General features: G+C 69.8%; 50 protein-coding genes, 1 tRNA gene and 1 pseudogene (1 of these 52 cut by a window edge). 39 read left to right on the top strand and 13 right to left on the bottom strand.

Annotated elements, in window-relative coordinates; translation table 11 throughout:
- The 3 genes from IEX31_RS15540 to IEX31_RS15530 form a co-directional block, all read left to right on the top strand.
- Nucleotides 1–681: the 3' portion of an aspartate kinase gene (locus tag IEX31_RS15540; protein ID WP_188744317.1), read on the top strand. It extends 594 nt beyond the left edge of the window; 681 of the gene's 1,275 nt are visible here — the last part of the coding sequence; its start codon lies off the left edge, out of view; it ends in the stop codon at nt 679–681.
- A 180-nt stretch (nt 682–861) separates the two neighbouring features.
- Nucleotides 862–1,938 carry an aspartate-semialdehyde dehydrogenase gene (locus IEX31_RS15535; protein ID WP_188744316.1) on the top strand — a complete coding sequence of 359 codons (1,077 nt, stop codon included), beginning with the start codon at nt 862–864 and terminating at the stop codon, nt 1,936–1,938.
- A 63-nt stretch (nt 1,939–2,001) separates the two neighbouring features.
- Nucleotides 2,002–2,700, top strand: coding sequence for an SGNH/GDSL hydrolase family protein (locus tag IEX31_RS15530; protein WP_188744315.1), 699 nt, complete (start codon nt 2,002–2,004; stop codon nt 2,698–2,700).
- A 56-nt stretch (nt 2,701–2,756) separates the two neighbouring features.
- On the opposite strand, the gene IEX31_RS15525 is transcribed toward IEX31_RS15530, so the two are convergent.
- On the bottom strand, nt 2,757–3,377 hold the full coding sequence (locus tag IEX31_RS15525) for a MerR family transcriptional regulator (protein WP_188744314.1): 621 nt from the start codon (nt 3,375–3,377) through the stop codon (nt 2,757–2,759).
- A gap of 87 nt (nt 3,378–3,464) precedes the next feature.
- Between IEX31_RS15525 and IEX31_RS15520 the strand changes: the two genes are divergently transcribed.
- The 21 genes from IEX31_RS15520 (at nt 3,465) to IEX31_RS15420 (ending at nt 29,105) form a co-directional block, all read left to right on the top strand.
- Complete coding sequence (locus IEX31_RS15520) at nt 3,465–3,884, top strand: hypothetical protein (protein WP_188744313.1); 420 nt, start codon at nt 3,465–3,467, stop codon at nt 3,882–3,884.
- Nucleotides 3,885–3,970: 86 nt separating this feature from the next.
- The gene (locus IEX31_RS15515; RefSeq protein ID WP_188744312.1) at nt 3,971–4,432 is read left to right on the top strand and encodes a VOC family protein; all 462 of its coding nucleotides are present in this window, start codon (nt 3,971–3,973) and stop codon (nt 4,430–4,432) included.
- Between the two features lie 33 nt (nt 4,433–4,465).
- Nucleotides 4,466–5,992, top strand: coding sequence for a malate:quinone oxidoreductase (locus IEX31_RS15510; protein ID WP_188744311.1), 1,527 nt, complete (start codon nt 4,466–4,468; stop codon nt 5,990–5,992).
- Between the two features lie 300 nt (nt 5,993–6,292).
- Nucleotides 6,293–8,164, top strand: coding sequence for an ABC-F family ATP-binding cassette domain-containing protein (locus IEX31_RS15505; protein ID WP_188744310.1), 1,872 nt, complete (start codon nt 6,293–6,295; stop codon nt 8,162–8,164).
- Nucleotides 8,151–10,286 (top strand): intein-containing Rv2578c family radical SAM protein, encoded by a 2,136-nt coding sequence (locus tag IEX31_RS15500; RefSeq protein ID WP_373285535.1) that lies wholly within the window; start codon nt 8,151–8,153, stop codon nt 10,284–10,286. The genes IEX31_RS15505 and IEX31_RS15500 overlap by 14 nt, the downstream gene beginning before the upstream one ends.
- A 112-nt stretch (nt 10,287–10,398) precedes the next feature.
- Complete coding sequence (locus IEX31_RS15495) at nt 10,399–11,631, top strand: sensor histidine kinase (protein WP_188744308.1); 1,233 nt, start codon at nt 10,399–10,401, stop codon at nt 11,629–11,631.
- Nucleotides 11,632–11,636: 5 nt separating this feature from the next.
- Nucleotides 11,637–12,767, top strand: coding sequence for a hypothetical protein (locus IEX31_RS15490; protein WP_188744307.1), 1,131 nt, complete (start codon nt 11,637–11,639; stop codon nt 12,765–12,767).
- Nucleotides 12,754–13,485, top strand: coding sequence for a response regulator transcription factor (locus tag IEX31_RS15485; protein ID WP_188744306.1), 732 nt, complete (start codon nt 12,754–12,756; stop codon nt 13,483–13,485). The genes IEX31_RS15490 and IEX31_RS15485 overlap by 14 nt, the downstream gene beginning before the upstream one ends.
- Nucleotides 13,486–14,100, top strand: coding sequence for a thymidine kinase (locus tag IEX31_RS15480; protein WP_188744305.1), 615 nt, complete (start codon nt 13,486–13,488; stop codon nt 14,098–14,100).
- 99 nt (nt 14,101–14,199) lie between these two features.
- Nucleotides 14,200–15,291, top strand: a complete 1,092-nt coding sequence (locus IEX31_RS15475; RefSeq protein WP_188744304.1) for a heparan-alpha-glucosaminide N-acetyltransferase domain-containing protein — start codon at nt 14,200–14,202, stop codon at nt 15,289–15,291.
- A gap of 169 nt (nt 15,292–15,460) precedes the next feature.
- Entirely contained in the window at nt 15,461–16,936 is a 1,476-nt protein-coding gene (locus IEX31_RS15470; RefSeq protein WP_188744303.1) for a sugar transferase, read from the top strand.
- Between the two features lie 32 nt (nt 16,937–16,968).
- Nucleotides 16,969–18,786, top strand: coding sequence for a DUF4012 domain-containing protein (locus tag IEX31_RS15465; RefSeq protein WP_188744302.1), 1,818 nt, complete (start codon nt 16,969–16,971; stop codon nt 18,784–18,786).
- A gap of 150 nt (nt 18,787–18,936) precedes the next feature.
- Complete coding sequence (locus tag IEX31_RS15460; protein ID WP_188744301.1) at nt 18,937–20,364, top strand: tyrosine-protein kinase domain-containing protein; 1,428 nt, start codon at nt 18,937–18,939, stop codon at nt 20,362–20,364.
- Nucleotides 20,361–20,969 (top strand): arsenate reductase/protein-tyrosine-phosphatase family protein, encoded by a 609-nt coding sequence (locus tag IEX31_RS15455; RefSeq protein WP_188744300.1) that lies wholly within the window; start codon nt 20,361–20,363, stop codon nt 20,967–20,969. The genes IEX31_RS15460 and IEX31_RS15455 overlap by 4 nt, the downstream gene beginning before the upstream one ends.
- Nucleotides 20,970–20,973: 4 nt before the next feature.
- Nucleotides 20,974–21,936 (top strand): hypothetical protein, encoded by a 963-nt coding sequence (locus tag IEX31_RS15450; RefSeq protein ID WP_188744299.1) that lies wholly within the window; start codon nt 20,974–20,976, stop codon nt 21,934–21,936.
- Entirely contained in the window at nt 21,927–23,408 is a 1,482-nt protein-coding gene (locus tag IEX31_RS15445; protein WP_229662410.1) for a sugar transferase, read from the top strand. Before IEX31_RS15450 ends, IEX31_RS15445 begins: the two co-directional genes overlap by 10 nt.
- Nucleotides 23,408–24,457, top strand: a complete 1,050-nt coding sequence (locus tag IEX31_RS15440; RefSeq protein WP_188744298.1) for a glycosyltransferase — start codon at nt 23,408–23,410, stop codon at nt 24,455–24,457. Before IEX31_RS15445 ends, IEX31_RS15440 begins: the two co-directional genes overlap by 1 nt.
- Nucleotides 24,450–25,706: a hypothetical protein gene (locus IEX31_RS15435; RefSeq protein WP_188744297.1), complete on the top strand. Its 1,257-nt coding sequence runs from the start codon at nt 24,450–24,452 to the stop codon at nt 25,704–25,706. Before IEX31_RS15440 ends, IEX31_RS15435 begins: the two co-directional genes overlap by 8 nt.
- On the top strand, nt 25,703–26,836 hold the full coding sequence (locus tag IEX31_RS15430) for a glycosyltransferase family 4 protein (protein WP_188744296.1): 1,134 nt from the start codon (nt 25,703–25,705) through the stop codon (nt 26,834–26,836). Before IEX31_RS15435 ends, IEX31_RS15430 begins: the two co-directional genes overlap by 4 nt.
- Nucleotides 26,833–27,888 (top strand): hypothetical protein, encoded by a 1,056-nt coding sequence (locus IEX31_RS15425; protein ID WP_188744295.1) that lies wholly within the window; start codon nt 26,833–26,835, stop codon nt 27,886–27,888. Before IEX31_RS15430 ends, IEX31_RS15425 begins: the two co-directional genes overlap by 4 nt.
- Before the next feature lie 83 nt (nt 27,889–27,971).
- The gene (locus IEX31_RS15420; RefSeq protein WP_345000875.1) at nt 27,972–29,105 is read left to right on the top strand and encodes a polysaccharide pyruvyl transferase family protein; all 1,134 of its coding nucleotides are present in this window, start codon (nt 27,972–27,974) and stop codon (nt 29,103–29,105) included.
- Here the strand turns inward: IEX31_RS15420 and IEX31_RS15415 are convergent.
- Nucleotides 29,023–29,655 (bottom strand): VanZ family protein, encoded by a 633-nt coding sequence (locus IEX31_RS15415; protein ID WP_188744293.1) that lies wholly within the window; start codon nt 29,653–29,655, stop codon nt 29,023–29,025. The two genes, IEX31_RS15420 and IEX31_RS15415, sit on opposite strands and share 83 nt — an antisense overlap.
- A gap of 47 nt (nt 29,656–29,702) precedes the next feature.
- Nucleotides 29,703–30,149 carry a VanZ family protein gene (locus IEX31_RS15410; RefSeq protein ID WP_188744292.1) on the bottom strand — a complete coding sequence of 149 codons (447 nt, stop codon included), beginning with the start codon at nt 30,147–30,149 and terminating at the stop codon, nt 29,703–29,705.
- A gap of 62 nt (nt 30,150–30,211) precedes the next feature.
- On the opposite strand from IEX31_RS15410, the gene IEX31_RS15405 reads away from it, so the two are divergent.
- From IEX31_RS15405 to IEX31_RS15385, 5 genes are all read left to right on the top strand, one after another.
- Nucleotides 30,212–31,513, top strand: coding sequence for a UDP-glucose dehydrogenase family protein (locus tag IEX31_RS15405; protein WP_188744291.1), 1,302 nt, complete (start codon nt 30,212–30,214; stop codon nt 31,511–31,513).
- 277 nt (nt 31,514–31,790) lie between these two features.
- Complete coding sequence (locus IEX31_RS15400; RefSeq protein WP_188744290.1) at nt 31,791–33,398, top strand: HNH endonuclease signature motif containing protein; 1,608 nt, start codon at nt 31,791–31,793, stop codon at nt 33,396–33,398.
- A 118-nt stretch (nt 33,399–33,516) separates the two neighbouring features.
- Nucleotides 33,517–34,635 carry a glycoside hydrolase family 15 protein gene (locus IEX31_RS15395; RefSeq protein ID WP_188744289.1) on the top strand — a complete coding sequence of 373 codons (1,119 nt, stop codon included), beginning with the start codon at nt 33,517–33,519 and terminating at the stop codon, nt 34,633–34,635.
- A gap of 54 nt (nt 34,636–34,689) precedes the next feature.
- Nucleotides 34,690–36,249 carry a carboxylesterase/lipase family protein gene (locus IEX31_RS15390; protein WP_188744288.1) on the top strand — a complete coding sequence of 520 codons (1,560 nt, stop codon included), beginning with the start codon at nt 34,690–34,692 and terminating at the stop codon, nt 36,247–36,249.
- Between the two features lie 86 nt (nt 36,250–36,335).
- Nucleotides 36,336–37,079 (top strand): 2-oxo acid dehydrogenase subunit E2, encoded by a 744-nt coding sequence (locus IEX31_RS15385; protein WP_188744287.1) that lies wholly within the window; start codon nt 36,336–36,338, stop codon nt 37,077–37,079.
- A gap of 53 nt (nt 37,080–37,132) precedes the next feature.
- Here IEX31_RS15385 and IEX31_RS15380 read toward each other — a convergent pair.
- From IEX31_RS15380 to IEX31_RS15370, 3 genes are all read right to left on the bottom strand, one after another.
- A tRNA-Pro gene (locus tag IEX31_RS15380) sits at nt 37,133–37,209 on the bottom strand.
- Between the two features lie 83 nt (nt 37,210–37,292).
- On the bottom strand, nt 37,293–38,267 hold the full coding sequence (locus IEX31_RS15375) for a metallophosphoesterase (RefSeq protein ID WP_188744286.1): 975 nt from the start codon (nt 38,265–38,267) through the stop codon (nt 37,293–37,295).
- Nucleotides 38,264–40,837: a transglycosylase domain-containing protein gene (locus tag IEX31_RS15370; RefSeq protein WP_188744285.1), complete on the bottom strand. Its 2,574-nt coding sequence runs from the start codon at nt 40,835–40,837 to the stop codon at nt 38,264–38,266. Before IEX31_RS15370 ends, IEX31_RS15375 begins: the two co-directional genes overlap by 4 nt.
- A gap of 160 nt (nt 40,838–40,997) precedes the next feature.
- Here IEX31_RS15370 and sp36 point away from each other — a divergent pair, with 160 nt between their 5' ends.
- The 3 genes from sp36 (at nt 40,998) to IEX31_RS15355 (ending at nt 42,861) form a co-directional block, all read left to right on the top strand.
- A complete protein-coding gene (gene sp36, locus IEX31_RS15365) occupies nt 40,998–41,225 on the top strand; it encodes a Sp36 family protein (RefSeq protein WP_188744284.1) in 228 nt (75 codons plus the stop codon).
- Nucleotides 41,225–41,695 carry a RidA family protein gene (locus tag IEX31_RS15360; protein ID WP_188744283.1) on the top strand — a complete coding sequence of 157 codons (471 nt, stop codon included), beginning with the start codon at nt 41,225–41,227 and terminating at the stop codon, nt 41,693–41,695. Before sp36 ends, IEX31_RS15360 begins: the two co-directional genes overlap by 1 nt.
- A gap of 239 nt (nt 41,696–41,934) precedes the next feature.
- On the top strand, nt 41,935–42,861 hold the full coding sequence (locus tag IEX31_RS15355; protein ID WP_188744282.1) for an endonuclease domain-containing protein: 927 nt from the start codon (nt 41,935–41,937) through the stop codon (nt 42,859–42,861).
- Between the two features lie 64 nt (nt 42,862–42,925).
- Here IEX31_RS15355 and acs read toward each other — a convergent pair whose 3' ends face one another.
- On the bottom strand, nt 42,926–44,896 hold the full coding sequence (acs, locus tag IEX31_RS15350) for an acetate--CoA ligase (protein ID WP_188744281.1): 1,971 nt from the start codon (nt 44,894–44,896) through the stop codon (nt 42,926–42,928).
- Between the two features lie 469 nt (nt 44,897–45,365).
- Here acs and IEX31_RS15345 point away from each other — a divergent pair, with 469 nt between their 5' ends.
- From IEX31_RS15345 to IEX31_RS15325, 5 genes are all read left to right on the top strand, one after another.
- Nucleotides 45,366–46,457, top strand: a complete 1,092-nt coding sequence (locus IEX31_RS15345; protein ID WP_188744280.1) for a TadA family conjugal transfer-associated ATPase — start codon at nt 45,366–45,368, stop codon at nt 46,455–46,457.
- Nucleotides 46,454–47,506: a type II secretion system F family protein gene (locus tag IEX31_RS15340; protein ID WP_229662409.1), complete on the top strand. Its 1,053-nt coding sequence runs from the start codon at nt 46,454–46,456 to the stop codon at nt 47,504–47,506. Before IEX31_RS15345 ends, IEX31_RS15340 begins: the two co-directional genes overlap by 4 nt.
- 133 nt (nt 47,507–47,639) lie before the next feature.
- Nucleotides 47,640–47,825, top strand: a complete 186-nt coding sequence (locus tag IEX31_RS15335; RefSeq protein ID WP_188744327.1) for a DUF4244 domain-containing protein — start codon at nt 47,640–47,642, stop codon at nt 47,823–47,825.
- Nucleotides 47,826–47,841: 16 nt separating this feature from the next.
- Nucleotides 47,842–48,150 (top strand): TadE family type IV pilus minor pilin, encoded by a 309-nt coding sequence (locus IEX31_RS15330; protein ID WP_188744279.1) that lies wholly within the window; start codon nt 47,842–47,844, stop codon nt 48,148–48,150.
- Nucleotides 48,150–48,545 carry an Rv3654c family TadE-like protein gene (locus IEX31_RS15325; RefSeq protein ID WP_188744278.1) on the top strand — a complete coding sequence of 132 codons (396 nt, stop codon included), beginning with the start codon at nt 48,150–48,152 and terminating at the stop codon, nt 48,543–48,545. Before IEX31_RS15330 ends, IEX31_RS15325 begins: the two co-directional genes overlap by 1 nt.
- A 15-nt stretch (nt 48,546–48,560) precedes the next feature.
- Here IEX31_RS15325 and IEX31_RS15320 read toward each other — a convergent pair whose 3' ends face one another.
- The 6 genes from IEX31_RS15320 to IEX31_RS15295 all read right to left on the bottom strand — a co-directional run bounded on the left by IEX31_RS15320 (nt 48,561) and on the right by IEX31_RS15295 (nt 56,094).
- Nucleotides 48,561–48,803 (bottom strand): acyl carrier protein, encoded by a 243-nt coding sequence (locus IEX31_RS15320; protein WP_188744277.1) that lies wholly within the window; start codon nt 48,801–48,803, stop codon nt 48,561–48,563.
- Nucleotides 48,800–50,230, bottom strand: a complete 1,431-nt coding sequence (locus IEX31_RS15315; protein ID WP_188744276.1) for a dihydrolipoamide acetyltransferase family protein — start codon at nt 50,228–50,230, stop codon at nt 48,800–48,802. Before IEX31_RS15315 ends, IEX31_RS15320 begins: the two co-directional genes overlap by 4 nt.
- 5 nt (nt 50,231–50,235) lie before the next feature.
- Nucleotides 50,236–51,216, bottom strand: coding sequence for an alpha-ketoacid dehydrogenase subunit beta (locus IEX31_RS15310; RefSeq protein WP_188744275.1), 981 nt, complete (start codon nt 51,214–51,216; stop codon nt 50,236–50,238).
- Nucleotides 51,213–52,214: a pyruvate dehydrogenase (acetyl-transferring) E1 component subunit alpha gene (gene pdhA / locus IEX31_RS15305; RefSeq protein ID WP_188744274.1), complete on the bottom strand. Its 1,002-nt coding sequence runs from the start codon at nt 52,212–52,214 to the stop codon at nt 51,213–51,215. Before pdhA ends, IEX31_RS15310 begins: the two co-directional genes overlap by 4 nt.
- A complete protein-coding gene (acsA, locus tag IEX31_RS15300) occupies nt 52,211–54,025 on the bottom strand; it encodes an acetate--CoA ligase (RefSeq protein ID WP_188744273.1) in 1,815 nt (604 codons plus the stop codon). Before acsA ends, pdhA begins: the two co-directional genes overlap by 4 nt.
- A gap of 98 nt (nt 54,026–54,123) precedes the next feature.
- Nucleotides 54,124–56,094 (bottom strand): AMP-binding protein, encoded by a 1,971-nt coding sequence (locus IEX31_RS15295; protein WP_188744272.1) that lies wholly within the window; start codon nt 56,092–56,094, stop codon nt 54,124–54,126.
- Nucleotides 56,095–56,312: 218 nt separating this feature from the next.
- Between IEX31_RS15295 and IEX31_RS15290 the strand changes: the two genes are divergently transcribed.
- Nucleotides 56,313–56,996: a GntR family transcriptional regulator gene (locus IEX31_RS15290; protein WP_188744271.1), complete on the top strand. Its 684-nt coding sequence runs from the start codon at nt 56,313–56,315 to the stop codon at nt 56,994–56,996.
- A gap of 89 nt (nt 56,997–57,085) precedes the next feature.
- Nucleotides 57,086–57,352, top strand: a pseudogene (locus IEX31_RS15285) (MmgE/PrpD family protein); the annotation flags it as partial.

The following is a 57,352-nucleotide window of genomic DNA, read 5'->3' as shown; positions in this document are numbered from 1 at the left end:
GAGGAGATGCTCGAGCTCGCGGCATCCGGGGCCAAGGTCCTGCACATCAGGGCGGTCGAGTTCGCCCGCCGCCACGGCGTCACCCTGCACGTGCGCTCGTCGTTCAACAACAACGAGGGGACGATCGTCTACGACCCCTCGCGCCTTCCCGAAGGAGCCGAAGTGGAAGAGTCCGTCATCGCCGGAGTCGCGGTCGACCTGACCGAGGCGAAGATCACGGTCGTCGGCGTTCCCGACGTGCCGGGGGTCGCGGCGAAGATCTTCAAGATCGTCGCGAACACCAACGCGAACGTCGACATGATCGTGCAGAACGTCTCGGCTGCGGCCACCGGGCGCACCGACATCTCGTTCACGCTGCCGAAGTCCGACGGTGAGCGGGCGCTCACGGCGCTGTCGCGCTCGCAGGAGGCGGTCGGGTTCACGTCGCTGCAGTACGACGACCAGATCGGCAAGCTCTCGCTCGTCGGCAACGCAATGCGCTCGGCCACGGGCGTCTCGGCGCGGCTCTTCGAGGCGCTCTACGAGGCCGGCATCAACATCGAGATGATCTCGACGAGCGAGATCCGCATCTCGGTCGTCACCCGCGCCGACAGCGTGCACGCCGCGGCGCGGGCCGTGCACACGGCGTTCGAGCTCGACGCCGAGGAGGACGCGATCGTCCATGCGGGCACGGGGCGCTGACCGAGCGGATGCCGCGGCGTCGCGACATCCGTCGACTGCCGCAGAACAGGAGAAAGCTGCCAGATCAGGACGCCGGGGCCGGTCTCCGTGCGGCGCGGCCGCCGATCTCCTGCACACTGGAATGAGACGTACGGGCGAACCGCCGCACGCGGCATCCGACCGGGAGAAGGAATGAAACCCATGGCACACGGAGTGAACATCGGCGTCGTCGGCGCCACCGGACAGGTCGGCGCGGTCGTGCGGCGGCTGCTCGAGGAGCGTGACTTCCCGGTCGCGTCGATCCGCTACTTCGCGTCGGCCCGCTCGGCCGGCTCGACGCTGCCGTGGAAGGGCGAGGACATCGTCGTCGAGGATGCCGCGACCGCCGACCCGTCGGGCCTCGACATCGCGATCTTCTCCGCGGGTGCGACCCTCTCGAAGGCGCAGGCGCCGCGGTTCGCCGCCGCCGGCGTCACGGTGATCGACAACTCGAGCGGCTGGCGTATGGACCCCGACGTGCCGCTCGTGGTGAGCGAGGTGAACCCGCACGCCATCGATCAGGCGCGCAAGGGCATCATCGCGAACCCGAACTGCACCACCATGGCCGCCATGCCCGTGCTCAAGGTGCTGCACGACGAGGCCGGCCTCGAGCGCCTCATGGTCTCGACGTACCAGGCCGTGTCGGGCGCAGGTCTCGCGGGCGGCGAGGAGCTGCTCGAACAGGCGAAGGCCGCCGTCGCACAGGACGCGATCCAGCTCGTGCACGACGGCGCCGCCGTCACCTTCCCCGAGCCGAAGAAGTTCGTGCGGCCGATCGCGTTCGACGTGATCCCGCTCGCGGGCTCGATCGTCGACGACGGCGACAACGAGACCGACGAGGAGAAGAAGCTCCGCAACGAGAGCCGCAAGATCCTCGAGCTGCCGGGTCTGCGCGTCGCGGGCACGTGCGTGCGCGTGCCGGTGTTCACGGGTCACTCGCTCTCCATCCACGCCGAGTTCGCGAACCCGATCACGCCCGAGCGGGCGACCGAGCTGCTGGCGGATGCCCCGGGCGTCGAGCTCTCCGACGTGCCTACGCCGCTCCAGGCCGCCGGTTCCGACCCGAGCTTCGTCGGACGCATCCGCCAGGACCAGTCGGCGCCCGACGGGAAGGGCCTCGTGCTGTTCGTGTCGAACGATAACCTGCGCAAGGGCGCGGCGCTCAACGCCGTGCAGATCGCGGAGCTCGTGGCGGGTCGGGTATCGCAGCGTATCGAGACCTCGCCCGCGGCAGTCTGAGGGGCAGGCCCGGGTCGGTCCCGGCACCTGCGGTGGCCGACGCGGCCAGCCTACAATCGCGACATGCGGGGTCTTCGTTCACGCGGTGGCACGATCGCGGCGGTCGCGATCGCCGCGGCGACGGCAGCCGTGGCGTGCACGGCGCTCACCGCGTGCAGCGCGGCATCCGACCGCTCCGAGCCCACCCCCACGCAGGGGGCGACGGTCGCGGCGTTCTACGGCGACTCGTACACCAGGGGCACGGGCACGAGCTCGCCGGAGCGGCGCTGGTCGTCGCTCGTCGCCGCCGAGCGAGGCTGGTTCGAGTTCAATCCGAGCGTCGACGGGCTCGGCTTCGTGATCAACCGCGGCCTCGGCGGCACCGATCTCGTCGACCTCATCGTCGAGCACGAGCCGCCGCCCGACCTCGTCATCGTGACGATGGGGTTGAACGACAACTTCCTGGGGCCGAGTGAGGCCGGCGACCTCGAGGCCGCGATCGGCGACGACTTCGAGCGATTCCGCGAGGAACTGCCCGACGCCCGCCTCGTCGTGGTCGAGCCGTTCTGGTACACCGACGAACGCCCCGACTCCGTCGAGCGCATCATCGGGTGGGTCGAGGAGGCCGCCGACCGGGTCGGCGCCGACCACATCGACGGAGCCTCGAGATGGCTCGAGGGGCATCCGGAATGGATGGCCGCCGACGGCATCCACCCGAACGACGAGGGCCACGCCGAGATCGCCCGCCGCCTGGATGTGGAGTTCGAGCGACTCGGCTTGTGAGCGCCGCGGCGCCGGCGCGGCATCCGCTCAGCATCCGCTCAGCCGGCTCAGCCGGCTCAGGCGCCCAGCTCCCGTCGCGCCGCCGCGTCCTGGTGCGCGAGGCGGCGCAACGCGAGGATGACCGGCTCGTAGAGGGCCGTGCCGAGCACCGTGTACTCGACGGCCGCGTGGGGTTCGCGGGGCATCCGCTCGAGGTCGAATGCGGCGATCTCACGCAACCGGCGGCCGTACTCGAGCAGGCGCTCCTCGCTGATGGGCATGCCCGCCGCCTCGGCCGCCGCGAGCGCCGACTCGAGTTGCGCGACGGCCGCGAAGCGCGGGTCGTAGACCTGGTCCAATGCCTCGAGGGCGGCGCGCGCACGCGGGAACGGGTCGGGATCGTCGGCGGATGGCTCGGCCGCCGTCGGCGGCAACGAGCCCACGGCCCGTCCGAGCGTGGCGTAGAGATCATCGCCCGGATCGTCGACGAGCGCGAGGATCGCCCGCGCCTGCTGCACGCTGAGCCCGACCGCGCCCGTGAGCGCGCGGATGAGTCGCAGCCGCCGCACATGCGACTCGTCGTACGTCGCCTGGGTCGCCGAGGTAGAGGTGCCCGGATGCAGCAGTCCCTCACGCAGGTAGTACTTCACGGTGGCGAGGGGGAGCCCGGCGGCGGCGGCGAGGGCGGAGATGCGCATGCGAAGTCCTTGCATTGGATACTGTCACTCTCTAATATTGGAGAGTAACACTATCCAATCACGTCGAACCGACACCGAAGGAACGCCATGCCGTCTCCGAACGACCTCACCCTCATCGGCATCCTGCTGCTCGCACTCGTCACCGTCGAGAGCGGCGGGTACTTCCTCACCCGCATCGTGCGCGGCCGCGTGCCCGCCAATGCACTGCAGGTGAGCTTCTTCCGCGCGGGCCACGCCCACGCCGCCGTGCTCCTCGTACTGTCGATCGCTATCCTCGCCGTCATCTCCTACGCCGCCCTCGACGGGTTCTGGCTGTGGCTGGCGAGCATTGGCGTGCCGATCGCCGCCATCCTGATGCCCGCCGGCTTCTTCCTGTCGGTGCTCGGCAAGGACCCCGAGCGACCGAACCGCCTGATCTGGCTGCTCTGGGCCGGCGTCGCCGTGCTCACCGCGGCGCTCATCACGGCGGGCATCGGCCTCATCGCGGGGGGTGTGGCGGCGCTCTGACCGGCGGTCCCGGTGGTCGAGGAGCGCCCCGCGGAGCCGGGCGCTCCTCGAGACCGGGTGTCGGTCGGCCGCGATACCGTCGCGCCATGGCCGTCCCGCAGCGCTTCACCCTCATCACCGTCGGCGTGGCCGACGTCGACGTCGCCACCGCCTTCTACCGTCGTCTCGGCTGGCGACAGTCCACCCATTCCGCCGACGGCATCACCTTCTTCTCGACACCCGGCCCGATCATCGCCCTCTGGACGAGCCCCGAGCTCGCGGTCGACGCCGGGCTCGCGAGCCAGACGGATGCCCCGTGGCCGGCGCCGGGGTTCCGCGGCGTCGCGCTCGCGGTCAACTTCGACACCCGTGCCGAGGTCGATGCCGCCCTCGTCGACTGGCAGGCGGCCGGCGGCGAGGTGACCAAGCCCGCGGTCGAGACCGAGTGGGGCGGCTACAGCGGGTACGGCGCAGATCCCGACGGCAACCTCTGGGAGTTCGCGCACAACCCGTTCTGGCCGCTCGACGAGCGCGGCATGCCGCACCTCGACGGGGGCGACGTGGAGTGAGGTGGGCGCCCGGCCGACGGCGGCGGCCGCGCGATGATACGCGGTCAAGGGCACCATCTCAACTCCTCTAGACTGGAAATCGTGACTTCAGAGGAATCCGTCGACGTCGTACTCATCGGCGGGGGCATCATGAGCGCGACGCTCGGCTCCCTGATCTCCCAACTGGAGCCGGACTGGAGCATCCGCGTCTACGAGCGACTCGGCGAGGTGGCCCAGGAGTCCTCGAACGCGTGGAACAACGCCGGTACCGGCCATGCGGCACTCTGCGAGCTCAACTACATGCCCGAGAACCACGATGGCACCGTCGACGCCGCGAAGGCCGTGTCGATCAACGAGCAGTTCCAGGTCAGCCGGCAGTACTGGGCGTACCTCGTGTCCACGGGTGCCCTGCCCGAGCCCCACAACTTCATCAACTCCACCCCGCACATGACCTTCGTCAAGGGCGAGGCGAACGTCGAGTACTTGCGCAAGCGCGTCGCGGCACTCAAGGACGAGCCGCTGTTCCCCGATCTCGAGTACACCGAAGAGCTCGAGCGCATCGCCGAGTGGACGCCGATGCTCGCCAAGAAGCGCAACCCCAGCCAGAAGGTCGCGGCGACCCGCATCGCAGCCGGCACCGACGTGGACTTCGGTGCCCTCACCCGATACCTCTTCGAGGACATGGCCCGTCGCGGGGCATCCATCCAGACCAACCACCAGGTGACCTGGCTCAAGCGCCAGAAGGACGGCACGTGGAAGCTCCGCGTGCGCCACACCGTGGGCCAGACGCCGAAGACCGTCACCGCGAGGTTCGTGTTCGTCGGGGCGGGCGGCGGCGCCCTCGCACTGCTGCAGCATGCCGGCATCCCCGAGATCAAGGGGTTCGGGGGGTTCCCGATCTCGGGCCAGTTCCTGCGCACGACCAACCCCAAGATCGTCGCGCAGCATCAGGCGAAGGTCTACGGCAAGGCCGCCGTCGGCGCGCCGCCCATGTCGGTGCCGCACCTCGACACGCGCGTCGTCGACGGCGAGACGGCGCTCCTCTTCGGGCCGTACGCCGGCTTCACGCCGAAGTTCCTGAAGACGAGCACCTGGTTCGACCTGCCGTTCTCGGTACGCCTGCACAACCTCGGGCCGATGCTGCAGGTCGCCCTCAAGAACTTCGACCTCGTGAAGTACCTCGCGTCCGAGCTGCTCGCCTCGCGTGCGAAGAAGCTCGCGGCACTGCGCGAGTTCATGCCCACCGCCAAGGATCGCGACTGGGAGCTCATCACCGCCGGCCAGCGCGTGCAGGTCATGAAGCGCGACCCGCAGAAGGGCGGCGTGCTCCAGTTCGGCACCGAGCTCATCACGGGTGCCGACGGCACCATCGCGGGGCTCCTCGGCGCCTCCCCCGGCGCCTCGACCGCCGTGCCGATCATGCTCGACGTGCTCGCACGGTGCTTTCCCGACCGGTTCGCGGGGTGGGAGCCGAAGCTGCGCGAGATGATCCCGAGCTACGGAACGACCCTCTCGGCGGATCCCGAGGTTGCCGCGGCCTCGCTCGCCGAGACGGCGAAGGTGCTCGAGCTCAGCGCGTAGCCCGCGGCGTTACGGCGATCGCGGGATCGGTACCGCGCCTTGGCAAGCCCGCGCCGCGTCTGCTACTGTCGACCCCGCTATGAAGTGAGCACATCCCATCGTCCCGCGCCTGAGGCGCCGTTGACTCCGGGTGTGCACTTCCACTGATCGCGACAGTGTCGCGCGCACCTTCGCGACGGCGAATGCCGGGCGGGACTCATCCATCCGCTCCCGGGTCGCCGACCGCGCCGCCGTGCCGCGTGCGCGCCCTCGGCGGCGACGGCCCGCGACCCGGGAGCACTCGCGAACGGACGTTCCCGCATGGCTGTACACGTCTCCCATTCCCTTCACCTCCGCGCCGACGGACTCTCGGCCGCATACCCCGATCGGCGCATCTTCACCGACCTCGGGTTCTCCGTCGCGCCCGGCCAGCGACTCGGGCTCATCGGCGAGAACGGCGCCGGCAAGTCGACGCTGCTCCGGCTCCTCGCGGGCGAGAGCGGCGGGCCGGATGCCGCGTCCGCTCCGATCGGCGAGGCCGCCGTGGCGGGGCGGCTCACCCGTCCGGCGCGCACCGGCCTGCTCGCGCAGGAGCTGCCGTTCGCGGCGCATGACGTGGTCGGCGAGATCCTCGAGGACGCACTGGCCGAGGTCCGGTCGATCGAGCGCGAGCTCGACGAGGCCGCCGCCGCGCTCGCATCCCCCGACGGCGGCCGTGCGGCCGACGCGGCCGACGCGGCTGTCGCCGCCGGCGACTCCGACACTGATGCGGTTTTCGCATCAGTGTCGGAGTCAGCGGCCGAGAGGCGGTACGCCGACGCCCTCGACGCCGCCGAGCGCGCCGAGGTGTGGTCGGCCGACGCGCGCCGCGACGAGCTCCTCGAGGGGCTCGGCGTCGCCGGTCTCGGGCTCGATCGTCGCATCGGCGAGATCTCGGGCGGCCAGCGCAGTCGGTTCGCCCTAGCGGCGCTGCTGCTCCGCGCGCCCGACGCGCTGCTGCTCGACGAGCCCACCAACCACCTCGACGACGCCGCGGCCGCATTCCTCGAGGACCGTCTCCGCGCCTGGCGCGGCCCCGTGGTCTTCGCGAGCCACGACCGCGAGTTCCTCGACCGGGTCGCGACCGGACTCCTCGACCTCGACCCGGGGCTTGCGGGCGCGCTCGCGCTCGCCGACGGGGCCGGGGGCGCGAGCCGGGGCTCGACCCGCGACGACGCGCTCGCGGCATCCGGAGGCACCGTCTTCGGCGGCGGCTTCAGCGAGTTCCTCGTCGTCAAGGCGGCGGAGCAGCGCCGCTGGCAGGGTCAGTACGATGACGAGCAGGAGGAGCTGCAGCGCCTGCGGCACGCCGTCGCGGGGTCTGCGACGCGACACGTCGCGCGCGGCCGGGCGGCCACCGACAACGACAAGTTCCTGAAGCACTTCAAGGGCGGCAGGGTCGAACAGGCGGTCTCCCGTCGGGTGCGCAACGCCGAGCAGCGCCTCGCGACGCTCGAGCGGGAACAGGTCGGCAGGCCCCCGACGCCGCTCGCGTTCGCGGGCATCCCGTCGGGTTCGCACGCGCTCGAGGAGGCATCCGGCCTGCTGTTGCAGCTGTCGGATGTCGCGATCGACGGCCGACTCGAGCTCGACGCGTTGCAGGTGGCGCCGCTCACGCGGCTGCTGGTGACCGGTGCGAACGGTGCCGGCAAGTCCACGCTCCTCGGCGTGCTCGCAGGCACCCTCGCAGTCGACCGCGGTGTCGTGCACCGGCGCAGGGGCCTGCGTGCGCAGCTCCTCGAGCAGGACGTGCGCTTCGCCGATCCGGATGCCTCGCCGAGGCACCTGTACGAGCGCGTGCTCGGCGAGCGGCGCGCCGAGCAGGTGCCGCTCGGCAGCCTCGGGCTCATCGCGCCGCGTGACGAGTCCCGCCCGGTCGGATCGCTCTCGGTGGGGCAGCAGCGGCGGCTCGCCCTCGCGCTCGTGATCGCGCGGCCGCCGCACGTGTTCCTCCTGGATGAGCCGACGAACCACCTCTCGCTCGCGCTCGCGACCGACCTCGAGGAGGCGCTCGGCACGTATCCGGGCGCCGTGGTGATCGCGAGCCACGACCGGTGGCTCCGACGGCGCTGGGTGGGGGAGCGGCTCGAGCTCGACGCGGGGCGGCGCGCCGGGGCATCCACTTGCCTCTCATTCGAACATGTGTTCGAATGAGCAGATGCGATGGAGTGGACAGGAGCTCGGTGTCGAGCAGGCGGGCACGCTTCCCGGGCTCGCGAAGCTGAACAACCTCGTGCGCTCGGTGCAGACGCCCGAGTTCGCGGGCGTGACCTTCCACGAGGTGCTCGCGAAGTCGGCGCTCAACAAGGTTCCGGGCCAGTCGGTGGTGCCGTTCGGCTGGACCATCAACCCGTACCGTGGCTGCAGCCACGCGTGCGTGTACTGCATAGATCCCGAAACGGTGATCACCATGAGCGATGGCCGTGAGAAGCCGTTGTGGGCGGTCGAGGTCGGCGATGTGGTGCTGGGCACTCGGGTTGCGGGCCGATACCGCCGATACACTCCGGCCAAGGTCCTGGCGAAGTGGACGAACCGCAAACCCGCGTACCGCGTCACGCTCGCCGACGGCACGACGCTCGTCGCGAGCGGCGACCACCGGTTCCTCACCGAACGTGGTTGGAAGCACGTGACCGGCTCGATGGCTGGACACGGTCAGCGACCGTACCTGACGACCGGGAACTCGCTGATGGGATTCGGTCGCAGCGGCATCGCTCGTCAGATCTCGGTGCTGTCGGAGGACTACGCTCGTGGCTACCTCACCGGCATGATCCGCGGCGACGGGCTCTTGTTCACCCGTGAGTACACACGCGCACGTGGAAGCACCTATGTGCATCGTCAGTTCCGTCTTGCACTCGCAGATGTCGAAGGGCTTGACCGAACGCGCGTCTTCCTGGAGAGGTTCGGGATCATGACGAATCCCTTCCAATTCTCGGTCGCCAGCGCGAACCGACGCGCGATGTACGGCATCAGGACCGCGGCGCAAGCTCACTTCGGAGCGATATCGAGCGTGATCTCATGGCCTGCTGAACGCACGGACAAGTGGGCGGCCGGTTATCTCGGCGGAATCTTCGACGCCGAGGGGTCGTGCAGCCGAGGCATCCTCCGCATCTCCAACGAGGACGACGCGGTGCTCACCGCCATCGAGCGGAGCCTTGATCGATTCGGCCTCTCGTTCACACGCGAGGCCGCGCGACCAAACGGCGTCACCACGATCCGACTGACGGGTGGCTTGCCCGCTCGCAACACGTTCTTCGCGCTGGCACAGCCCGCGATTACCAGGAAGCTGGCCATTGCCGGTGCTGCGATCAAGTCCACGGCGGATCTTCGCGTGGTGTCGATCGACGCGCTCCACGGAGACCGGGAGCTGATGGACATCACCACGACCACGGGCGACTTCATTGCGAACGGCGTCGTGAGCCACAACTGCTTCGCCCGCCCCACGCACACGTACCTCGACCTCGACGCCGGCGACGACTTCGACCGGCAGATCATCGTGAAGGTGAACGTGGCCGAGGTGCTGCGCACCGAGCTCGTGAAGCCGGCCTGGCGGCACGAGCACGTGGCCCTCGGCACCAACACCGACCCCTACCAGCGCGCCGAGGGCCGGTACTCGCTGATGCCGGGCATCATCGACGCGCTCACGACGAGCGGCACGCCGTTCAGCATCCTCACCAAGGGAACGCTGCTGCGCCGTGACCTGCCGCAGCTGGCGGATGCCGCGACGCGCGTGCCCGTCGACCTGGCCATGTCGATCGCGGTCTACGATCACGAGCTGCAGCAGTCGGTCGAGCCGGGCACGCCGAGCACGCAGGCGCGGCTCGCGACCGTCACGGCGGTGCGCGACGCGGGCCTCGACTGCGCGGTGTTCCTCATGCCGATCCTCCCGTACCTCACCGACACGAGGGTCCACCTCGACGAGGCGCTGCGCCAGGCCAAGGGCGCCGGAGCGACGAGCGTGCTCTACACGGCGCTGCACCTCAGGCCGGGAGTGAAGCCGTGGTTCATGCAGTGGCTCGAGCGCGAGCACCCCGAACTGGTGCCGAAGTACCGGTCGATGTACTACGGCAACAACTCGTACGCGCCCAAGGAGTACCGCCGCTGGCTCGGACAGCGGATGCGGCCCCTCATCCGAGCGCACGGGCTGGAGCAGGGGCGTGAGGATCCCGTGACGGGCGGCGTGCGGTCGTCGGCGCCCACGACGGCGCCCCCGCGCCACGCCTCGGGGTCGCTGCCCGATGTGTTCGGTCGGCCGCCCGATCCGTCGGCGCTCTTCTGAACCCCGCTTCGGCGGTCGGCGGGCGACGACGTATGCGGCGTGGAACTGCGATAATCCGCAGAAGGCCGGGGGCGCACCCGATCACCCGCCGGCGCCCGAGTGGAGGACCACGATGACCCTGGGGTTGCCGGGACACCTCGCGCGAGATTCGCTGAGCCGGGCGCTCGCGCACGGTGGTCACTGCGCGGCGTGGGTGTGCCTCGGCATCGCGGTCTTCATCGGCGTCATGGGCGCGACCGAGGAGGCCGACCCCGCCGGATGGACCACGGCGGCGCTGTCGACCCTGCTCGCCGGGATCCTGGTGCTCGTCGCCCGATTCCCGACGGTGACGCTCACCCTCATCTACCTCGTCGCCGGGACAGGGGCGGTGCTCGCCCTCACCGTGATCGTGATGGACCCGGCCTACGGGCTGCGGTCGACCGACAACGTGATGCTCGCACTGCCGCGCATCGCCCTGATCCTCGTCGGCGGTGCCGGCTCGGGATCGCTGATCGCCATCACGTGGGGCGCGCTCGGCTACGGCTTGGGCGAGGCTGCCACGTTCCTCGGCGCGGCCCTGGCGGGCGGCGTGTGGACGCCCAATGTCGCCGCCGCGGCCGCCCTCGGCATGCTCGTCCTCGCACGCGGCTCCGAGGGGCTCAGCCGCCGAACCGACGCCCGGCGTGAGACGGGACTCCACCGCGCGAGCCAGCAGACGCGCGAGCTCGCCATCCGCCACGACTACGAACTCCGTGCCACCGCGCGACTGCACGACACCGCGCTCAGTCACCTCGTGGCGATCGCCGCCGCCGGATCCGGGCCGGTCGACGAGCGGCTCAGGCTTGGCATCCGCGAAGATCTCAGCCTCATCGTCGGTCGCGACTGGGCGATCGACCACGCACAGGCCGATGCGGAAGCAGGCCTGCTGCCGCAGCCGAGCCGGCCCGGCGGACCGGCCCGCGCAGCAGACGACACCGCGCCGCCGACGCTCGAGGCCGCGTCCACCGCCGCCGTGAACCTCGGGCTCGAAGTGCGGATGAGCGGGGACCTCGCGGTGCTCGGCGTACTCGGGCCGGGCCGCGCCGCCGCGCTCGACGCGGCCGTCGCCCAGTGTCTCGTCAACATCGCGAGGCACGCGGGCGTGCGTGAGGCGGAGGTGGCGATCGGTTTCAGCGACGGCGAGGTGACCGTCGCCGTCATGGACAGCGGCGTCGGATTCGACGAGGGCGACGTGCCGGAGGATCGCATCGGGCTCCGTACCTCGATCCGCGCTCGCATCGAGCAGGAGGACGGCACGGTGCGCCTCTGGTCGACGAAGGGCATCGGCACCACCGTCGTGATGGCCGTGCCCGAGGGCGGCGAATGAGCAGGATGCCCCTCACCCAGCAGGAAGCCGACCCGCTCGGGGGCATCTCGGCGACACCGCTCGTCGCGATCGGCGCGGCCCTGGCGTTCGGAGCCTCGATCGTGCTGACGATCGTGCACTGGGACGAGGTCGGCAGGCCGCTCGCCGCCTTCATCGCGATCGGGCTCGTGGGTGCGGCGGGAGTCGTCGCGGCGATCTCCGTGGCGCCGTCGCGGGCTCCGTTCACCTCGGAGCGCCTGTGGCTCATCGTGGCGCTCGCGGTCGCCGCGGCGATCGCCGAGTACATCAGCACCATCGGTGCCAACACCTCGATCTACGACGACTTCGGCTCCATCGTCGTCGGCACGCTCATCCTCAGCGTCGCGCCGTACTGCACGTGGGTCTCACTGCTGCTCGCCGGCGTGATCTCCGCGGCCGTGCTCTCCCTCCTCGTCGTCGGATCGGCCTCGGCGATCGCCGTGGACGCACCCGTCGCCTCGCTCATCGCACTGAACTCGGCCGCGGTGCTCGCCCTCGCGGCGGCGGCGGCCGGGTACTCCGCCGCGGTCGTCGACGAGACGCTCGCCTGGCAGCGGGAGGCCAATCGCGCCGCGCTGCAGCGCGACGCGGAGCTCCGTGCCGGGATCGCCCGGTCCGTGCAGCAGAGCCGCGTGTCGGTGCTCGGTCGGGAGGTGCTGCCGTTCCTCGCGGGCGTCATGACCGCCGACCGCATCTCGGTCGCCGATGCCGATCGCGCCCGTGAGCTCGCCGAGACGTTGCGGCACGCACTCAAGGCGGGCATCGAGTCGACGTGGCTCGACGAGCTCGCGGCAGACCTGCAGTCGACGCGCGGCATCCCCGTCGTGATCGACGACCCGACCGGCGCGGCCGAGGACCTGAATGACGACCAGCGTTCCGCCCTCACGGCGCTGCTGGTGTGGCTCGGCGACGCGGGTCGGTCGGCGAGGATCCACGTGGCGCTGCACGGCGAGCCCGATCGTCGCGGCGTCTCGATCGTGGCCGAGCACGGGTCGTCGCCGCCGGCCCGTCGTGAGCTCGATCGCTTCACCGCGGTGGCCCGCGCGGTTGCCATGGGCGCGGAGGCCACGCTGACAGAGGAGAATGTGAAGGTGGAGTTGCGTCATGTCCCCGAGTGAGGCGTCGATCCCGCCGGCCCCGTCGCCAGCCCCGCCCGCGGCGCCCCCCGGCACCCCCGCGGACGAACGCGTGCGCCTCGCGCTGCTCGACGACCACGGCCTCATCGTCGACAGCCTCGCCATGTGGTTCGGCGATCACGCCCCGGACTTCGTGGTCGCCGTGCGCGCCACCACCTGGATGGATCTCATCCGCGACCCCGCCTTCCCCGTCGACCTCGTGCTGATGGACCTCCAGCTCGGCGACGGCGTCTCGATCGAATCCCGCATCCGTGCCTGCCGGGCCGCGGGGGCGAAGGTGCTCGTCGTGAGCGCGCTCGACGACGAGGGCTCCCGGGCGCGGTGCCTCGCCGCCGGCGCGGCGGGCTTCGTTTCCAAGACACTGTCCGTGGCGGAGCTCATCGACCTCGCACGGCGCGCTGCACGCGGGGAGCGGCTGCGGCGGCATCCGTCGACCGGGAGCGCCCGCCGCGACGCCGGCACGGCCGCAACGCCGGCGGAGCCCGGCTCGGCGCACCTCAGCGCCGCGGAGGAGCGCGCCCTGCGGCTGTACGCCGAGGGGCACTCCACCGCCGAGGTGGCCGACCGCATGGACGTGGGCTACGAGACCGCGAAGACGTACCTGCGGCGCGTGCGCGAGAAGTACGCACGAGTCGGCCGGCCGGCGAGCCGGAAGGCCGAACTGATCCGCCGTGCGGCGGAGGACGGATTCCTCGAGTAGATGGCGAAGTTGTACTTCCGCTACGGCGCGATGAACTCCGGCAAGTCGACGGCGTTGCTCCAGGCGGCCTTCAACTACGAGGAACGCGGCCACGAGGTGCTGCTCGCGAAGCCTGCCGTCGACACGAAGGGGGACCTCAGCATCGTGTCGCGGCTCGGCGTGGCGCGCGACGTCGACTTCATGATCGACCACGACGCGAACGCGCTCGAGCGCTTCCAGCACTACCGATCACGGGTCATCGAGGTGTCCGGACGCGACGTGAGCTGCCTGCTCATCGACGAGGCGCAGTTCCTCACCGCCGAGCAGGTCGACGACCTGCTGCGCATCGCCCTCATGGACGACATCCCCGTGCTGGCGTACGGCATCCGTACCGACTTCCAGACGGCCGCGTTTCCCGGCAGCCGGCGCCTCCTCGAGATCGCGCACAGCATCGAGGAGCTGAAGACCATCTGCCGCTGCGGACGCAAGGCCATCTTCAACGGCCGCCTCTTCGACGGCCGGTTCGTGTTCGACGGCGACCAGGTCGCGATCGACGGCGAGGAGGTCACCTACGAGTCCCTCTGCGGCGTCTGCTACCTCGAGGAGAGCGGCGGGGTCCTGAACGGCCGCCACTGAACGGCCGCCACTGAACGGCCGCCACTGACGGCCGCCACTGAATGGCCGCCACTGACGGATGCCGCCCACACGCGCCCATCGAGGTGCGAGCATGGCAGCATGACGGTCGATGCGCAGCGGATGCCACGCCGCGTCGACGGGGTCGACGCCGCCCGCGGGCTCGCCCTCATCGGCATGTTCGTGGCGCACGTCTCCCCGGCCGTCGCGACTCCGGAGGTGGCCGAGCTCATCGCGATCGCCGACGAGCGCCCCCGCCTGCTCTTCGCCCTGACCGCCGGCATCGGACTGGGGCTGATGACCGGGGGCGCCCGTCCGATGATCGCGGATCGCTCCGAGCTTCGGCGCCAGATCGCCGTGCGCGCGGTCATCCTCATCGCGCTCGGCATGCTCATCTGGGTCACCCTCGACCCGCTCGTCTTCATCATCCTCGACGTGTACGGGGTCGCGTTCCTCGTGCTGCTGCCGCTGCTGTTCCTGCCGCCGCGCGGTGCGCTCGCGCTGGGAATCGGCCTCCTCGCCGTCAGCCCCGCCCTCGCCGAGCTCGGCGCCCGCACCGACTTCGTCGCCGCAGTGCGGCTGACCCCCCTCAAATTCCTCTCCGACTGGGTCGTCGGCGGCGCGTATCCCGTGGTCGTCTGGGTCGCCGTGATGCTGATCGGGCTCGCGATGGCGCGAATGGACCTCCAATCGCCGCGCGTGGTCGGGTATACCGCGCTCGCCGGCACGGCGGCGGCATCCGTCTTCCTTCCACTCGCCGCGCAGCTGCCGGCGCCCGAGCTCGTGAGCGAGGCGGGCTGGTCGGTGCCGCTCCGCGCGTCGCTCGAGGCGCTGGGGAACGTGGGCGTCGGCGCCCTCGTGGTGGCGGCGATGCTCACGCTCACGGCGCTCGCGCGCCCTGCGGTGCGTCGCGTCGCGTCGACGGCCCTCTCGCCGATCATCGCCATGGGCGGCATGCCGCTCAGCATCTACACGATCCACCTGGTCGTGATCGCGCTCGCGATCCGCGAGGAGGACGGCGTCGCCACGGATGACTCGTGGCCGCTGCTCGTCGGGCTCGTGGTCGGGTCGATGGTGTTCGCGTGGCTCTGGCGCCGCTACCTCGGCCGCGGGCCGTTGGAACGCCTGCTCCGGTGGGCGAGCGGCCGCGATCGCACCGATCCGGTGGCGGCAGCGCCCCGCCGAGATGCCTGATGCGCCGGAGGCGGCGAACTGAGGAGAACTCGGGACCCCATTTCGGGGGACACTTTGCACAGAGCCCTCCAGTGACACGGCCGGGCGGGGTAGCCTAGCGCATGTCCCGCCGCCCGAACGGCGGGGTTCGTGCAGTCCGCCCACCCGGGGGCGGGCGGGGGAGATGGTCATGACCCTGACGCGACAGTCGTCCATCGACTCACCGTCTGCGGTCGTCGCCGCGTGGCAGCACGCCTACGCCTGGCGGCTGCTCGTCACCGATCTCGTCGTGGTCGTCGTTGCCGTCTACGGATCGCAACTGCTCCGGTTCGGCTTCGACGATCGAGCCGTCCGCATCCCGAGCGATGACGACCCCACGGTTGTGGTCAGCTACTCGGTGGTGAGCGCGATCCTCGTGCTCGGCTGGTTCGCGGCGCTCTCCTTCTTCGGCACCCGTGACCGCACCATCGTCGGCACGGGCACGGCCGAGTACCGGCGCATCGCCGATGCCACCATCCGCATGTTCGTGGTCGTCGCGGTGCTCGCGTTCGCCCTGCAGTCGGAGGTCGGCCGCGGGTACCTGCTGATCGCACTGCCGTTGGGGCTCTCACTCCTGCTGCTCGCTCGATGGGGCTGGCGCAAGTGGCTCCTGCACCGTCGCGCGACGGGCGCTTACTCGCATCGCGCGATCCTCATGGGCGAGCGCCAGAAGTCGGTGCACGTCGCCAAGCAGATGTCCCGCGACGGCAGCATGGGCATCGTCCTCGTCGGTGCGATCACCGAGCACGGCACGTCCGACGCGGAACTTGCGCCCGGCATCCCAGTCCTCGGTGACTACGGGAGCCTCTCCCAGGCTCTGGAGCAGGCGCGCGCCGACACCGTTATCTTCACCGGCGCCGACACGATCGACCCGCGGGGCATGCGCGAGATCGGCTGGCAGCTCGAGACGACGTCGACGAACCTGATCGTGGCCCCGGCGCTCACCGATGTCGCCGGCCCACGAATCCATGCCCGGCCCGTCGCGGGGCTCCCGCTCATCCAGGTCGACTTCCCCGAGTTCGAGGGACGCAAGTACGCGGCGAAGCGCGCCTTCGACCTCGTGGCCGGCTCGATCGCCCTCGTGGTCCTCAGCCCGGTGTTCCTCGTGCTCGCCCTGATGGTGCGCCGTGACAGCCCCGGCCCCGCATTCTTCACCCAGGAGCGCGTCGGCATCAACGGCAAGCGATTCCACATGCTGAAGTTCCGTTCGATGGTGGTGGATGCCGAAGCCCAGCTCCCCACGCTCCTCGACAGCTCCGATGGCAACGGCGTGCTCTTCAAGCTGAAGGCCGATCCGCGGGTCACTCGCGTCGGCGCCTTCCTGCGGCGGTGGAGCCTCGATGAGCTGCCGCAGCTGGTCAACGTCCTGCTGGGCGAGATGTCGCTCGTCGGGCCTCGTCCGCCGCTCGCGTCGGAGGTCGAGCGGTACGACGAGTGGATGAATCGGCGCCTGCTGGTGCGGCCGGGCATCACGGGCCTCTGGCAGACCCAGGGCCGGTCCGACCTCTCCTGGGAGGACAGCGTGCGCCTCGACCTCTACTACGTCGAGAACTGGTCGCTGACCGGCGACGTCATCCTCCTGTTCCGCACGGTTCGCTCGGTCGTTCGCGCGCACGGGGCGTACTGACCGATGGCCGTGCGCGTCTATGCTGGGTGCTTGTGACCCAGCCCGTGATCACCGCCGACGACGCGCGTCTCGACCGCTCCTCACGCCCCGAGAAGAAGCCTCGGCGGCGGTGGATCGCGCACGCGATCATCTGGCCCGTGCTGGCGTTGCTCATCATCGGCGGCGGGTTCGCCGCGTGGTCGCTCTACAACGACGCGATGTCGGTGCGCGACGACCTCGAGGAAGCCAGCTCGGCGGTCTCCGAGTTCCAGGATGCCGCGACCGCGCGCCAGCTCGACCAGCTCCAGCCCATCGCCGACCGACTCGAGGCATCCGCCGAAGCCGCCGTGGTGCCCACTGCCCAGCCGCTGTGGCGCATGGGGGAGCTGGTGCCCGTCGTCGGCGAGAACCTGCGCGCGGTGCGGGTGATCGCCGAGGGCGTCGACGAGGTGTCGACCGAGATCGTGTCGCCGGCCGTGGGCCTCGTCGCCGACTTCGGGTTGCGACGCGACCCGGCCACGGGCGGTTTCGACCTGACACCGCTGCGCGAGGCATCCGACATCGCCGCGACCGCCGATCGCGTCATCGTCGACCTGGAGGAGCGGGTGCAGTCGATCGACACGGATGCCACGATCGGCCCGGTCTCGCAGGCGGTCGGGCAGTTCGACGAGATGCTCGGGTCGGCGAGCGAGGCGATTCCGCCGATCAACGGCGCGTTGGCCGGCATCGGCGCCATGGTCGGCGTCGATGGTCCGAAGAACGTGGTGCTCGCCTTCCTCAACAACGCCGAGGCTGCGGCGCTCGGTGGCGGGCCGGCGGCGCAGTCCCTCCTGAGCGTCGACAGCGGCAACGTGCAGATGGTGCAGCAGGTGTCCAGCACCGACTTCCCGGTCGGGGCTCCGCTCGACGTCGCCATGGACGACGGCGCGAGGCAGCTGTACGACTCGATCTTCCTCGACAACATGAATGCGGCCACGAGCCGGCCCGACTTCCCGACGGCCGCACAGGTCATCACCGCGCACTGGCAGCGCACGCTGGGCGTGACCCCCGACGTCGTCGTGTCGATCGACCCGATCGCCCTGTCTCGACTGCTCCAGGTCACCGGCCCGGTCACGCTGCCCGACGGCGAGCAGCTCACGAGCGACAACGTCGTGACCAAGCTGCTCAACGAGGCGTACTTCCGGTACCCCGAGGGCGGCGCCGAGAACGACGCGTACTTCGCGTCGGCGGCCACCGCCGTCTTCGATCGCATGATGTCGCTCGACTACGACATCTGGGCCATGGCCGACGCGGTCGTCGATGCGGCGAACCGCGGCACGCTCATGATGTGGAGCGCCGATCCCGCGACGCAGACGCTCTTCGACGGCACGCGCCTGCAGGGCACGCTGCCCGCCGGCAACGAGGGAACCACGGCGCTCGGAGTGTACTTCCGCGACCGGTCGTCGTCCAAGATCGACTACTACCTGCACACCGAGGCGAACGTCACCACGAACGCGTGCACGCCTGATGCGCCGACCTACACGGTCGAGGTGCGACTGCGGTTCGACGTCCCCGACGACGTCGAACTGCCCGACTACATCGACAGCAACCTCTACGACTTCTACCGCACCGAGGTGTTCCTCTACGGACCGGTGGGCGGCACCACGACCGCCGTCGAGGTGCCCGAGCCCGGGCTCGAGACCGTGACCGGGCCTTCGGTCACCGACCTCGGGCGGCCGGCCGAGAAGTTCACGGTCGACCTCGAGAACGGGCAGTCGGCGCTCGTGCGTGCGACGTTCGCAGGTACGCCCGACTCCGGACCCACCGAGGTGCGCATCACGCCGATGATCAACGCGACCACGGTGACCCTGGCCGAGGCGACCTGCGGCTGAATCGGTTAGGTTTCTCCGAATCCGCCCACTGGGGGTAGCCTCATTTCGTGCTGGCCCCCGAATACGGCACGTAGCAAGCACGTAACACCGTGATGCGACACTGACGTTCACCGTGCGATGGGGGCCGCACGGGATCGGAAGGAAACATCGGTGGAGTTACGCGACTACGTGCGCATCCTGCACAAGAGTTGGGTGCTCGTCCTCGCCTGCCTCCTGCTCGGCATCGGCGCCGCCGCGGTGTATTCCATTCTGGTCACCGCGAAGTACGAGGCCACGACCGAGCTCTACGTCTCGGTGCGATCGGGCGACAGCGCCGCGACCGGTGACCTCGTGCAGGGCACCAACTTCGCCCGTCAGGCGGTGACGAGCTACGTCGACGTCGTCGACAGCGCGATCGTGCTCGACCGGGTGATCGAGCAGCTCGCGCTCGACACGACGAGCGGTGAACTCGCGGCGAAGGTCGAGGCGAGCTCACCGCTCAACACGGTGCTGATCGAGATCGTCGTCACCGACAGCGACCCCGAGGCCGCGGCCGAGATCGCGAATGCCGTGGGGTCCAACTTCGCCGACGTCGTCGTGAACGACCTCGAGAAGCCCGAGGGCGAGGCCCTCAGCCTCGTCAAGATCGAGACGATCCAGCCGGCCACGGTGCCCGAATCCGCCTCGAGTCCGAACGTGCCGCTCAACTTGGCGCTGGGTGCACTCGTCGGCCTGGCCATCGGCATCGGCATCGCCGTGCTGCGCAGCGTGCTCGACACGCGCATCCACTCGCTGCACGACATCTCGCAGATCACCGACGCGCCGTTGCTCGGCGGCATCGCGCTCGACCCCGACGCGCGCACACGCCCGCTCATCGTGCACGCCGACCCGCACAACCCCCGCGCTGAGTCGTTCAGGAGCCTTCGCACGAACCTGCAGTTCGTCAACATCGAGGGCGGCCCTCGCAGCTTCGTGGTCTCGAGCGCCGGCCCGGGCGAGGGAAAGACCACGACCACCGCGAACCTCGCCATCTCGCTGGCCGAGACCGGTGCGAGCGTCGCCCTGATCGACGGCGACCTGCGCCTGCCGAAGGTCGCCGAGTACCTCTCGATCGAGGGAGGTGTCGGCCTCACCGACGTGCTCATCGGTCGAGCAGAACTCGTCGACGTGCTGCAGAAGTGGGGTCGCGGGCGGCTCTACGTGCTTCCGTCGGGTCGGATCCCGCCGAACCCGAGCGAGTTGCTCGGGTCTGCGGCTATGGCGACCGTGCTGGCCACCCTCACGGAGCAGTTCGACTACGTGCTCATCGATGCCCCGCCGTTGCTGCTCGTGACGGATGCCGCGGTGATCTCCAAGCTCGCGGGCGGCGCCATCCTCGTGGCGGCGTCGGGCGCGACGAAGAAGCAGGAGCTGGCGGGCGCGGTGCGCGCGCTCGAAGCGATCGGCAGCCGTCTGCTCGGCGTCGTGGTCACGATGCTGCCGACGAAGGGACCCGACAGCTACGGCTACGGCAACTACACCTACGGCGTCACCCACGACCTCGACGACGTGTTCGACGGCACCGGCGCCCACGAACGACCCAGGAGCGGCCGCGCATGACGTTCTCCATCCTCACCGTGTGCTCGGGCAACATCTGCCGCTCACCCTTGGCTGAGCAGTTGCTGCGCTCGGGTCTCGCCGGAATCGACGGCGTGACCGTGGCCAGCGCGGGCACGAGCGCCATGGTCGGCCACGGCATGCCGGCCGAGGCGCAGGCGCTGTCGGTGCGGTACGGAGCTCTGGATGCCGCGGCCCACGTCGCCCGTCAGGTCGACGAGCAGCTCATCCGTGACGCCGACCTGGTGCTGGGGCTCGCCCGCGAGCACCGGCGTGCGGTCGTCGAGCTCGTGCCGAGCGCGACGCGCCACACGTTCACCCTCCGCGAGTTCGGGCACCTCGCGGCATCCGTCACCGACTTCGACCTCGACGACGCGGCCTCGCCAATGGGCGACGACAGCCTGCGCAGTCGCCTGCGAGACGCCGTCGTGGCAGCGGCGTCGCTCCGCGGGGTCGTGCAGCCGTTCGCGTCGCCCGACGACGCCGACGTCGTCGATCCATACCGTCAGTCGGCCGCAGTCTACGAGGCCACCGCCGCGCAGCTCGTGCCCGCCGTACAGGCGACGGTCGCGCTGTTCACGCGCGCGGCGCAGCGAGTCGAGGCTTGAGACGATGGCGGCCCCGCGTCGATCGCGCCCGCACCGCGGACGCGCGGCGTGGTCTGTCGTCGGCGTCACCCTGCTCGCGATCTTCGTGATGGCCCTCTCCTACGTCGCGCTGATGCAGCACGGTTCGGTAGTCAGCGCAGGCTCGACGCCCGGCACCACCGCGGCTCCTGGTGCCGACGTGACCGCGCCGCCCACCGAGGGTCAGTCTCCCGAGTCCGCACCCGCGGCCGTGACGCCCGTGGCGGTGCCCAATCGGGTCATCGCCGCCATCGATGTCGACTCCGCGGTTCGCGTCGTGGCCACCGAATGCCCGACGCCCTCGACGATCGAGACGACAGGTGACGCCGGGGCGACGTGGCGGCCGCTCGAGGCGGCCGCGGTCGCGTCCGTGCAGCGTGTCTCGGCCGATGCCGACGCGTTCGTCTCGCTCCTCGGACTCGCGACCGAGGGCTGTGCGCCGGACTACGAGCAGTCCTTCGTCGGCGGTGAGGCATGGGAGACGGCACCCGACGAGCTGGCCGCCTCCTGGTTCATCGACCCCGCGAACCGGGCCGGCGTGCATTCCCCCACGGGCGACCGGCAGGCGCCGTGCGCCGTCGTCGTGCAGGTCGCGGTGATCGACGAGAACTCGGCCGCCGTGCTCTGCGACGACGCATCCGTGCACGCGACGACTGACGCTGGAAACACCTGGATGCCGCCGGCACCGGTGCCTGGCGCCGCCGCGATCGGTGTCGGTGCCGATGCCTACCGTGTCGCCGTGGTCAATCAGAACGGCTGCGCAGGTGCGCAACTCGTCGGCCTCGGCGTCGCCCCGGGCGGCCTCGCGCCGATTGCCGCGGGTGCGTGCCTGCCCGCCACGGTCGCGCCCGGTGAGGCCGCGGTGGCGTCAGCTGCCGACGGGACGACGTGGCTGTGGGCGGGCGACGCACTCGGGCGTACGCAGGATGGAGGCGCGACGTGGCTCTGACCAAGCCGAGGGAGACCTCACCCCCGAGTACCGTGGTGGCTCGATGGCAGCGCGGCTTCGCCATCCGCCTGTTCATGACCGACCTCCTCGCCGTAGTGGTCGCGGTCTTCGGCTCGCAGGTGCTGCGCTTCGGCACTCGCGTGGTGGAGCTCGACATCCCTCGCACGAAGGCCGTGGAGTTCGAGATCACGTATACCGCACTGTCGGTCGTGGTCATCGTGGCCTGGATGCTCGCGCTCGAGTTCTTCGCCACCCGCGACCACAAGGTCATCGGCTCTGGCAGTGTCGAGTACCGCCGAATCGCCGACGCCACGCTGCGGGTGTTCGGTTTGTTCGCGATCGTCGCGTTCCTGACCCAATCACTGGTCGGTCGCGGATATCTGCTCATCGCACTCCCCGCGGGTCTGGTGCTGCTGCTCGTGAGCCGGTGGGCGTGGCGCCAGTGGCTCAACGGCAAGCGCGCCGAAGGAGAGTACCTCTACCGCGCGCTACTCATGGGCGACCGGATGAAGTCGCAGCACGTGGCGCAGCAGATCAAGCGCGATGGCGCCTCGGGCATCCACATCGTGGGTGCGATCACCGAGCACGGCACCACCTCCCAAGACCTCTCGCCGGGTATCCCGGTCGTCGCGGGCTATGCCGACGCGCTCGACGCCATCGACCGCGCCGGCGTCGACACGGTGATCCTCACGGGCGCCGACACCATCGAGCCGCGCGACATGCGCCAGCTGGGCTGGGATCTCGAGTCGCGCTCGATGAGCCTCATCGTCGCGCCGGCACTGACGGATGTCGCGGGCCCACGCATCCATGCCCGCCCCGTGGCCGGGCTCCCGCTCATCCACGTCGAGTACCCGGCCTTCGAGGGTCGAAAGCAGGTGTCGAAGCGCATCTTCGACATCTTCGGATCCCTCGCACTCATCGCACTGAGCAGCCCGATCATGGTCGCGGTCGCGATCGTGGTGAAGCTCTCGAGTCCCGGACCGGTCTTCTACTCGCAGGAACGCATCGGCCTTGGCGGCGTGCCATTTCCCATGTTGAAGTTCCGCTCCATGGTGCACGGAGCCGACGATCAGCTCAAGAGCCTCCTCGACGAGCAGGGCACGAGCGACCGACCGCTCTTCAAGATCAACAACGACCCGCGCATCACGCCGGTCGGTCGCTTCATCCGTCGCTACTCGCTCGACGAGTTGCCCCAGTTCTTCAACGTGCTGCGGGGCGACATGAGCCTCGTCGGCCCGAGACCGCAGCGCGAGGCAGAGGTGGCGCTTTACGACCCCTCCGCCCACCGCCGGCTCATGATGAAGCCGGGCATCAGCGGCCTGTGGCAGGTGAGCGGGCGTTCGAGCCTGGAGTGGGATGATGCGATTCGCCTCGATCTGTACTACGTGGAGAACTGGTCGACCGTGGGGGACATCGTGATCCTGTGGCGGACGATTCGAGCGGTCGTGGCGCCCGGGACAGGGGCACACTAATGCGCGCGCTGGATGCCGGGACGGAATCGAGAGTCATCCTGCACGTGGCCGAATGTTATGAGGCAGGGGTAGGGCGCGCGATCGACCGGGCCGTCGGTGCGACCCCCGAGTACAGGCACGTTCTGTTGGCACGTGGTCAAGAGATCGACCGCGCGGAGAAGAGTGGTCTGTACGCGGACGTGCAGGTCCTGCCCGCCAAATCCATGGCTGCTGTCCGGTCCGTCGTTGCGGCCGCAAGGTCGATACGCCCGCGGGTGGTTCACGCTCACTCGAGTTGGGCAGGGGTATACACCCGCATCGTGAAGCTGCCCGTCCCGGTGATCTATCAGCCGCATAGTTTCGCCTTCGAGATGGCGAAGCCCATCACCCGCACCATCTACAGGTGGGCGGAACAAGCGCTGGCCCCTCGCGCCAGACATTTTGTTGTGCTCACTGCTCGGGAGCAGCGGCTGGCGGCTCAGCTGCATCGTCGGGCGAGCACGGTGCTCGTGCCGAATTCGCCAACTATGACAGGGCAGGTGCGGCCGCATCCGCGCGAGCTCGGTGTCGTGACGGTGAGCACGGTGGGCCGGGTTGTCGAGCAAAAGGATCCAGCGTTCTTCGCCTCAGTTGCCCAAACGCTTGCGACGAGCGACCCTGCCTTTAGGTTCGAATGGATCGGCGATGGTGAACCTGCGCTTGTACGGACGCTTCGTGATGCTGGAATTGTGGTGACGGGATGGCTGAGCGAAGAAGAAGTTCTATCCCGAGTGGCCGCCTCTAGTGTGTACATACACACAGCCAATTACGAGGGCTTCCCGCTGAGCGTCCTCGATGCCGCAGCCGCTGGGATTCCGATCGTCGCTCGAGACATCCCGGCGTTCGAGGGGACTCCTTTGCTCATTGCGAAGGATCCTGCGTCGATGGCGAACCAGGTCCACCGGCTCAGCGCTGACCCGTCGATCCGACTTGACGCCATCGGACGAAGCCATTCGCTTGCGTCTGCGATGAGTGCCGATGTGCAGCGCGAACGGCTGACGAATCTCTACGAGATGATCGCCGATGGATGAGCCTCGGGATCCGGACACGCCTGGAGTTCGCGCGGTCGCCCGGGGTGTTCGCCGATTCGTCGTCGCTGCGCGCGAAGGCATTGTCGCGCAAGGGCTGACCTTCGGCTCTACTCTGCTTCCGATTGTCTGGGGGCTTAATGACGCACTCATATTCTTGGTGTTCGTAAGTGGCGTGGTCACGATCGCCGCAAGCGTGACAACCCTGGCCATCTCGATTCGCTTGCCACCGATGGTCGAGGATCGGGATGCGCGGAGCCTTGTTCTCGCTTCGCTGGGTCTGATTTCGGTTTCAACAGTGGTTGGCGTCGCGACCGCGGGCGTTCTGGCACTCGCGGGGAACCGGCAGTTGGCGGCGATGTTTCTTGCCGCAGCTGTGCTCCTACTCGGTCAGGCGAGCTTCATGGTGTCGCTCGCGATTCGTACCCGAGCGCTTGATTACGGCGGGATCCAACGCAGGCGGCTGGCATACGGCGTACTCGTCTTCATCCTCACGTTGCTTGCCTGCCTCGCTCGCTTCGATGGGCTCGGCTTCGTACTGCTCGCGGCCGTCGCGTATCTCGGTGCAATCGCCTGCACCACGCGACGAAATCGGTCGCGCTCTGACGGGGGTCCGATCTCGCTCGGCGACCTTGTCCGGCAAGCTCGCGCGAGCATCCCACTCGTGCTCTCCGGTCTACTTGGTACTAGCGCTGGGCAGATCGGGTCGCTCGCGCTGCCGCTGCTTGGCCAATACCAGGCAGCGTGGGCGGCCGTCGTTCGCATTGCTGGCGGCTTCCAGACTGTCGGCGCGCAGATCGTCGGACCGAAGGTGGACATCGACTTTGCACGCCGACTGCAGAGCGGCAGCGCAGCTAGTCTGACCTCAGCGCTCCGCCGGGGAGTCTGGCTCTCGTCGGTCATCGGAGGACTAAGCGTCCTGTTCAGCGTCGTTGCAGTCGTCTGGATTGATCCCGAAATACTCGACAAGTCTCCCGCCGAAGTTGGCTGGATGCTCATGGCTGTGGTCGGCTTCGCGGGGTTCTTTGCCGGAACTTCCGTCATTGGGCGATTGCTCGGCATGTTCGGGAGTGCGATGCCGCGGCTATTTTGGGACGCGAGCCGCCTCGTCGGCGCGTTCGCTGCGTTGTCCCTGTTGCACGGCATTCCCCTGCTTGCCGGGATTGGATTTCTCGGCGTTCTGTCGACGGCGCTTTACGTCGCGTTGTTGCAGCTTGTCGTTCGAGCGCGGAACCGGGAGGCGATCACATGACAACCTATGCATCGCCGGTCACGGTGCTCGTGATTCACTGGGGACAATCAGGAGCGGGGCCGCGCCTTGCACATGGTATGGCTCGAGCACTCCGTGAGGTGAGCGATGTCGACGTCGCGTTCTCATATGCGTCGAATGCCGACAACGCGTCCGCATCGCAGGACCTGGACGTGCCGCAGCACTCGATCCGTACGTACCGATCGAAGCTCGGAGTCATCACCGGGCTACCCCGGCTCGTTGTCGGCGTGATTGGACTGCGTAGATTCATCCGTTCGCACAAGATCGACGTAGTCGTCAGCCCGATGTTCAGCATCTGGCAGTCACTCGCCGTGCATGTCGCACTGCCACGATCGGTGCTATACCTTGCGTCCGTTCACGATGCAGTCGCGCACCCGGGTGACGGTTCCATGGCTTGGGCCGTCGCGACCAGGCTGGATCGTTCACGCGCTGACGGTTTCATCGTGTACTCGGAGGCGGTCGAAGCTCAGCTCATCGAGTCCGGAGTTGCCAAACCGATCTGGCGCACCATTCATCCTGTGTTCGCTCGGGAGGATTCACCGAGTGCGGTGCGTGGTGGGCCTGTTCGAGTGATCGGCATGTTCGGCCGCATGCTCCCCTACAAGGGACTTGATATTTTCGCTGACGCCATACGGATTCTTCGTGAGCGAGGGTTCGAGGTAGACGCGCCCGTTGTGGGTGACGGGCCCGCCCTCGGCACGCTGTCACCGGAACTCCGACAACAGATACGATCCGTCCCCGGATGGGTGGATGACGGCCAGGTGAACGAGGTCGTCGCCTCATTCGACGTCCTGGCGCTGCCATACATCGAGGCGAGCCAGTCTGGTGTGTTGGCCGTCGCGCTTGCTGAGGGTGTGCCAACCGTTGTCACGCCCGTGGGCGGACTTGTCGAGCAGGTCGAGCAGACGTCGGCCGGGCTCTTGGCGAGCGAAGTCACGAGCGAGGCATTCGCGGATGCGCTCGAATCGCTTATCCGAGATCCAGCGAAGTATGAGTGCCTCAGCGCGGCGGCGAAGGCTGCCGCGGATGGAGCGTTCTCCTGGGCCCGAGTTGGACGTGACGTCCTGAATGCGACCCATGAGGTTCGAATGCACGAGCGAGCGGCACGATGACGCTCGTATCGTCAACGCAGGAAACCCCAACCCGACGGCTGCTCTTCCATGGAGCGGTGATCGTCGTCTCGTTGGTCGCGACGGCATTTCTGCTTACACGTGAAACGTTTCTGCCACCGCGGTTTAGCTATGACGGCGAGCGCATCCAGGGCATAGCTCAGGGCAGAATCGACCCGCTGAACGACGAGTCATTTGAGAACGTGGCTCAGGTGTATCGATCGCTTGGGCTGGCAGATGCAAGCATTGGAGCGTCATTACTGGGCTTCATGCTTGCGCTCGTCGTCTACGCGATTGCCTTACGCAGAATGTCCCACCTCAGTTTCCCTGCAATGGGTCTGCTACTGGTTGGACTCGTGCTTTCGGCGATCTATCTGGGCTTCTACTCGAAGGATGTTTTCGTACTGCCCGTCGTTGCGCTGGTGCTTGTACTACCCCGATCGTTGTGGTCGGAGGCCGCAATCGTCGTATCACTTCTTGCATACGCCGGAGTGTTTCGAACCTACTGGGTTATCGTCGCGGCAGGGTACGTGCTCTTTCGTTTAGTCCTACTCCGCCATAGCAGCCCCCTACGCTTCACCGTGTGGTCCGTCGTGTTCATCATGGGGGTGGGTGTTGCGATCGTCACGGTCTTAGGCCAGCCCGCGGACTACTTTCGGCTATCTGTGAATCTGAGTCGATTCGGAATTGAAGACTCCGCGAGCATGATCAGGCGGGGCATTGACGCTCCAGAGCCCTTCGGCGGGATCATCAACTCGATTCTCGCCTGGATCCAGTTCATCGTGCCGATTCCCCTGTTCTCGTTGGGAGGTGCCTATTACACTCTGCTAGGAACGCTCCTCGGGCTGGTGCTACTCACCACGATCCTCAATATTCCGACGACGAGCGGTACTTCGGAGAACGTTCACGTCGAGCGGGCGGTAGCCTTGTTCGGCGCGCTCCTTGCAACTCAAGCGCTTTTCGAGCCTGACTTCGGTTCGTTCCTTCGCCACCTAACACCGTTGTTGCCACTCGCGGTCATCGTTTGGGGCGTGGGATCCCGTAAGCAGCATTGAGTTGCACCAGACTGCGTGCATGGTCGCTGGCGTACTGAAATTCCCGTTGATAGTGAGGAGAGCAGTTGCATTTGACGAAGTTGATGAAGAAGAGCGCGGACCGTATACTTGCTCGATTCGCTAATACAGACGCAACCTCGAGTCGGAGAGCGCCCGTCCGATCGGGCGCGAGCGGGCGGTTGGTGATCCTTCCGGCCTCGTTTGGGTCAATGGGCGACCAAGCGCTCGCGCTTGGCGCGCAGCGCGGCCTTCGACACAGCGAGGTAGAGGTCAGGTTCCTTGCGCCAGGGCCCGCGGCTCCCTGGCGTCAGGTGGGCATCGATCGCATCCAGTCGATGGTTGAGTTGATGCGGCGACACTCTCTGCACCCCACTGCGACAGCTCGGAGGTTGTATTCCGGCAATAGCGTCACCGTCGTCGGCGCGGACACCGTGGGAGGAGATTACGAGCATCGGTTCTTGGCGCATCGCGTCGCAGCTCTCAACGAATCGGCAGCCTCTGGCCACCGCGTTCAGCTCGTGAATTTCAGCATCTCGGCGGAGCCTACGCCGTTGGCACTTTCATTATTGAGACGACTTGACAGCGGGGTCGAATTGCATGCTCGCGATGTGAACTCGCAGCGTCGTGCACAGGGATTCCTGCAGCGTGAGGTCGGCGTGGCGCCAGACGTCGGCGCGCTTCTCGAGTGCGCGCGTGTTGAGCAACACGCTGCCGAGTACTGTGTTCTGGTGCCAAATGCCCACTTGGCGACACACTTCGAGTTTTCGGAGAGTGACCTCGTTGATTCCTGGTCCGATCTCGCGACTTGGCTTGGGCGGAAGATGAAAGTATTTCTGCTTCCTCACGATCTGCGTGAACACCCTGGTGACCTTGCGTTGGTGAATCGCATAGCTGAGCGGGTGAACTTGGACTCGGTGCGGCCATGGGTCGTCGCCGACGCACGTGAGGCCAAGGGCGTCATCTCTCGAGCAGTGTTGCTCATTTCGGCTCGCATGCACGCGTGCGTTGCCGCACTGAGCAGCGCTGTGCCTACAGTGGGCATTTCCTATCTCGGCAAGTTCGAGGGGCAGTTTGAGTGGTTCGACGTGCCTCGTGTCGTCGTGCCATTCGAGCGTGCGACTGATACCGCACTCATCAAGCGTTTGGCAGAACAGCTGTTGAACGAACGGAACGTGCGCGGTTCGCAGCTGAAGCTAGGCGATTTCGGTTGGCTCTAGGGCTGAGCCGTGTCCACCGCAGAGCACTTGTCCAAGGCTTCCGGTCGCTGGAGCGGTCAGGGCTCGCTGAGCCGAGGTCGGTAACACTTCGATCCGGACAAGCCGTGCGACCTGCTTGCGACATCCGCCGCCACCACACCACCACGCACTCGCCCGCGACGCCTGCCACGTTGGCGATCACGTCAGAGACCGTGGGCACGCGCGACGGGATGCCGAGCTGCGCCAGCTCGATCGTGATGCTGACGAGGCATCCGAGTCCGATCACCACCAGAGGCGACCACCGCGGCGCCGCCGCCGACACGAGCAGCCCGAACGGCACGAACAGCACGGCGTTCGCCACGAACTCGAACACGATCGCCGCGGGCTCGCGCGGCACGCCCCACGTCGCGACAAGGTCGGCCGCCCAGCCGACGATGCCGGTCACCCGGCCGGCGTCACGTGCAGGGAGGAACACGATCAGGGCGAGCGCCACCAGGTAGGGCGCGAGGATGACCCGCGCGGCCGCGCGCGCCGTCCTCGGCCCGGAGCGGGTCGCCTGCGGGTCGGGCATCGAATCAGCCTAGCGGCGGGCGGGGCAGGGCCCGGCTGCCCGGATGGTCAGCTGCTCGACCTGCGAGCGCGCGTGGGGGTCGCCGCCCAGTAGCCGACCGCCGCGCCGGCGAGTGCCCCGGCCGTGTTCAGGAGGAGATCGGGCGTCGACGGCGGCTCGGCCGACCCCATGATCGACTGGGCGTACTCGACCAGCCAGCAGGCGCCCAGCAGCAGGAGCACGGCGAGCCACGACATCCGTCGACCGAATGCCACCACCGCGAGGATGCCGAGCGGCGCGAACACCACCGCGTGCGCGGCGTACTCGACGACGTCGTAGCCGAGCCATGACAGGAGCCCGAGGCCGTGGTTGCGCAGGAAGGCGAGCACACCGCGCACCCACGGCGTGAATCCCTCGTCGATCGGGCGCGGCACCAGCAGGGCGAACGAGGCGAGCGCCGCGTAGATCGCGAGCACGAGCAGCGCCCATCGGCGGCCTCGATCGGGGGGAGTCATGCCATCAGAGTAGGTGCGCCGGGTGTTGCAGAATGGGTCGAGTGTCTGAACGAAGGGTTTCCATGCGCATCTCAGTGATCGGTTGCGGCTACCTCGGTGCCGTGCACGCCTCGGCCATGGCCGAGCTCGGCCATCAGGTCATCGGCATCGACGTCGACGAACGCAAGATCGCCGCCCTCGCGGCCGGGCGTCCGCCGTTCTACGAGCCGGGTCTGCCCGAGATCCTCGCCTCAGCCACGGCCAGCGGCCGGCTGCGGTTCAGCACCGATATCGCGGATGCCGCGGACGCCGACGTGCACTTCCTCGCCGTGGGCACCCCCCAGGTGCCGGGGAGCGGCGCCGCCGACCTCAGCTATGTGGATGCCGCGTTCGAATCGCTGCTCCCGCACCTCGGCGAGGGTGCGCTCGTGGTGGGCAAGAGCACGGTGCCGGTCGGCACGGCAGCGCGGCTGGCGTCGCGTCTGCGAGCGGATGCCCCGCATGCGAGCCTCGCCTGGAATCCCGAGTTCCTCCGCGAGGGCTTCGCCGTGAAGGACACTCTCGAGCCCGACCGACTCGTGTACGGCGTCGCCGCCGACCACGCGGCATCCATGCTCGACCAGATCTACCGCGCCGCGATCGAGGCGGGCACGCCACGCATCGTGACCGACTACGCCACCGCCGAGCTCGTGAAGGTCGCCGCGAACTCGTTCCTCGCCACGAAGATCAGCTTCATCAACGCCATGAGCGAGATCGCGGATGCCACGGGGGCGGATGTCACGGCGCTCGCCGACGCGATCGGACACGATGCCCGCATCGGCCGCCGCTTCCTCAACGCCGGCGTGGGCTTCGGCGGCGGATGCCTGCCGAAGGACATCCGCGCGTTCACCGCACGCGCCGATGAGCTCGGGCTCGGCGACTCGCTCGGCTTCCTGAAGGAGGTCGACGCGATCAACCTGCGGCAGCGGCAGCGCGTCGTCGACCTCGCGATCGAGGCGCTCGGCGGCTCCGCGTTCCGCAAGAAGATCGCCGTGCTCGGCGTCACGTTCAAGCCCGAATCCGACGACGTGCGGGACTCGCCCGCGCTCGACGTGGCCGTGCAGCTGAAGGGACTCGGGGCCGAGGTCGTCGCCACCGACCCCGAGGGTCTCGAGAACGCGCGGCTGCGGCATCCGCAGCTCGACTACACCTCGTCGACGCACGACGCCCTGCGCGACGCCGAGCTCGTCGTGCTCGTCACCGAATGGCGCGAGTACCGCGCGCTCGACCCCGAGGAGGCCGGGCGCCTCGTCGCGGGCCGACGCATCATCGACGGACGCAACGTGCTCGACCCCGTCGCGTGGCGCGCGGCCGGTTGGGTGTATCGGGGGTTGGGGCGGCCCTGAGGGTCGCGGCCGGCGGATGCCTCGGGCGTCGCCGTCGAATCGGACAGAGGTTCTGGGTATCTGTCCAGGTGAAGCGGCCGGCCTACGCGCTTGGTTCCTCATGATTCGGCGCCAATTCCGGTGGAATCCGCGGGATCCCCGCGCCCGCTTGCGCAAGATGCGGGATATGACCCCGCACTTCACCGAGACAGATACCTAGAACAGAGATTCGAGTCCTGTTGCTCGTGCGCTGTGGATAACTCGAACGAATTTCGCACGGTTCTGCGATGATGGACCCATGCCAGAAATCCCCGCAGCTCTCGGCGAACTGCTCGCCGAGGTCGACGCGTTCGTCGGTGCGTGGGGCGACGCCGTGACCCTGGCATCCTCCGATCCCGCGGCCGATGTGCTCTCGATGACGGATGCCGGTCTCCTCGCGGTGACCGAGGCGCTCGCGGGGCTGTCGAAGCGCGTCGACGCGCTCACGGTGCGCTGCGCTGCGGGCCTCACGCGACGCTCGCCGAGCGAGGCGGGCAACGACGGGCTGGCACGCCGAACCGGGCACTCCACACCGGCCGGCCTCATCGCCACCATGAAGGGCGGGCGCTACTCCGAGGCGGTCAAGCTCATCGCCGTCGGCGAGGCCACCGAGCCGCGCGCCGCGTTCACGGGCGAACGCCTACCGCCCCGGTTCGCCCACGTCGCCGCCGGAGTCGGCGCGGGCCGGCTCGGCGTCGAGGCCGCGGCCGTGATCACGGCGTTCCTCACCCGGGTGTCTGTTCGGGCCTCTGCTGACGATCTTGCGTGGTCCGAGGCCATGCTGGTCGAGCGCGGGCCGGTGGTCGGCGTCGACGGCCTCAACCGGCTCATCAAGCAGCTCGAAGCCCGGCTCGATCCCGACGGCGTCCGACCTCGAGAAGACGAACTGCATGGTCAGCGTTCGTTGAGAATCTGGGAAGACAGCGCCGGCATGATCAACCTGCGCGGCCGGTTCGACCCGGTCACGGGCGCGCCCATCAAGGTGGCCGTCGAGTCGCTCGTGGGCGCCGAGCTTCACCGGGCCCGTGATGCCCGGCCGGGTTTCGGCGAGACGGCGGCCGCGGTCGGGGCGGATGCGGCAGGCGGCGCCGTCGACGCTGCGCTCGCGGGCGACCCTGCGCGTGCGGGCGACCCTGCGCTCGCCGGCGACCCTGCGCGTGCGGGCGCCTCGCGTGCGGCCGGTGCTTCGGGTGCGGCTGACGCTGCGTTCGCCGAACAGCGCTCGATCGACCAGATGAACGCCGACGCGCTCGCTGACGTCGCACGTCTCGCCATCTCGTCGGCCGGTGCGTCGCTGCCGGCACTCGGGTTCGCCACCGTCGTCGCCCGCATCGATCACGACTCACTCCTCACCGGGCGCGGCCACGCGACCATCGATGGAATCGACCAGCCGGTCTCCGCCACCACGGCACGTCAGCTGGCCGCGTCGGCCGGTGTCATCCCGATGGTGTGCGGCGGCGAAGGCGAGGTGCTCGACCTCGGCAGGGGAAAGCGACTGTTCACCAAAGCCCAGCGGCTTGCACTGGCCGAGCGCGACGGCGGGTGCGCCCATCCCGGGTGCCGCCGGCCGATCGCCCACACCCAGGCGCACCACATCAGATGGTGGAAGCGGCATCACGGCCCCACCGACCTCGAGAACGGCGTGTTGCTCTGCGCGTTCCATCATGGGCTGCTCCATCGGAACGGCTGGAGCATCGAGATCCGCGACAATCGGGCGTGGTTCATCCCGCCGCCGCACATCGACCCCGAACAACGACCGCGCGCCGGCAACCGATCTCCGCACCTCGAGATCAGGCATGCGCACGACGGTCAGGTCGTGCCGTCGAGCTCGCGCTCGCGCTCGGCCAGCGGGGCATCCGCGGCCTGACCAGGTGCGGCCGGCTGTCCGCGAAACTCGCGCTGCGTGCGCACCATCCGCCGCCCGGCTCAGCGGGCACAGCGGGCGAGTGCGGCAGAATGGGACGGACTCCACGGGAGACCCGACCATGCCGCAGCCGATCGAGGACTACGCCGTCATCGGCGACTGCCGTACGGCCGCGCTCGTGGGGGCCGACGGGGCGATCGATTGGCTCTGCCTACCCCGCTTCGACGCCGCATCGGTGTTCGGGGCGCTCCTCGGTGGCCCCGACCAGGGTCTGTGGAGCCTCCGGCCGGTGGATGCCGCGGCGACCTTGTCGCGCGCCTACACGACCGATACCTTCACCCTCGTGACACGCTGGTCGACCGTCCGCGTCGGCAACGCGGCATCCGAGCAGTACCAGGCCGACATCTTCGGCGAGATCATGATCGCCCTCGATGCGGCACGGCACGCCGGCGTCGACGAGGACCTCGACTCCTGGTCGCTGCAGCTCGCGTTGCTCGGCGAGGCCGAGCGCCAACTCGACCGCCCCGACTCCGGCATCTGGGAGATCCGCGGAGAGGCGCGGCGTTTCACGCACTCCCGCGTCATGCTCTGGGCGGCATTCGACCGAGCGATCTGCGCGGTCGAGTCCGACGGATGCGACGGGCCCGTGGAGCGCCGGCGGGACATCCGTGCCCGTCTCGCCGAGCGCATCGAGCACGGCGGCTTCGATCCCGAGATCGGCAGCTACGTGCAATTCGAGGGCACGACCGAGGTCGACGCGGCCCTGCTGCAGCTTCCCCATGTCGGCTACCTCGCGCACGAAGACTCGCGGATGCTCGGCACGGTCGCTCGCATCGAGCAGACCCTGCTCCACGACGGGCTGCTGCGGCGGTACCGCACCGAAGCCGACGTCGACGGCGTGCCGGGCGGCGAGAACGACTTCCTCGCCTGCTCGTTCTGGCTCGTGGAGCAGTTCGCCCACTCCGGTCGGCTCGACGACGCCACCGCCCTCATGGAACGGATCCTCGGCTACTGCACCGACCTGGGCCTGCTCGCGGAGCAGGTCGGCCCGCACACCGGGCGGCTGGCCGGCAACACCTCGCAGGCGCTGTCGCACCTCGCGCTCGTTCGGGCGGCGGATGCCATCGCGCACGCCCGTGGAACCGCCGCCGAGGGCGCGCGGCGGAGCGCGGCGCGGAGCGCCCGCCCGAGCGCGGCGCGGAGCGCCCGCCCGAGCGCGGCGCGGAGCGCCCGCCGCTGAACGCCGGGACCTTCGCCCCTGCCGATACTCCGGTCGGGGTGCACGGTGGTGCGTATGGCCGTAGTCGTGGAGACCGTGCACGGGAAGCTTCGCGGCAGTGTCGCCGACGGGGTGCAGGTGTTCCGGGGCATGCCGTATGCCGCGCCGCCGTTCGGTCCGAACCGACTCCGGCCGCCTCGGCCGGTGGAGCCGTGGAGCGGTGTGCGGGATGCCGTCGAGCTGGGCCCTGAGCCACCGCAGGTCACGCCGCCGACGACCGGCGGCCCCGGGTCCGGCGTGTCCGGGGATTGGCGCGAGATCGACGAGTCGTTCGCCGAGATCGAGCGGGCGGCGCCCTCGGAAGACTGCCTCAATCTCAACGTGTGGACGCCCGACCGGGAAGCGACGCGATTGCCCGTGATGGTGTGGATCCAGGGCGGCATGTTCGAGATCAGCTCGACGGCGGCCTACGACGGCAGTCGCTTCGCCCGGGACGGCGTGGTCTGCGTCGTCATCACCTGGCGCCCCGGCGCCGAGGGGTTCCTGTTCCTCGGCGACGGCGTCGCCAACGTCGGGCTGCTCGATCAGGTCGCGGCACTCGAATGGGTGCGGGAGAACATCGCCGCTTTCGGCGGGGATCCCGGCAACGTCACCGTGTTCGGCGAGTCGGCCGGCGCGATGAGCATCGGCATGCTCCTCGCCATGCCCCGTGCCGCGGGCCTGTTCCGGCGCGCGATCCTGCAGAGCGGGGCCGCGCATCATGTGACCCCGGCCGAGGATGCGCGACGCATCTCCGGGTACCTGGCCGAGCGACTGGGCGTCCCCGCGACTCGTGAGGCGATCGCCGCCGTCGGGGTGGAACGGTTCGTGGCCGTGCAGTCCGAGCTGAAGGCCGAGCTGTTCGCAGACCCCGACCCGGGTCGCTGGGGCTCCGCCGTCGTGGCCAGCAACATGCCGTGGCAGCCGGTGATCGACGGGCAGGTCCTGCCGGGCCGACCCATCGACCTGATCGCGGCAGGTTCGAGCGGGGACGTCGACGTCATCGTCGGGACGAACACCGACGACTGGCGGTTGTGGAGCGTGGTCAGCGGCATGATCGGCCAGATGACCGACGAGATCCTGACCGGACCGGTGGAGGCGTACGGCAACCAGTCGCTGGGCGCATACGGGCTTCCGGTCGCCGAGGCGCTCGCCGCCTACCGGGCCCGGTATCCGGAGTCGACCCCCGGCGAGCTGCTGGCGACCGTGCAGACCGACTGGTGGATGCGGATTCCGGCCCTCCGCCTCGCCGACGCTCGCGCGGACGCTCGCGCCGTCGCAGTCGGTGGCACGTACATGTACGAATTCGCCTGGCCGTCTCCGGGGCTCGGGGCGGTGCACGCCCTCGAGATCCCGTTCGTCTTCGACATCGCGCGCCCGGACATCCCGCTCTTCGGGCCGATGCTCGGACAGGGTCCCCCGCAGGCGCTCGCCGACCTCATGCACTCGGCGTGGGTCTCCTTCGCCACGAACGGCGACCCCGGCTGGCCGAGCTACGACCTCGGACGCCGGGCCACGATGCGATTCGACACCGCGTCGCAGGTCGTGGAGGACCCCCGGCGGTGGGAGCGCGAGTTGTGGCGCGGGATCCGCTGACCGCACATCGCCGGCCGGGCCGGAGCGCGAGGCCTGAAGAGGCACCGGGGTACATGGTGCGCGCCGTGCCGAAGGAGCGCCGGCCTGTGCTCGACCGTCTGGCCGGCGCGAGCCGACGGTTCCAGGTGCACGCGTTGGTGGAGCTCGACGTGACCGAGGCCGCGGCGCGGATCGAGGCCGCCGAGTCGCGAGTGACGTGGACCGGTTTCGTGGTCGCGACGCTGGGGCGCGCGGTGGCCCGACATCCCGAGGTGAACGCCCGCAGGGCCGGAAATCGCATCCTCACCTTCGATCGCGTCGACCTCGGGGCGACCGTCGAGCGGCAGTGGGAGGGGCGTTCGGTGCTCGACGTCGTCACGATCCCCGACGCCGACCGGAGATCCTGCGCCGAGATCTCCGCCCGGCTGCATGATGCGAAGCTCGGCCCGGGCGAGTCCGCGCGGCCGACCGGGCTGACGGCCTGGATCGTGCGGTTGCCCGGTCCGCTCCGGCGGAGCGCTATCCGCATGGCCGGGATGAGCCCGCGGGTCGCCGCGACGTTCGGCCCCGCGGTGGGCGTCACGTCGATCGGAATGTTCACGAGCGGCTGGGGGTGGGCCATCCCGCTCGCTCCGTTGACCGTCATCGCCACGGTCGGCGGCATCGACGATCGCGCGGTCGTCCGCGACGGCCGCGTCGTCGCCAGGCCGATGCTGCCGCTCACCCTGACCTTCGACCACGCCGTGATCGACGGAGCACCCGCCGCTCGGTTCGCCGAGACGTTCCGCACGCTGGTCGAGGCGGCCGCGGCATTCGATGAAGCACGCCCGCCCGGGTCATCCGATCGGTGACGGCGACCCGCGAAACGGCGAAGACCCCCTCCACGAAGGAGGGGGTCTTCACCTGGTCGGGGTGACAGGATTTGAACCTGCGACCTCTTCGTCCCGAACGAAGCGCGCTACCAAGCTGCGCCACACCCCGGTGACCCTCACGGGCCTCCACAAGGATAGCCGAAAAACCGCGGCCGGCCGACCATGCGGTGGCCGCGGCATCCGGCCGTCCCGCTACTGCGTCGGCACCAGCGTGAGCAGTGTCGCCTCGGGCGGGCACGCGAACCGCACGGGGGCGTAGATCGACGTGCCGAGCCCCGCCGAGACGTTGAGGTAGGCCGACCGCAGCCCATGCTGCCACGTGCTGAGGCCCCTCACCTGCCGCCGCGGGATGTCGCAGTTGGTGACGAGGGCGCCGTAGCCCGGAACGCACACCTGGCCGCCGTGGGTGTGACCGGCGAGAATGAGCTGGGCGCCGTGATTCACGAACGAGTTCAGCACCCGCTGGTACGGCGCGTGCGCGACACCGACCGTGACCGTGGGGCGACGAGGGGCGGATGCCGCGTCGGGCCAGTGCTCGTCGCCGAGCGGATCCTCGGCACGCAGGTCGTCGATCGCCGCGGCGATGAGGTCGAGCCGGTCATAGCCCTTGTGCGGGTCGTCGACGCCGAAGATCTCGAAGTGCGTGCCGCGGAGGTCGAGGCTCGCGGCGGTGTTGTCGAGGTCGTGCCAGCCCAGCTCGGCGAAGTAGGCGTGCAGCGCGCCGATGTCGAGTCGCTTCGAGCGGCGCGACAGTTCGGAGGGACCGCCGAAGTACATGAACGGATTCTTCAGCGTGGGACCGAGGTAGTCGTTCGAGCCGTTGACGAAGACGCCGGGCACACCGCGGAACGCGTCGAAGGCGCGCCGGATACCCTCGATGCCGCGCTCGTGCCCGAGGTTGTCACCGGTGTCGACGACGAGGTCGGGCTCGAGCTCGGCGAGCGAGCGCACCCACTCCTGCTTGTCGTGCTGCCAGGGTGCCATGTGCAGGTCGGAGAGGTGCAGCACCTTCACCGGCGGGGCACCGGCCGGCAGCACCGGCACGTCCACCCTGCGGAGCGTCCAGCGCGTGCGCTCGACGAGACTGCCCCACGCGAACGCGGCAGCGCCTGCCGCGCCGATCGCCAGTGCGATCCGCGCGGCAGGCGAGAGCGGGGCGCGAGTCAACCGTCGCCCGGTGCGTTGCCGCCGCCCGTGACGCTGCTGAACGTCACGGTGACCGTGGCTCCGCGTTTCACCGCGGTGTTCGGCGCCGGATCCTGGCTCTCGACGACGGCGGTCGGGTCGAAGTTGGCGCCCGAGGTCTTCATCTTGAGACCGGCCTGGTCGAGGGCCGCCTTCGCCTCCTGCTGCGTCATGCCGCTGAGGTCGGGCACGGTCGTGTTGTTGCTGTTGCCGTTGCTCGTGAAGACGCGAATCGTGGTGCCGCGGCCCGCCTGACCCGAGGGATCCGTGCCGGAGACCGTGCCGGCCGGGAGGTCCGAGTCCTGCTGACCGCCGTCCTCGAAGACGAAGCCCGCGACCTCGAGGGCCTGCCTGGCGGCGTCGAGCGAGAGGCCGACGACCTGCGGGATGTCGACGAGCACCTGCTTGAAGTAGCTCGCGTCGGGTTCGGGGAACTCCGCTCCGCCGTACTTGTTGTCGGCGACCTCCATGATCATGGGCCAGATGCGGTGACGTGCCGTGGCCGCGCTGCCGCTGTCGAAGCTCAGGTCACGGAGGTTCGCGTCACCGACGACGTTGCCCACCCAGACCGCCGTGGCGGCCGTGGTGGTGGCACCGATCATCCACGTGTCCTGCGCGCCGTCGGTGGTTCCCGTCTTGCCGATGTGCGGCACGCCGGTGCCGGGGTCGGACGCCGTCGCCGTGCCACCGCCGGCGAACGTCTGCTGCATCGCGTAGGTCATGGCATGCGCGACCTCGGGCGTGACGGACTGCGTGCACGTTGAGGCGGGCGGCGTCAGCTCCGTGCCGTCGGCCTTCACGATCCGCTCGATCGCGATGGGCGTGCAGGTGAGGCCGTTGTTCGCGATGCCCGCGAAGGCCGCCGCCATGGTGACCGGCGCGATCTCCTGCGTGCCGAGCACGTCGGAGGGGTTCATCTGCAGCTCGCTGCCGTCGGCACGGTGGATGCCGAACGCCTGGGCGGTCTGCTTGATGTTGCAGAGGTCGAGCTGCGACGCCATGGACATGAAGCTGGTGTTCACCGACCATGCGGTGGCGTCGATGGCGTTGTTGGCGATGCGGCCGTCGTCGTTACGCGGGTTGTAGCTGCCGCTCCAGTTGCCGGTGCAGCTGTCGGTGAACGACGTGAACGTGCGGCGTGACCCGTTGAAGGTCTCACGGAGCGAGTGGCCGGCGTTCAGCCACTCCGCGAGCGTGAAGACCTTGTACGTCGAGCCCGGCTGGAGGCCGCTCGACCCGCCGTAGTCGAAGTCGGTGCTGTAGTTCACCGACGTGTAGCTCGGATCTGCGGCCGCGACCTCGGGATCCTCGGTGTAGTTCTTGTTCTGCGCCATCGCGAGGATCTTGCCGGTGCCCGGCTGCACGGTGACGGCCACGGAGCCCACGTTGAACCGATGATCGACGTACGGCACATTCTGGTCGATGGCCGTCTCCGCCTTGTTCTGCAGTTCGAGGTCGAGCGTGGTGAGGATCTGCAGGCCGCCCTGCTGCAGCAGCTGGGCGCCCTCGTCGATGTCGGCCGTCGCGGGGTCGTCGAACTCGTTGATGATGACGTTCTTCACGTAGTCGCAGAAGAACGCGCTCCCGTCGGCGCTCTGGCAGCCCGTGCTCGGCTCGGTGATCACGGGGGTCACCGGCGTCGCGACCGCGGCGTCGTGCTCCTCCTGCGTGATCTTCTTCTCCTTCAGCATCTCGCCGAGGATGTAGTCGCGACGCTGCTTGTTGTCGGCGTACGGCACGGGCTGACCGTCGACGACGGTGTTGACGCCGTTCGTCTCGCTCTCGGGATAGTCGAGGCGGAACTTCTCCGGGTGGTTCACGATCGCGATGAGGCTCGCCGCCTCGGCGAGCGTGACATCGGCCGCGTGCTTGTTGAAGTAGTACTGCGCTGCCGACTCGATGCCGTAGACGCGGCCGCCGAACGCCGCGATGTTGAGGTAGCCCAGGAGGATCTCGTCCTTCGAGAACTTCTTCTCGAGCGCGATGGCGTACCGCATCTCCTGGAGCTTGCGCTCGGGTGACGTCTCGGTGGCGGCATCGTACGCGGCCTCCTTCTCCTCCTCGGTCTGCGCCTCGCGGATGCCGTTGTTGATGCGCACGTTCTTCACGTACTGCTGCGTGATCGAGGAACCGCCCTGCACGTCCTGGTTGAGCACGTAGGTGCTGAGTGCGCCGCGGATCGTGCCCTGGATGTCGATGCCGCCGTGATCGTAGAACCGGGGGTCCTCACCGGCGATCGCGGCATCCTTCACGTACTGGCTGATCGAATCCCAGGCGACTTCCTCACGGTTCTCGTCGAAGAACGAGGCGAGGTGCGCCTGCGAGCCATCGGGTTGGGTCGCGAAGATGTCCGTCTTCTCCGACAGCTCGCCGATATTGAGGTAGCCGGGCAGGTTCTCGAACATCGTGATGCCGTTGTTGGCGGCCATGCCGGTGACCGCGAGGGCAGGCGTGACCGCAGCCGTGACGAGAACGCCGGCCAGAGCGCTCATGCCGACGAAACCGAGGACCCCGGCGCCGACGTCGCTCAGCGTACGATTTTGGGCAGACATATAGTGGAGCCTAACGGAGAAGGCTGGCAAAACCCGCTACACAGGGGGCGCTGCGTGTGCATGCCCGGGGTCGGATCCGGCCCGATCGGATGCCGCGATCATCCGGAATCCGTGCACCGAGTCCACCACAGCACCCACCCGATCAGAGACGAGGAACCGCATGCCGGCCTGGGAGTACATCACCACCCCGCTGCTCATCCACAACACCGCCGCCATCCTCAACAACTGGGGTTCGGAGGGCTGGGAGCTCGTGCAGGTCGTGCAGGGCCCGGAGGGCGGACTCGTCGCCTACCTGAAGCGCCCGAAGGCCGGCGAATCGTCGGCCGCGGCCTCCGCGGGCGCCGCGGCGGCGGCGCAGGCGGCCAAGCAGTTCGAGGGAGAGCAGTGATGTCGGCCTACGAGGAGCGGCTCGCCGAGCTCGGCATCGAGCTTCCGGATGTCTCGCCGCCGGTCGCGGCCTACGTGCCGGCCGTCGTCACCGGCTCCTACGTGTACACCTCGGGCCAGCTCCCGTTCGTCTCGGGCTCGCTTCCCGCAACCGGCAAGGTCGGCGACGGACACGGACTCGTGCCCGCCGACGACGCGAAGGGCTACGCCCGCACCTGCGTGCTCAACGCCCTCGCCGCCGTGCGCACCGAGCTCGGCTCGCTCGACCGGGTGACACGCATCGTGAAGCTCGTCGGCTTCGTGGCATCCGACCCGTCGTTCACCGGGCAGCCGGGTGTCGTGAACGGCGCCTCCGAGTTGCTTGGCGAGATCTTCGGGGAGGCCGGGCGCCACGCCCGCTCGGCGGTCGGCGTCGCGGCGCTACCGCTCGGCGCGCCCGTCGAGATCGAGCTCGTCGTCGAGTTCGCGTAGCCGCAGCCGCCGCCGCTCGCGCCGCCCTGCGACCGCGGGTTCGCAGGAGAACGCATGATGTGCAGGACGGAAGCACCGATCCGGCCCTGTAGATCGGCTATCGGCTTGGAGAGGAGCGCCGCGGTCCGCGCCGGAGGCACGTCCCCCACTCGTCCTCCACGGGGCCGCCGCGCTCGTCGCCCGCCCACAGCGGCCCGCGCGGCGGCGGCGGCACGCGGCCTACCCGGCATTCTGGGGCGATGGACGTGCGGGTCGTGGTCAGGAGCATGGGTGGGATCGCCCACCGTGCCGACCTTCATGCGGCGGGGGTGACGCGGCACGCGATCCAGGCCTCGCTTCGACGCGGCGAGCTGACTCCGGTGCGGCGTGATTGGGTCGCGGTGCGGGAGTGCGCGCCCGCGCTGCGCCGGGCGGTCGAGATCGGTGCGCGGTTGAGCTGCGTTTCCGCGGCCGAGCATCTCGAACTGTGGACGATCGCCGACGGCCGGTTCCATGTGGCCGCTTCGCCGACTGTGAGCCGACTGCGCCTGACGCCGACGCCGCCCGGAGCGCGGCCCGCCGAGACGGTGCACTGGGCGAAGCCGAGGGTGCAGGTCACCGCGCGCACCGTCGTCGATCCGCTTGAGAACGTACTGATCGCCGTCGCGCGCTGTCAGCCGCATGAGAATGCCGTCGCCATCATCGACTCCGCGCTCAACAAGAAGCTCGTCGCCCGGTCGCAGTTGGCGCGCTTGGCGGTGACGGTCGGCGGGCGATTCGCCGAGGCGGTCTCGGCATCCGATGCCCGCGCCGACAGCGGGCTCGAGACCCTTCCGAGGATTCGCCTCGCACGGCGTGGGGTGCAGATGGTGCCACAGGTCGCCATCGACGGGCATCGGGTCGACGGACTCGTCGGCGAGCGTCTCGTGCTCCAGTTCGACGGCGACCGGTTCCATTCCACGAAGCACGACCGGCAGCGAGACCGCCGGGAGGATGCCCGGCTGGTGCTGCAGGGGTTCACGGTGCTCCGCTACGGCAGTCCCGACGTGATGGAGACCTGGGAAGCTACCGAGGAGCAGATCCTGTCGGCCGTGGCGCAGGGACTGCATCTCTGGAGTGGCCCGTCGGCCCTGCACCCCGTTTCACAGGAGATCATTCGACGTGCCGGAGGCCCCGGGCTCATCTGATCCTGCGAATCGTGCGTTCTCCTGCAGATCGGCCGGCCGCGGCATCCGTCGTTCGGAACCGGCGCTACCGCACCTGCGAGCTGATCACCTGCATGATCGACGTGTCGGCGAGCGTCGTGGTGTCGCCCACCTCGCGGCCCTCGGCGAGGTCGCGGAGCAGGCGCCGCATGATCTTGCCCGACCGCGTCTTCGGCAGCTCGTTCACGACGAACACCTGACGCGGGCGTGCGATCGCACCGATCTGGGTGGCGACGTGCTTGCGCAGCACCTCGCTCACGTCCTCGAGCGTCGACACCGCCTCCTCCTGGCTCTGCTTGAGGATGACGAACGCGACGACCGCCTGGCCGGTGGTCTCGTCGGCGGCGCCGACCACCGCGGCCTCGGCCGTCCACGGGTGGGCGACGAGCGACGACTCGATCTCCGCCGTGGAGAGCCGGTGACCCGACACGTTCATGACGTCGTCGACCCGGCCGAGCAGCCAGATGTCGCCGTCCTCGTCGCGGCGGGCGCCGTCGCCGGCGAAGTACATGCTCTTGTCAGGCGCCGTGCCGAACTTCTCCCAGTACGTCTCCTTGAATCGCTCGGGGTCGCCCCAGATGCCGCGGAGCATCGACGGCCACGGCTCGGTGACCACGAGGAGCCCGCCGTTCTCGCCGTCTACGGGATCGCCGTCGTCGGCGAGGATGTCGATGGAGACGCCGGGCACGGGCACCTGGGCGCTGCCGGGCTTGAGGTCGGTGATGCCGGGCAGTGCCGAGATCATGATCGCGCCGGTCTCGGTCTGCCACCACGTGTCGACGACCGGGATCGAGCCGCCGCCGATGACGTGGCGGTACCAGATCCACGCCTCGGGGTTGATCGGCTCGCCCACCGAACCGAGCAGGCGCAGCGAGCGCAGGTTGAAGGAGTGCGGGATCTGCCGGCCCATCTTCATGAACGAACGGATCGCGGTGGGCGCCGTGTAGAGGATGGAGACCTTGTAGCGCTCGACGATCTCCCACCAGCGGCCGGGGTGCGGCGTGTCGGGGGTTCCCTCGTAGAGCACCTGGGTCGCGGCGTTCGCGAGCGGGCCGTAGACGACGTAGGAGTGCCCGGTGATCCAGCCCACGTCGGCCGTGCACCAGTAGACGTCGCGCTCGGGGTGCAGGTCGAACACGGCCTTGTGCGTGAACGCCACCTGGGTGAGGTAGCCGCCGGTCGTGTGCAGGATGCCCTTCGGCTTTCCGGTGGTGCCCGACGTGTAGAGGATGAACAGCGGATGCTCCGCGTCGAAGCCCTTCGCGACGTGCTCGTTCGAGGCGTTCGCCACGGTCTCGTGCCACCAGAGGTCGCGTTCGGCGTTCCAGTCGATCTCGTTCTCCCCGCGGCGCACCACGAGGACATTGCGCACCGTTCCGCCATCGGTCTTCGCGAGCGCCTCGTCGACGACGGGCTTGAGCGGGAACACCTTGCCCTTGCGGTAGCCGCCGTCGGCGGTGATGACGAGGGATGCCTCGGCGTCGTCGATCCGGGAGGCGAGGCTGTCGGCGCTGAACCCGCCGAACACGACCGAGTGGATGGCGCCGATGCGCGCACACGCGAGCATCGCGACGACCGCCTCGGGGATCATAGGGAGGTAGATGGCGACGCGGTCCTGCTCGCCGATGCCGAGCTCGGTCAGCACGTTCGCGGCGCGCTTGACCTCGTCGGTGAGCTCGGCGTACGTGATGTCGCGGCGGTCGCCGGGCTCGCCCTCCCAGTGCAGGGCGACACGGTCGCCGAGGCCCGCCTCGACGTGACGGTCGAGGCAGTTCACGGCGACGTTGAGCTCGCCGTCGTCGAACCACTTGGCGAAGGGCGGGTTGGACCAGTCGAGGGTGCGCGTGAACGGCTTCTCCCATCGGAGGAGCTCACGGGCCTGGTCCGCCCAGAAGCCGAGGCGGTCGGCGCGCGCGGCCTCGTACAGGTGCTCGTCGGCGACGGCTTGGGCGGCGAACTCGGGGCTCGGGCGGAAGCGCCTGATCTCCTCGAGCGCGTGATCGATCTGAACGGTCATGATTGTCCGGTCGCTCCTTCGCGAATCACTTCATGGGTTGGGTCGCCTGCCCCACCCAGCACGATACCTTGCGGTCGCGACCTGCTCGTAACCGGACGGTCACTCTCCGCGTAACGGCGCATCCGGTTCCGTGGGGTAGTACAGTGGCTACTGTGCCTTTGCGCAGAGAAATCTGTGTGTCCGCACAAATGAGGACGAAAAGTGCTTGCGCATCCTTCCTCAGGCAATACACTGAGTACCGCCCGAACACTCGTTTCGAGGCCTGCAGCGCTCGTGATTCCCCCCAATCCTTGCGCTGCCGAGGCGGCACCTGTTCCCCCCAATGGGTGCCGCCCCCTTTCGTTAACCGGCGTCGCCATGGCGTCGCCGGCGGGTCGAGTCCTCCTCCACAACGACGTGGGGGAGGCTCATTCCTCACCTTCGCCCGAGCGGATGCCGCGGCCACGTGCCTGCGGCCTACCGTCGCCGCATGACCATCCCCTTCGTCGCCACCCCGTCGTGGGAGCGAGAGCCACGACGAGTCGCCACGGCGCCCGGCGCGGCTGCGGCCGACCCGCCTGAACTCCTCGCACACGGGTTCGATCATCCGGTCGACCGCGGCACGTCGCTGTCGGGTCGAACCTCGCTCGCCGCTGCCGATGACGCGCTGGCCGTGCTCGGACCGCTCGCGCCGTTCGCGGCATCCGGCCCCGTGACCGACCTCTTCGTGAACGGGCCCGGCGGCCTGTGGATCGATCGCGGCGCCGGTCCCGAGCCCGAGCCGTCGTGGACGGCCGACGAGGCCGAGGTGCGCGCGCTCGCCGTGCGACTCATCGCCCGCGGCGGTCGTCACATCGACGAGGCGACGCCGGCGGTCGACGTGCGGCTCGGTCGCGGCATCCGCGTGCATGCCGTGCTGCCGCCGGTGTCGACCCGCGGCACCCTGCTGTCGGTGCGCGTGCCGCGCGCGTCGGGCTTCCCGCTCGCCGCCCTCGCCCGTGCGGGCATGGTCGATGCCGCGCAGGAGGCGATGCTGCGCGACGCGGTGGCGACCCGGAAGAACCTGCTCGTGACGGGTGCGGGCGGCGCAGGAAAGACGACGTTCCTCGCGGCGCTCCTCGGCGAGGCATCGGAGCGCGAGCGCATCGTGCTCATCGAGGACGTCGCGGAGCTCACGGTCGACCACCCTCATGTGGTCTCGCTCGAGGCGCGGCAGGCGAACCTCGAGGGCGCCGGACGGCTCGGACTCGATGCGCTGCTCCGCGAGGCCCTGCGCATGCGACCCGACCGGCTCGTGGTGGGGGAGTGCCGCGGGGCCGAGCTGCGTGAGCTCCTCGCCGCACTGAACACCGGCCACGACGGCGGCGCCGGCACCCTGCACGCGAACTCGCTCGACGACGTGCCGGCGCGGCTCGAGGCGCTCGGCTCGACCGCCGGACTGTCGCCCGACGCCGTGGCGCGCCAGACGGTGAGCGCGTTCGACCTCGTGCTGCATGTCGAACGCGTCGAAGGGCGGCGTCGCCTCGCGCAGGTCGGCCGGTTCCGGCTACACGGCGACCGGCTCGCGGTGGAGGCTGCGTGACCGGGCGGATGTCGCGGCCGCTCGTGCTCGCGACGCTCGGCGATCGCATCGCCGCGTTCCGGCGTCGTCCCGACCCGGCCGCCGACCTCGATGCCATCGCCGCGGTCACCGAGCGCCTCGCGGTACTGCTCTCGGCGGGCGTGCCGGCGCCCGCGGCGTGGGCGCATGTCGGCGAGGGTGCCGCAGGGGATCCGGGCGGGCCTCCGGCTCGCCGGCTCGGTCGCCCGGATCGTGTCGGCTCCCACTCCGATCGCGCCGTGCTCGGGGCCGCGGCGCGGGCGGCGGCCGACGGCGCGTCGGTCTCGGGCGCGATCGCCGGCGCGACGGCCGACGACGCGGCATCCTCTGGTGCATGGTCGGTGCTCGCCGCAGCCTGGGCGGTTGCGGCCGAGTCGGGTGCCCCGCTCGCGGTGAGCCTGCGCGACCTCGCGGGGGCGCTGCGCGACGAGGCGCAGCTGCGACGCGAGGTGCGCACCGCCCTCGCCGGTCCTATCGCCAGCGCTCGGCTGATGCTGGCCCTGCCGCTCGTCGCGGTCGCCTTCGGCGCACTGCTCGGCTTCGACACGATCGCGATCCTCTTCGGCAATCCCGTCGGCCTGGCGTGCGTCGTGCTCGGCGGGCTCCTGCTCTGGGTGGGTCGTCGCTGGAGCACCCGCCTCGCGACGAGGGCCTCGGCCTCGCGCGCCGACGCAGGACTCGAGCTCGAGCTGCTCGCCATCGCGATGTCGGGCGGCGCCTCCGTCGAGCGGGCGCGCGGCATCGTGCGCGATGCGCTGTCGTCGAACGGTGTCGCGGCGCACGACCGCGGAGCGTCGGAAGCCGTGATCGCGCTCGCCGCACGGGCGGGTGCGCCGGTCTCCGACCTGCTCCGCGCCGAGGCGTTCCGGCTCCGCCGGGTCGCTCGTGCCGACGGTGCCGCACGCGCCGCGGCCCTCGGCGTGCGACTCATGCTGCCGCTCGGGGCGTGCGTGCTCCCGGCGTTCGTGCTGCTCGGCGTCGTGCCGCTCCTCGTCTCCGTCGTCTCGGTCACCCTCGGCGGTGCCGTGTGACGTCACCAGGCTCGTGCCGCCCACCCGCCGGGAGACCGGCAGAACAGGAAGGAACACCACCATGCACCACCAGACCGCGCAGCTCGAGCCCGAGCGCGCCGCACCGGGCGAGCGGGCGGATGGGCGCTCGCCGATGCGCCGCGCGTTCCGCGCCGTCCTCCGACGCGTCGCCGGAGAGCGGGGCGCTGCGACCGCGGAGTACGCCGTCGCCACGATGGCGGCGGTCGGGTTCGCCGGGCTCCTCGTCGTCATCCTGCGGGGCGATGAGGTTCGCGGCATCCTCACCGACCTCGTGCGGAATGCGCTCACGGTCGGCTGATCGGGATCGGGGCAGCGTGACGGCGGAGTTCGCCGTCGCGCTGCCCGCGATCGCCCTCGTGCTCGCCGCGTGCCTCGCGTCGGTCCAGCTGGTCGGGCAGCACGTGCGCCTCACGGATGCCGCGGCCGATGCGGCGCGGGCGCTCGGCAGAGGTGAGTCGGCGGCCGAGGCGGGCGCGATCGCCGACCGGGTGTCGGGCGGGGCGTCGCTCGCCGTGGCGGAGGACGGGGCGTTCGTGTGCGTCACGTTGCAGGCGCCGGGCCGGGGGCTGCTTGCGGCCGTCGTGCTGCGGGCCGAGTCGTGCGCCGTCGCGGGCGGGCACTGATGCGGGCGCCCGGGTTCGTACGCCGTCGGTGGCCTGCGGGTGGTGGTCGTCGCGCCGCCACCCGCGACCGCGGCGCGGCATCCGTGCTCGCGGTCGGCATCGTGGGGGCGGTGGTCGCGCTCACCGCCATGGTGCTCCCGGCGGTCTCCACGTTCGTGGCGTCGCAACGGGCGTCGAACGCGGCCGATGCCGCCGCGCTCGCCGCGGCCGACGCGATCGCGGGCGCGGTGCCGGGCGTCCCGTGCGAGCTCGCCGCGCAGGTGGCGGCGCGCAATGGGGCGACCCTGGGTTCGTGCGACGTCGTCGGCCCGGTGGCGACGGTGAGGGTCGTGGTCTCGTCGTTCGGTTTCGGACTCGACGCGGCGGCGAGGGCCGGGCCGCCCGGATCGGGGTGATGGAGTCGGCGGGCCTCAGCCGTGCGCGGCGATGTAGTCGACGAGTGCCTGCACCGTGGTCAGGCCGGCGTAGTCGTCTTCGGGAGTGCTGACGCCGGTCGACTGCGCGAGCACCTCGAGCAGTCGCAGGAAGTCGAGGGAGTCGAGTTCGAGGTCCTGGCGCAGCCGCGAGGAGGCGTCGAGCCCGTCGGTGTCGACGTCGGGTGCGACCTCGTTGATCGCGGCCAGTACGGCGGCGCGGGCATCCTGCTCGTTCACAGTTCCTCCGGTTTCTGCAGCAACTCGTCGACGCGGGCGAGGAAGCGACCGCCGCGCAGTCCGTCGCTGGCGCGGTGGTCGGCCGACAGCGTCGCGATGACGGTCGGGCGCACGCCGATCAGGCCGTTCACCGCGCGCGGCTGCTCCACCACGCGGCCGAAGCCCACGAGGGCGACCTGCGGCGGGTAGATGACGCCGAACACGGTCTCCACGCCGAGGTCGCCGAGGTTCGTCACCGTGATGGTCGGATCGGCCATCTCGGCGCGATGGAGGCGCCCGGCTCGCGCGCGGGCGACGAGGTCGCGCAACCGCTCCATGAGCTCGTCGAGCGCAAGGGTGTCGGCATCGTGGATCGCCGGCGCGACGAGGCCGCCGCCGCGCAGCGCCACGGCGACGCCGAGGTGTACGGCCGGGCTCGGCTGGAACGCGCCGTCGACGAAGAACCCGTTGATGTCGGGGATCTCCTTGGCGGCCTTCGCGGCGGCTGCGAGGAGGAGCGCCGCGGGCACCAGCCGCGTCGCGATCGGTCGCTCGGCGTTGGTCCGCTGCATCCAGTCCATTGCCGCGCCGAGGTCGATCGTGGTGCTCAGGTAGTAGTGCGGAACCTCGCGCTTCGATCGCGCCATCAGGGCACCCACGGCCCGGCGGAGGTTCGCGACGCGTTCGGCCGCCTCGGCGGGGGTCGCTGCGCGGCGTTCGATCGGCGGGGCTTCGCGTACGGACACCCGCGCGGCCGCGTCCGCCGCGTGACGCAGATCGGCCTCGGTCACGGCGCCACCGGGCCCGGTGCCGCGGACCCCGGCGAGGTCCACGCCGAGTTCGGCGGCGAGGCGACGTGCGCGCGGAGAGGACCGCACCCGACCCGTCGACGCCTCGGGTATCGGCGCCGTCGGCGCTGTCGTCGGGGTCGGCGCAGCCGACGGTTCGGCCGCCGCCTCGACATCGGCGCGCGTGATGGCGCCGTGCCGGCCGGTGCCGTGGAGGTGCTCGACGTCCACGCCGAGTTGGTGCGCGAGATGCCGGATCGGCGGAGTGGCGTGACCGACCGGCTCGTGCTCGCGGGCGGGCTGGGGTTCGCGGGCGGGCTCGGCGCGCGCCGGTGCCGGTGCAGGGGCCGCGGCCGGCGCAGCCGCCGCGGGCGCAGTCGCCCCGAGCCCAGCCGCCGTCGGGCCGGGCGGCGCCACATCGGCGGGCGTCCCCGTGATGCGGGCGATCGGCGTGCCCACGGGCACCGTCTCACCCAGGTCGACCAGGAACTCCGCGACGATGCCCTCCTCGAACGACTCGACCTCCATCACCGTCTTCTCCGTGTCGACCTCGGCGATCAGGTCGCCGCGGTGCACGTAGTCACCCGGCTCGACCAGCCACTCGACGACCTTGCCTCGCTCCATGTCGGCGCCGAGCGACGGCATGCGGAACTCACCCACGGGACTCACCCACCGGGGCCCACCACCTCGCGTGCCGCCGCCACGACGCGCTCGACCGAGGGGAGGGCGGCCTGCTCGAGATGGCGAGCGTAGGGCACGGGCACCTCCTCGCTGCAGACCCGGGCGACCGGGGCATCCAGGTCGTAGAACGCCGACTCCGTGATGCGGGCGCTGATCTCGGCGGAGATGCCGCCGCTGCGCCACCCCTCGTCGACCACGACGACGCGATGCGTCTTGGCGACGGTCGCGAGGACCGCGGCGTCGTCGAGCGGGCGAAGGGTGCGCAGGTCGAGCACCTCCGCGTCGATGCCGTCGGTCGCGAGCGCGTCGGCGGCCCCGAGCGCGGTCGGCAGCGTGCCGCCGTAGGTGATGATCGAGACATCCGCCCCCTCTCGGCGCACGGCGGCGCGATCGATGTCGACCGGCCCCGCGTCATCCGCCAGCTCGCCCGCGACGTTGTAGAGCGAGCCGTGCTCGAAGATGAGCACCGGGTCGGGGTCTTCGAGCGCCGTCCAGAGCATGCCGCGCGCGTCCTCGAGCGTCGCCGGGGTGAGGATGCGGAGTCCAGGGATGTGCGCGAGCCAGCCCTCGAGGCTGTGCGAGTGCTGGGCGGCGAGCTGGCGGCCGCCACCGGTCGTCATGCGGATGACGATCGGCACGTTGAACTGCCCACCCGACATGTGCAGCAGCGTCGCCGCGTTGTTCACGATCTGGTCGAGCGCGAGCAGGCTGAAGTTGACCGTCATGATCTCGACGATCGGCCGCATGCCGCCGAGCGCCGCGCCGATGCCCGCCCCGACGAACCCAGCCTCCGAGAGGGGCGTGTCACGGATGCGCCGCGGCCCGAACTCCTCGAGCAGCCCGAGGCTCACGGCGAATCCGCCGCCGTAGCGTCCGACGTCCTCGCCCATCAGGAACACGCGTTCGTCTCGCTGCAGCGCCTCGCGCATCGCGGCGCGCATCGCTTCACGGTAGGTGAGTTTCACGGTGCCGTCCGTTCGCTGTAGACGAAGCGCGTGAGCTCCTCGACGGGCTCGAGCGTGCCGGCCTCCGCGAACGCGATGGCCGCCTGCACCTCCTCCTCGACCTCGTGCTGAAGCGCCGACCACTCATCGGCCGAGAGCCGGCCCTGGGTCTCGAGGGCGGCGCGGAGCAGTTCGATCGGGTCGCGCTCCATCCACCGCTCGACCTCGGCCTTCTCGCGGTAGCGTTCGGGGTCGAACATCGAGTGCGCCCGGAACCGGTAGGTGCGCAGCTCGAGGAAGTGCGGCCCGGCACCCGCCCGCACGGCGTCGACCGCGCGACGGGCCGCCTCCTCGACCGCGAGCACGTCCATCCCGTCCACCGCCCACGCCGCGATGGCGTATCCCGACGCCTTGAGCGCGATGTCGGTCTGCGACTCCGACCGCTCGAGGGCCGTGCCCATCGCGTAGAGGTTGTTCTCGCAGCAGAACAGCACGGGCAGGTCCCAGAGCGCCGCGAGGTTCATGCTCTCGTGGAACTCGCCCTCGGCCACCGCGCCCTCGCCGAAGAAGCAGACGGTTACGCGGTCGCGTCCCGACAGTTTGTCGGCGAGCGCCAGGCCCACCGCGAGCGGCAACCCGCCGGCGACGATGGCGTTGCCGCCGTAGAAGCGAGTCGCGGCGTCGAAGAGGTGCATCGATCCGCCACGGCCCCGGCAGCATCCTTCCGCGTGACCGTACATCTCCGCCATGATGGCGTTCGCCGAGACCCCCCGCAGCAGGGCGTGCCCGTGCTCCCGGTACGTGGCGACGACCGCGTCATCCGGCGCGAGCACCGACATGACCCCGGTGGCGACCGCCTCCTCGCCGATGTACACGTGCAGGAATCCGCGGATCTTCGTCGCGCTGTACAGTTCGACGCACGCCTCCTCGAACCGGCGGACGCGCACCATCTGGCGCAGCAGGTGACGCACGTGCTCGGGGTCGCGCGCGATGGCCGCGGCCGTCTCCTCCTCGGTCATCGCCCCGCCTCCAGCGTCGACGTGTCGCCTTCCGGCAGCCCGAGCTCGCGGGCCTTCAGCAGGCGGCGGAGGATCTTGCCGCTGCGCGTCTTCGGCAGCGCCGTGATGAACTCGAGTTCCCGCGGGGCGACGGCGGCGCCGAGTCGCTTGCGAGCGAATCCGATGATGTCGAGCCTGAGGGCGTCGGATGCCTCGAACCCGGGTCTCAGCTCCACGAACGCCTTGACGACCTCGCCGGCGACGGCGTCGGGCACCCCGATGACGCCCGCCTCGGCGACCGCGTCGTGCTCCATGAGCGAGCTCTCCACCTCGAACGGGCCGATGAGGTGCCCCGAGGACTTGATGACGTCGTCACCGCGTCCGACGAACCAGTAGTAGCCGTCCGCGTCGCGGCGCGCGAGGTCGCCCGTGAGGTACCAGCCGCCGACGAAGCACCTGCGGTACCGCTCCTCCTCGTTGAGGTAGCCGCGGAACATCGACGGCCAGCCCGGACGCAGGGCGAGCTCGCCCATGGCGTCGGGGTCGGTGACGAGCTCGACCTCGCCGTCGCGCACGACGGGCGCGCCCGTGTCGTCACGGGCGACGATGGCCGCCTCGATGCCGGGCAGCGGGCGCCCCATCGAGCCGGGCCGGATGTCCATGGCCGGGTAGTTCGAGATCATGATGCCGCCCGTCTCGGTCTGCCACCAGTTGTCGTGGATCGGCAGGCCGAACGCCTCCAGCCCCCACACGACGACCTCGGGATTGAGCGGCTCTCCGACGCTTGCCACGAATCGCAACGACGACAGGTCGTGCGCCTTCGCCCGCTCGGCCCCGGCCTTCATGAGCATGCGCAGCGCCGTCGGCGCCGTGTACCAGACGGTGACGTGCTGCTCGGCGAGGATGCGGTACCAGCGTTCGGCGTCCATCTCCTCCTCGTCGACCACGGTCGTCACGCCGTGCACGAGCGGGGCGATGATCCCGTACGAGGTGCCCGTGACCCAGCCGGGGTCGGCCGTGCACCAGTAGACGTCGTCGGGGTGCAGGTCGAGGGCGAAGCGACCGGTGGCGTAGTGCGCCGTGACGGCGTCGTGCACGTGCACGGCGCCCTTCGGCCTGCCCGTGGTGCCGCTCGTGAAGTGCAGCAGCGCCATGTCCTCGGGCTGCGTTGCCGCGATCTCGCCGTACGGCGGTGCCTCGGCGATGAGCGCGCCGAGGTCGAGCGTGCCGCGTTCGGGTTCGCCGTCCGCGTCGACGAGGAGCACGTGCCGCAGGGCGGGCAGTTCGTCGCGCAGGGCGGCGACCTTCCTGCGGTAGAGCGCACGGGTCGTGACGAGCACGCTGCCTGCGCCGAGTTCGAGTCGCTGCCGCACCGGCTCGGGTCCGAACGCGGAGAACAGGGGGCAGAACACGGCCCCGTGCTTCAGGGTGCCGAGCACCGCGGTGTAGAGCGCCGGCGAGCGGCCGAGGAGCGAGAACACGCGCTCGCCGCGCTGGACGCCCAGAGTCCGGAGCAGGCTGGCGAACCGATCGGTCTGCTCGGAGAGCTCTCGGTAGCTGAGCGAGCGGATGCCGCCATCCGCGCGAACGAACCGCAGGGCGTCACGCTGCGCCAGCTCGCCGGCGGCGTGCCGGTCGACCGCCTCGTACGCGATGTTCACGCCCCCGCCGGGAAGCCCCGAGAGAGCGCGTCGCGCGTCGTCCCACGTGAACGACGCGCGGACCTCGTCGTAGTCGACGAGGTTGGGCGTCACCGGCAGCGCCGCGACGTCCTTGGTGATCATGGGCCAACGGGTGGCCGACGGTGCCGTTGCGGGCGTCGATGCCTCCATGGTCTGAGGCTATGCCCGCCGCGCGGCGCACCACGGGTCCTTCGTCCCGTCGGCCGTCGGCGGCAGCTGAAGCGGCGGGGTCGACGCGACGCATCGGCCTATCGCCGCAGCGCGGACTCGAGCGCCGTGAGCACGGTCGGGTCCTCGATCGTCGCGGGTACCTCGTAGGGCTCGCCGTCGGCGATCTGGCGCATGGTCTTGCGTAGGATCTTGCCCGACCGTGTCTTCGGCAGCCGTTCGAGCACGGTCACGTCGCGGAACGCGGCCACCGGCCCGACCGTCTCGCGCACGAGCGCGACGACCTCCCTCGCGAGCACGTCGTGGTCGATGGTCTCGCCGTGCTTGAGCGTCACGAACCCGGCCGCACGCTGGCCCTTGAGCTCGTCCCTGATGCCGATCACGGCGACCTCCGCGATGGCCGGGTGGTGGTTGATCGCCTCCTCGAGCCCACCCGTCGAGAGCCGGTGCCCGGCCACGTTGATGACGTCATCGGTGCGCCCCATGACGTAGACGTAGCCGTCGTCGTCGAGGTACCCGCTGTCGCCGGTCGCGTAATGGCCCGGGAACGCGGTGAGGTACGAGGACACGTACGTCTCGTCGCCGCCCCAGAGCGTGGGCAGGCTGCCCGGCGGGAGCGGCAGCCCGAGCACGATGTTGCCCTCCGTGCCGACCGGAACCGGCCGACCCTTCCCGTCGACGATCGCGACCCGGTAGCCCGGCACGGGCACGGTGGGGGAGCCGGGCTTCACCGGCAGCGGCTCGATTCCGCGGGGGTTCGCGGCGATCGCCCAGCCCGTCTCGGTCTGCCACCAGTGGTCGATGACCGGGCAGTGCAGTGCGTCGTTGATCCAGTGGTACGTCTCGGTGTCGAGGCGCTCGCCGGCGAGGAACAGCGCCTCGAGGCTCGACGTGTCGTACCGCTTCAGGTGTTCGAGGTCGGGGTCCTCGCGGCGGATGGCGCGTACCGCCGTCGGCGCCGAGAAGAGCACCTTGACCCGGTACTCGTCGACCATCCGCCAGAACGCCCCGGCGTCGGGCGTGCCCACGGGCTTGCCCTCGTAGAGCACGGTGGTCGCCCCGGCGAGCAGGGGGCCGTAGACGATGTAGCTGTGGCCGACCACCCATCCCACGTCGGAGGCTGTCCACATCACGTCGCCGGGGTGGATGTCGTAGATGTTCCGCATCGACCAGGCGAGCGCGACGGCGTAGCCGCCGTGATCCCGCACGACGCCCTTCGGCGTTCCGGTCGTGCCCGACGTGTAGAGGATGTAGAGCGGGTCGGTCGAGGCGAGCTCGACCGGCCCGACCGGCTGGGCCTCCGCCAGCTCCTCCTCCCAGTCGAGCCAGTCGACGCCGACGCGGCCGTCGAACTCCGCCGCGCTGCCCGCGACCGCTTCGCGGTTCCGCACGATCACCCCTCGCACGCTGAGCTCGTCTTCGGGGATGACGCTGATCGAGGTGGTCGTGGCATCCGTCACCGAGCGGTCGCCGACGATCATGGCCAGGGCCTTCTCGATGATCGGCAGGTACTCGACGCTGCGACCGGGCTCGAGGCCGCCCGAGGAAGTCACGATGAGCTTGGGCTCGGCGTCCTGGATGCGCACCGCGAGCTCGTTCGCCGCGAAGCCGCCGAAGATCACCGAGTGCACGGCGCCGATGCGCGCGCAGGCGAGCATCGCGATGACGGCCTCGGGCGTCATCGGCAGGTAGATCGCGACGCGATCGCCCTGCTCGACGCCGTTGTTGCGCAACACGCCGGCGAACAGCGAGACCTCGTGCAACAGCTCGGCGTACGTGAAGGTGCGCTTCGAGCCGGTCATCGCCGAGTCGTACGCGAGCGCGACCTGGTCGCCGCGACCGGCGGCCACCCAGCGGTCGAGGGCGTTGGCGCTCACGTTGAGCGTGCCGTCGGGGAACCACCGGTAGATCGGCGCCGCGCCGTCGTCGAGGGCGCGTCTCGGGGCGCGGGTCCAGTCGACGAGTCGGGATGCCTCGAGCCAGAACTCCTCGGGATGTTCCATGCTCCGGCCGTACTCGTGCGCATACCCGTGCGTCCTGCTCGTGCCCATCGCCGCTCCTCCCCGTCGAGGCGGGCGACGGTGCCACTGCCTCGGGACGTGCTGTCGTGCTCGTGTCCACCTTGGCGCGAGACCCCTCCAATGTATACACAACGGTCGGAAATTGCGAGTCGACTCGAGAGAATCGCAGAAAATCCGGGGGTGACTTGCCGTGGGTCGCCGACCCGTGTATACATGGACTCGAACGCCGAGGTCGACGGGAGGAACTCATGCGAGCCAGCGACCGTGCCTATCGCACCCTTCGAACGGAGGTCCTCGACGGCAGCCTCGAACCGGGCACCGTGTTGCAGGAGGTCGAGCAGGCCACCAGGCTCGGCGTGAGCCGCACCCCCGTGCGTGAGGCGCTGCGGCAACTCGCGGCCGACGGGCTCGTCGATGCGTCCGGCCGCGGTGCGGTCGTCACCGCCTTGTCGCGCGACGACATCGCGGCACTCTACGAGCTGCGTGAGGCGCTCGAGGCCAAGGCGGCCGCACTCGCTGCACAGCGGGGTGATGCGGTTCCGTTCCTCCTCATCCGGGATCGGCTGCTCGGCGCGCCACAGCTCCTCGCGCAGGGCGAGCCGGGGCTCGTCCCGTATTTCGACATCGTCGACGATCTCGACGACGCCATCGAGGAGGCCGCCGCCAATCCGTTCCTCGCCACGGCCCTGCGCAGCGTGCAGCTGCACTCAGCGCGCATCCGCCGCTTCTCGCGGCACAACCCCGAACGACTGCGCGCGGCCGCCGGCGAGCACCTGCTCATCGTCGAGGCGATCCTCGCGCGCGACGCCGAGCTCGCCTCCCAAGCCACCCACGTGCATCTGCACATGAGCCTCACGAACGCCCTCGCCACGGCGCCCGGCACGGTCGGCGAGGCGGACGAGGGCACGGCACTCGGGCCGAGGGTGGCCTGAAGCGGCATCCGTTCGCCCGACCTCGCCGACCGAGACCACCGGCACGACCGACCGACCCGAACCACCGAACACCACCGAAAGGCCCCACAGTGCAGACCCATCACGTGCGCGTCCACCGCAGCGACGAGAATCTCGCCCGCGACGGCCAGCTGGCCTGGCAGCTCGCGGGCGTCGCGACCGACCCGGTCGAGGTCGACGACGTCGTCGTCGAGATGGTCGTCAACCGCGTGATCGACAACGCGGCGGTGGCGGCGGCCGCGCTCGCGCGCAAGCCGGTGGTGTCGGCGCGCAGCCAGGCGCTCGCACATCCGGTCTCGATCGGCGGCGACGGCGCCACGGTGTTCGGAGCGGATGCC

Origin of the sequence: Agromyces bauzanensis (genome assembly GCF_014645655.1) — a bacterium.
In the GTDB taxonomy this organism is placed as follows: Bacteria; Actinomycetota; Actinomycetes; order Actinomycetales; family Microbacteriaceae; genus Agromyces; species Agromyces bauzanensis.
Note: the sequence above shows the minus strand (reverse complement) of the source record. Positions and strands in the feature narration are given on the sequence as shown.

Bases quoted from the DNA above. Each gene is read 5' to 3' on its own strand.
- acsA (WP_188744273.1), bottom strand. From the start codon at position 54,025: ATGGAGGCATCGACGCCCGCAACGGCACCGTCGGCCACCCGTTGGCCC.
- IEX31_RS15360 (WP_188744283.1), top strand. From the start codon at position 41,225: ATGTCGGCCTACGAGGAGCGGCTCGCCGAGCTCGGCATCGAGCTTCCG.
- IEX31_RS15450 (WP_188744299.1), top strand. From the start codon at position 20,974: ATGGCGGCCCCGCGTCGATCGCGCCCGCACCGCGGACGCGCGGCGTGG.
- IEX31_RS15455 (WP_188744300.1), top strand. From the start codon at position 20,361: ATGACGTTCTCCATCCTCACCGTGTGCTCGGGCAACATCTGCCGCTCA.
- IEX31_RS15525 (WP_188744314.1), bottom strand. From the start codon at position 3,377: ATGCGCATCTCCGCCCTCGCCGCCGCCGCCGGGCTCCCCCTCGCCACC.
- IEX31_RS15405 (WP_188744291.1), top strand. From the start codon at position 30,212: ATGCGCATCTCAGTGATCGGTTGCGGCTACCTCGGTGCCGTGCACGCC.
- pdhA (WP_188744274.1), bottom strand. From the start codon at position 52,214: ATGACCGAGGAGGAGACGGCCGCGGCCATCGCGCGCGACCCCGAGCAC.
- IEX31_RS15415 (WP_188744293.1), bottom strand. From the start codon at position 29,655: ATGCCCGACCCGCAGGCGACCCGCTCCGGGCCGAGGACGGCGCGCGCG.
- IEX31_RS15430 (WP_188744296.1), top strand. From the start codon at position 25,703: ATGACAACCTATGCATCGCCGGTCACGGTGCTCGTGATTCACTGGGGA.
- IEX31_RS15500 (WP_373285535.1), top strand. From the start codon at position 8,151: ATGTGTTCGAATGAGCAGATGCGATGGAGTGGACAGGAGCTCGGTGTC.
- IEX31_RS15420 (WP_345000875.1), top strand. From the start codon at position 27,972: ATGAAGAAGAGCGCGGACCGTATACTTGCTCGATTCGCTAATACAGAC.
- IEX31_RS15355 (WP_188744282.1), top strand. From the start codon at position 41,935: ATGGACGTGCGGGTCGTGGTCAGGAGCATGGGTGGGATCGCCCACCGT.
- IEX31_RS15370 (WP_188744285.1), bottom strand. From the start codon at position 40,837: ATGTCTGCCCAAAATCGTACGCTGAGCGACGTCGGCGCCGGGGTCCTC.
- IEX31_RS15490 (WP_188744307.1), top strand. From the start codon at position 11,637: ATGCCCCTCACCCAGCAGGAAGCCGACCCGCTCGGGGGCATCTCGGCG.
- IEX31_RS15480 (WP_188744305.1), top strand. From the start codon at position 13,486: ATGGCGAAGTTGTACTTCCGCTACGGCGCGATGAACTCCGGCAAGTCG.
- IEX31_RS15390 (WP_188744288.1), top strand. From the start codon at position 34,690: ATGGCCGTAGTCGTGGAGACCGTGCACGGGAAGCTTCGCGGCAGTGTC.
- IEX31_RS15400 (WP_188744290.1), top strand. From the start codon at position 31,791: ATGCCAGAAATCCCCGCAGCTCTCGGCGAACTGCTCGCCGAGGTCGAC.
- acs (WP_188744281.1), bottom strand. From the start codon at position 44,896: ATGACCGTTCAGATCGATCACGCGCTCGAGGAGATCAGGCGCTTCCGC.
- IEX31_RS15335 (WP_188744327.1), top strand. From the start codon at position 47,640: ATGCGCCGCGCGTTCCGCGCCGTCCTCCGACGCGTCGCCGGAGAGCGG.
- IEX31_RS15520 (WP_188744313.1), top strand. From the start codon at position 3,465: ATGCCGTCTCCGAACGACCTCACCCTCATCGGCATCCTGCTGCTCGCA.
- sp36 (WP_188744284.1), top strand. From the start codon at position 40,998: ATGCCGGCCTGGGAGTACATCACCACCCCGCTGCTCATCCACAACACC.
- IEX31_RS15395 (WP_188744289.1), top strand. From the start codon at position 33,517: ATGCCGCAGCCGATCGAGGACTACGCCGTCATCGGCGACTGCCGTACG.
- IEX31_RS15475 (WP_188744304.1), top strand. From the start codon at position 14,200: ATGACGGTCGATGCGCAGCGGATGCCACGCCGCGTCGACGGGGTCGAC.
- IEX31_RS15410 (WP_188744292.1), bottom strand. From the start codon at position 30,149: ATGACTCCCCCCGATCGAGGCCGCCGATGGGCGCTGCTCGTGCTCGCG.
- IEX31_RS15535 (WP_188744316.1), top strand. From the start codon at position 862: ATGGCACACGGAGTGAACATCGGCGTCGTCGGCGCCACCGGACAGGTC.
- IEX31_RS15290 (WP_188744271.1), top strand. From the start codon at position 56,313: ATGCGAGCCAGCGACCGTGCCTATCGCACCCTTCGAACGGAGGTCCTC.
- IEX31_RS15485 (WP_188744306.1), top strand. From the start codon at position 12,754: ATGTCCCCGAGTGAGGCGTCGATCCCGCCGGCCCCGTCGCCAGCCCCG.
- IEX31_RS15470 (WP_188744303.1), top strand. From the start codon at position 15,461: ATGACCCTGACGCGACAGTCGTCCATCGACTCACCGTCTGCGGTCGTC.
- IEX31_RS15440 (WP_188744298.1), top strand. From the start codon at position 23,408: ATGCGCGCGCTGGATGCCGGGACGGAATCGAGAGTCATCCTGCACGTG.
- IEX31_RS15295 (WP_188744272.1), bottom strand. From the start codon at position 56,094: ATGGGCACGAGCAGGACGCACGGGTATGCGCACGAGTACGGCCGGAGC.
- IEX31_RS15425 (WP_188744295.1), top strand. From the start codon at position 26,833: ATGACGCTCGTATCGTCAACGCAGGAAACCCCAACCCGACGGCTGCTC.
- IEX31_RS15345 (WP_188744280.1), top strand. From the start codon at position 45,366: ATGACCATCCCCTTCGTCGCCACCCCGTCGTGGGAGCGAGAGCCACGA.
- IEX31_RS15530 (WP_188744315.1), top strand. From the start codon at position 2,002: ATGCGGGGTCTTCGTTCACGCGGTGGCACGATCGCGGCGGTCGCGATC.
- IEX31_RS15515 (WP_188744312.1), top strand. From the start codon at position 3,971: ATGGCCGTCCCGCAGCGCTTCACCCTCATCACCGTCGGCGTGGCCGAC.
- IEX31_RS15505 (WP_188744310.1), top strand. From the start codon at position 6,293: ATGGCTGTACACGTCTCCCATTCCCTTCACCTCCGCGCCGACGGACTC.
- IEX31_RS15325 (WP_188744278.1), top strand. From the start codon at position 48,150: ATGCGGGCGCCCGGGTTCGTACGCCGTCGGTGGCCTGCGGGTGGTGGT.
- IEX31_RS15435 (WP_188744297.1), top strand. From the start codon at position 24,450: ATGGATGAGCCTCGGGATCCGGACACGCCTGGAGTTCGCGCGGTCGCC.
- IEX31_RS15510 (WP_188744311.1), top strand. From the start codon at position 4,466: ATGATACGCGGTCAAGGGCACCATCTCAACTCCTCTAGACTGGAAATC.
- IEX31_RS15495 (WP_188744308.1), top strand. From the start codon at position 10,399: ATGACCCTGGGGTTGCCGGGACACCTCGCGCGAGATTCGCTGAGCCGG.